We start from the raw sequence: 55,550 nt of genomic DNA on the forward strand, positions 1-55,550 counted from the left end.
GTGCTGGCCGGCCAGCCGGGCGGACCCGGTGTGCTTGCCGTCGGGGCCCAGGGTGAGGGTCGCCGGCCCGCCCTCGAAGGCGGCGGAGCGGGCGGTGATGGTCTTGGCGTCGGGCTTGTCCGACTTCTCGCAGGAGACCGTGACCGTCACGGTCTGGCCCGGTGCGGCCTGGGACGGGCTGACCGAGGCCGCGCCGTCCCTGGCGGATGCGAGGGGGGCCGTCAGGCCGGTCAGCGCCGTCGCGCCGATCAGGGCGGCGGCGGCCGTACGCATGGGGCGCATGCCGGAACCTCCGGGATTCTCGGGCGCAGCCGGGGGACTCCCATGTCCACGTGTTCGATCGACTGCACCCGGTCACTCACCGACGGTAGGCACCCGCTCGGCACCCGGCCAGCGCTCACGACCGTTCGGGTTACGGCCCGTGACCCGGCGTGACGCCCGCCGGACGGCTCACAGGTCGAGGTCGACCACGACCGGCGCGTGGTCCGAGGTGCCCTTGCCCTTGCGGGCCTCGCGGTCCACGTAGCTGTCGGTGACGGCGTCGGCGAAGGGCTTGTTGGCGTAGGTGAGGTCGATCCGCATGCCGCGGTTCTTCGGGAAGGCCAGCTGGCGGTAGTCCCAGTAGGTGTAGGGGCGGTCGTACTTGAGCGGGCGGGGCACCACGTCCTGGAGGCCGATCTCGCCGAGGGCCGTCAGTGCGGCGCGCTCGACCGGGGTGACGTGGGTGAGGCCCTCGAAGGCGGCGGCGTCGAAGACGTCCTCGTCGGTCGGGGCGATGTTGAAGTCCCCCAGGACGGCGAACGGGCGGGACCCGGCGGCGTCCTCGGTGGTGGCCTCGCGCAGTGCCTTCAGCCACTCCAGCTTGTACTGGTAGTGCGGGTGGCCGACCTCGCGGCCGTTGGGCACGTAGACCGACCAGACCCGGACCGGGCCGCAGGTGGCGGCGACGGCACGCGGTTCGAGCTCGGGCAGCAGGGCGCCGTCGGCGAGGTAGCCGGGCTGGCCGGGGAGGTCCCGCACGACGTCGTCCAGGCCGAGCCGGGAGACGATCGCGACGCCGTTCCAGCGGCCGTTGCCGTGCGCGGCCGTCTCGTAGCCGAGCTCGCGGACCGCCTCGTACGGGAAGGCGTCGGCCGCGCACTTGAGCTCCTGGAGGCAGAGCACGTCGGGCTTGGCGCTCTCCAGCCACTCCAGGAGCTTGGGCAGCCGGGCGGTGACGGAGTTGATGTTCCAGGTGGCGATGCGGACGGTCACGGCGGGCGGCCTTCCCGGTGGTTCGGTGCGGACGGGCAAACGGAAGGGGTGGGCCCCCCTCGTGAGGGAGGCCCACCCCGAACATACCGTCCGGCACCGACAGGCCGGTCCGGTCAGGGCGCGGGCCTGACCACCGCGGCCGAGCCGCCGCCGCGCCGCACCGGTTCGGCGGCGGCCACCCAGCGCCCGTCCGGCAGCCGCTCCACACCGGTGGCGGCGCCGATCTCGCCGGCGTCGGCGAAGGCGTGCCCGAGGCCCTCCAGCGCGGCCCGCTCGGGCAGTGCCAGGAAGGCGGGCTCGGCCTGGGTCACCGCGGTGTTGCGCTGGCTGGCGCGCGGCGCGGCGATGGCCTGCTCCAGGCTCAGACCCCGGTCGAGCCGGCCGAGCAGCACCTGGAGGGTGGTGGTGATGATGGTCGCGCCGCCGGGGCTGCCGGTGGCGAGCAGCGGCTCGCCGTCGCGCAGCACGATGGTCGGGGAGATCGAGGAGCGCGGCCGCTTGCCCGGGCCCGGCAGGTTGGGGTCGGGGACGCCGGGGGCGATCGGGGCGAAGTCGAAGTCCGTCAGCTCGTTGTTGAGCAGGAAGCCCCGGCCGGGGACGGTGATGCCGCTGCCGCCGGTCTGCTCGATGGTGAGCGTGTAGGAGACGATGTTGCCCCAGCGGTCGGCGACCGTGAGGTGGGTGGTGTTGGGGCCCTCGTACGACTCGCCGACGGCCTGGCCGGTGTCGGCGCAGGGCGCCGGGTGGCGCGGGTCGCCGGGGGCGAGCGGGCTGGTGAGCGCGTGGTCGGGGCTGATCAGGCAGGCCCGGGAGGCGGCGTAGCGCTCGGAGAGCAGTTGCCTGGTGGGGACGTCGTTGAAGGCCGGGTCGCCGACCCAGCGGTTGCGGTCGGCGAAGGAGATCCGGGAGGCCTCCAGGAAGTGGTGGTAGTACTGGGTGCTGCTGTACGCCGGGACGTCGCCGCCGTCCTCCAGGATGTTGAGCGCCTCGCCGGTGGTGGTCCCGCCGGAGCTGGAGGGGGCGATCCCGTAGACGTCGTAGGCGCCGTGGGAGACGTGGGTGGGCGCCTGGTCGCGGACCCGGTAGTCGGCGAGGTCGGTGGTGTCGACCTTGCCGGGGCGGGCGTTGCGGGCGGAGGCCGGGTCGACCGGCGGGTGCTGCACGGTGTTGGCGATGTCCCCGGCCAACTCGCCCTGGTAGAAGGCCTTGACGCCGTCCTTGGCGAGCAGCCGGTAGGTGGCGGCGAGGTCGGGGTTGCGCAGCACGCTGCCGACCTCGGGGGGCTTGCCGTTCGGCAGGAAGATCCCGGCGGTGGCCGGGAAGTCCTTGAACCGGGCGTAGTTGTCGGCGGTCTGCTTGTGGAAGGTGCCGTCCACGACGAAGCCGCGCTCGGCGATCCGTTCGGCCGGTTCGAGGTTCCTGGCCAGGGAGCGGCTGCCCCAGTGGCGCAGGGCCGCGTCCCAGGTGGCGGGGGTGCCGGGGACGCCGACGGACAGGCCGCTGGTGACGGCGTCGGCGAAGGCCAGCGGTTTGCCGTCCTCCAGGAACAGCCCGGTGTCCGCGGTGCGGCCCGCGGTCTCGCGGCCGTCGATGGTGTGCACCCGGCCGGTGGCGTGGTCGTAGTAGACGAAGTACCCGCCGCCGCCGACGCCGGAGGAGTACGGCTCGGTGACCCCGAGGGCCGCGGCGGCGGCGACGGCCGCGTCCACCGCGTTGCCGCCGTCGCGCAGCACCTCGATCCCGGCGGCGGTGGCGTCGGCGTCCACGGTGGCCACCGCTCCGCCCCAGCCCACCGCCTCGGGCACCTTCGACGGCGGGGCCGCGGCCCCGGCCGGCCCGACACTGGACCAGACCAGCGCGGTGGCGAGCAGCAGCGGTGGTGCGAGACGGGCCGGTACCCTCATCCGAGTTCCTCCTGAGTCGACGTCAACTCAGTTGTTCCACAGGAGAGATGATCCGACAACCACCCCGCGCCGCTACCAACCGGTAGTTGACGGATCGGAGGAATCGGGGGCCCGGGGAGACCGAAGGCCCGAGGTCACGTTCCGGAGTCGATTCCCGACGTACGCGATCATGTCCTTATGTGATCCATATACGGTGAGCGGGCTCACCACGAACCCACCACAAGAAGGGCGCAGCTCCTCCGTGCATCCGCCGCCTCCCCCGCCCCTGCCGCCCCAGCTGCCGGCGACTCCCCCGCACCGCCCCTGGTGGCAGCACCGGGCGGTGCACGCCGCCAGCTTCCTGGTCTTCCCGTTCGCGGCCTTCGCGATCGCCTGGAGCTGGCCCAGGCCGCGCTGGCGCAAGATCACCAGCACCGTGGTGGCGGCGTTCTGCAGCCTGGTGTGGATCGGCGCGGTCATCAACCCCAAGCCCGCCGACCAGACCCCCGCGCCGGCCCCGGTGGTGGCCACGGTGAGCCCGTCCGCCACCGAGACGCCGTCGGCGAGCCCGACGCCCACGTCGGAACCGACGCCGGATCCGACGCCGACCCAGCCGCCCGGACCCGTCGAGACCCCGGCGGCCACACCCGCCCCGGAACCGCCCGCGCCGGCCCAGGCTCCGCCGACCCACGCCGAACAGCCCGCCCCGGCGGCGCCCAGGCCCACCGCACCGGCCGCCACGCACCCCACCGGTTCGGGGACCGGCGGCTCAGGCACCGGCGGCTCCGGCACCACCGGTTCGGGCTCCGGAGGCTCGGGCACCACCGGCTCGGGCAGCGGCGATGGCAGCGGCTCGACGTCGGGTGGCTCCGGCTCGGGAAGCTCGACCTCGGGGGGCTCGACCTCCGGAGGTTCGACCTCGGGTGGCAGCGGTTCGGGAAGCTCCACGTCCGGCGGGTCCGGCTCGGGTGCCTCCGGCTCGGGCGGCGGCTCCGCCGGAACGGTCCACCCGGGCTCCTTCTGCTCACCGGCCGGCGCGACCGGCGTGACCAGCAAGGGCACCCCGATGGTCTGCGGCCCCGGCAGTGACGGCCGCGACCGCTGGAAGTCGGCCGGCTGACCCGGCGCGACATGGCCCCGGAAGGGGAACAGCCGACAGCGAACAGCTTTCGGCGAACAGATGATGAAATCTGTTCGCTGAAAGTTGTCGGCTGTCGGCTGTCGGCCGTTCGTTTCCCCGGCGCCTTCAGCGGGAGCCCGAGCTCCCGGGCCCCGCTACAGCGCGCTGCGCTCCACCCGGCGCCGCTTGATCGTCCGGAAGCGCCGCGCCACCTGCCGGGCCAGGTCGGCCGCACCGACCAGGCCGGCCTCGTTGCCGAGGGCGGCGTGCACGATGCTGGCCTCCGGCCGGAAGCCGCGCCCGGTGAGGGTGCGGCGGAAGGTGTCCCTGGCCGGCCCGAGCAGCAGGTCGCCCGCCTCCGAGACCCCGCCGCCGATGACGAACCGGCCCGGATCCAGTGCGGCGGCCAGGTTGGCGATGCCGACGCCGAGCCAGGTGCCGACCTCGTACAGCAGCTCGGTGGCGGTCGGGTCCCCGTCCTGGGCGGCCTCGGTGACCAGCGGCCCCGTGATGCCCTCGACCGCGCCGCCCGCCCGGGACAGCAGCTGCTGCACCACCGGCGACTCCTCCGCGACCAGTTCGCGCGCGTCGCGCACCAGCGCGTTGCCCGAGGAGTACTGCTCCCAGCAGCCGCGGTTGCCGCACGGGCAGCGATGCCCGCCGGGCACCACCTGCATGTGCCCGAACTCGCCCGCCAGGCCGTACTTGCCGCGGTCCACGTAGCCGTCCCTGACCACCGCGCCGCCGATGCCGGTGCCCAGGGTGAGCATCACCATGTGGTCCTCGCCGCGCCCGGCGCCGAAGCGCCACTCGGCCCAGGCGGCCGCGTTGGCGTCGTTCTCCACGATCACCGGGAACCGCAGCCGCTCGCTGAGCGCCTCCTGGAGCGGCTCGTTGCGCCAGTTGAGGTGCGGGGCGAACAGCACCCTGGAACGCTCGGCGTCCACCCAGCCGGCCGCGCCGATGCCCACGGCGTGCACGTCGTGCCGGTCGGCGAGCTGGAGCACCAGCTCGACGATGACGTCCTCGACCACCTTGGCGCTCTTGCTCTTGTGCGGCGTGTCGGTGCGCAGCTTCTCCAGCACCTTGCCCTCGCCGTCCACCACCCCGGCGACCACCTTGGTGCCGCCGATGTCGACGCCGATGGTGGGCAGCCGCAGTATCCCGGCGGGCAGCGCGCGACGGCGGCGCTCGGCGCGCGGGCCGAGGCCGAGCAGGGTGGGCAGGACGGGCGGCCTGGTGCTGCCCTGGGAGCTCGTCACGGCTTCGGACGCTCCTCACGGGGGTCTGGATCGACGGGGTCTGGATCAACGCGGTCGGGACCACCGGAGCCGGGACCACCGGCCTCGGGAACGGAGGGCCGGGCCAGCTCGTGCGAGAGCTCGGCGAGGTCGGAGCCGCCCGCCATCTCGGTGGTGAGCTGCTCCAGCCCGATCTCGGCCCGCGGATGGCTGCCCGCCATCCGGCCGCGCTTGAGCAGGGTGAAGTGGTCGCCGACCAGGTACGCGTGGTGCGGGTTGTGGGTGATCAGCACGACCCCGAGCCCGGCGTCGCGGGCGGCGGTGACGTACTTGAGGACCACCCCGGACTGCTTGACGCCGAGCGCGGCGGTGGGCTCGTCCAGGATCAGCACCTTGGCGCCGAAGTGCACCGCGCGGGCGATCGCCACGCACTGGCGCTGCCCGCCGGAGAGGGTGCCGATCGGCCGGTCGACGTCGGGCAGGTCGATGCCCATCTTCGCGAGCGCCTCGCGGGTGGTGGCGCGCATGCCGTCCGCGTCCAGCCGCAGGCCGCCCCAGCGGCGGGTGCCGCGCTCGGAGCCGAGGAAGAAGTTGCGCCACACCGGCATCAGCGGGACGACCGCGAGGTCCTGGTAGACGGTGGCGATGCCCCGGTCCAGGGCCTGGCGCGGGGAGTCGAGGCGGACCTCCTCGCCGGCCACGGTGTAGCGGCCCTCGTCGTGCCGGTGCAGCCCCGCGATGATCTTGATCAGGGTGGACTTTCCGGCCCCGTTGTCGCCGAGCACGCAGCTGATCTCGCCGGCCCGCAGGGTCAGCGAGACGTCCTGGAGCGCCCGGACGGTGCCGTAGCTCTTGCCGACGCCTTCGAGGGCGAGCAGTTCGGTGCCCGCCGGTTCGGCGCTCGTCGAAAACTCGGTGCTCATCGCGGCCCCCGTTCGGCCCGGCGCTTGACGTAGGCGTTCAGCAGTGCGGCCAGCAGCAGCATCGCACCGAGGAAGAACTTGAACCAGTCCGGGTTCCACTGGGCGTAGATGATCCCCTTGCTGACCATGCCGAAGATCAGCGCGCCGAGCGCCGAACCGGCCACCGAGCCGTAGCCGCCGGTGATCAGGCAGCCGCCGATGACGGCCGCGACGATGTAGATCAGCTCGTTGCCGACGCCCTCGCCGGACTGCACGGTGTCGAAGGAGAACAGCAGGTGCTGGCCGAGCACCCAGGCGCCGAAGCCGACGCCCAGATAGAGCAGGGTCTTCGTGCGGGCGACCGGCACGCCGACCGCGCGGGCCGCGTCCGCGTCACCGCCGACCGCGAAGATCCAGTTGCCGAAGCGGGTGCGCAGCAGCACCCAGCTGCCGACCGCGAGCAGGCCGAGCCACCACCAGACGGTGGCCTTGACCGTCAGCCCGCCGATGTTCACCTCGGAGGCGAACAGCCAGCGGCAGGCGGCGTACCCCTCCATGTCGGCGATCGACTTGGTGGAGACGGTGCCGGAGATCGCCTTGGTGACGCCCAGGTTGGCGCCGGTCAGCATCAGGAAGGTGCCGAGCGTGACGATGAAGCTGGGCAGCTTGGTGCGGCCGAGCATCCAGCCGTTGAACCAGCCGATCGCCAGCGTGGTCGCCAGCGAGACCAGCACGCCGACCCAGGTCACCGCGGTGAGCTGGTACGAGACCATCGAGGAGGTCAGCGCGGCGGTGGTGACCAGCACGCCGGCCGAGAGGTCGAACTCGCCGCCGATCATCAGCAGCGAGACCGGCACCGCCATGATCCCGATGGTGGAGGCCGCGTACAGCACGGTGCCCAGCGAGGAGACCCGCAGGAAGGGCTCGGCGACGACGGCGAAGACCACGAACACCGCGGCGGCGGCGATCAGCGCGCCCAGCTCGGGGCGGGCGAGGAGCCGGCGCAGGGCCGCCGGGCGGCCGTCCAGGAGGCCGTCCCTGGCGAGGAGGTCGGGGCTGCTCACCTGGTCCCCCTCGCGACGTACTCGGCGAGCGCGTCGGCGTCGTCCTTGGTCAGGATCTGCGGGCCGGTCTCGACGGGCCGGCCGCCGCCGAGCATGTTCAGGTTGTACTTGTACAGCCAGAGCAGGTCGACGCCGGTGTAGCCCTGGAGGTAGGGCTGCTGGTCGACGGCGAACCCGACGCTGCCGGACTTGAGCCCGGACACCACCTGCGTGCCCAGGTCGAAGGTGTCCAGCTCGACGCCGCGGCGGGCGTCCTGGACGGCCTGGAGGCCGGTGGCGGCCATCGGGCCCGACAGGGTGAGCACCGTGTCGATGGCCGGGTCGGCCTGGAGCTTGGCGGAGATCGCGGCGCGGGCGTCGGGCATGTCGACGCCGTTGACGTAGAGCACCTGGAAGGCGCCGCCGGCCTTGGACTGGGCGCCGGAGCAGCGCTGCTCCTGGCCGACGTTGCCCTGCTCGTGGATCACGCAGAGCACGTTCTTGCGGCCACGCGAGGCAAGCTCGGCGCCGGCCGCCTGGCCGGCGGTGGACTCGTCCTGGCCGATGTGGGTGAGGGCGCCGAACTTCTGCGAGAACTCCTGGCCGGAGTTGACGGTGATCACGGGGATGCCGGCGGCCTTGGCCTTGCCGAGGACGTCGGCCATGGCGTCGCCCTTGGCGAGGGTGACCAGCAGGCCGTCGACCTTCTGGTCGATGGCGGCCTGGACGAGCTGGACCTGGTTCTGGGTCTGCGCGTCGTTGGAGTACAGGAAGGTGATGTTGTCCTTGGCGGCGGCCTGCTCGGCGCCCTTGCGAACAGTGTCCCAGAAGGCGTCGCCGGCTCCGGCGTGGGTCACCATGGCGACCTTCCAGCGCGGGGTGGTGACGGCGCTGCCGCCGGTGGCCGCGGCCTTGGCGCGGGCCTCCTCGGCGCGTCTGCCTCCGGTACTGCTGCAACCGGCCGCAGTGACCGCGACGGCCAGGACGGCGCAGACGGGCCAGAAGCGGCGGGACGGGCGAAAGCGGGTGATGCTCATCCCCATAGTCTCCCTGCCCGGTCCGTGCGCGATCGCACCGCCTCGCCCGGCAGCCCGAACGGCCTGGGAGGTAAGGTGCCCCCGGGGGACCTTTCCTGGTAGTTCGCTGAACATCTGGTCCGGACGACATCTGTCCGAGTGGCAGACTAGGCGCCGATCCGAAGGGGGTTCATCACAAGAAAGTGATGTTCCTCTCAGGTTCCGCACAGATTCGGACGGCAACCGATCATCGGCTCTGCACCGTCTGAAGCCATTGACGTGCGTTCGGGCGAGTGGGGCCCGGGCGGCGTGCGAGCCGGATACGAGAACTCGATGGAACTGACAGGTACGCCATTCTTCATCCTCACCGTCATCCTGGTGCCGGTGTCCATCACAGTGGCGCTGCTGTTCTGGGGGAAGGTCGGGGGCCCGCAGCCGGTACGGTACCTCACCCGGATCGTCATGATCATGTTCTGCCAGGTCACGGCCGTCGTGATGGTCTTCGTGATGGTCAACAACGCCAACCTGATCTACGGCAACTGGGATGACCTGCTGGGCACCGGCGACCACGTCCGAGCGGTGCCCACGGTGGCACCGGTGGACCCGGCCGCCACCGCCCCCGGCCACAGCGCCGACGCGGCCAAGGAGCCGCCGAAGATCAAGCAGAGCTTCGGCGGCGTGAACGACCCGGCCGTCCCCGGCGACGTGCAGAAGACCGAACTCAAGGGCCAGGTCTCCGGGGTCGACGGCGAGGTGCTGGTCTGGCTGCCCCCGCAGTACAACGACCCCGCCTTCAAGGACAAGAAGTTCCCCGTGGTCGAGCTGATCCCGGGCTTCCCCGGCTCCTCCTCCACCTGGTACGGCACGCTCAAGGTCTCCGAGCAGCTCAAGCCGCTGATGCAGCAGGGCAAGGTCGCCCCGTTCATCCTGGTCTCGCCGCGGACCCTGCTGCTCGGCAGCAGCCAGGACGCGGGGTGCACCGACATCCCCGGCAAGATCAACGCCGACGCCTGGCTCACCCGTGACGTCCCGCAGATGGTGCTGGACAACTTCCGCGCCGACCCGTCGGCGGACCGCTGGGCGATCGCCGGCTACTCGGCCGGCGCGCACTGCGCGGCCAAGCTGTCGCTGGCGCACCCCAACCGGTACCGGGCCGGCATCGCGATGTCCGGCTACAACGACCCGGCGAACGAGAGGGACTCGCTGGTCGGCAAGGACCCGAAGCTGCGCGAGGCCAACAACCCGGTCAACATCCTGAAGGCCGCCCCGCAGCCGCCGAAGGTCGCCCTGCTGATCAGCGGCTCCAAGGGCGACGGCTACGAGGACGGCGAGGCGATCCGCGGCGCGGCCAAGGCCCCGACCACCGTCCAGGTCGAGGAGGGCAGCGGACCGCACACCACCGAGCAGTGGAAGAAGATGGTCCCCGGCGCCTTCCAGTGGCTGACCTCGATCATCCCGGCGCAGTAGCGCACGACCGTACGGGAAGGGCCCGCCGCGACCGTGGTCGCGGCGGGCCCTCGCGTTCGTCCCGGCCCTGGCCCGGGAACCGGCCCTTCCCTCAGGCCAGCTCCAGCGCCAGGTAGAAGTCCACCCGGTCCTCCAGCCGGGAGAGGTCACGCCCGGTCAGCTCCTCGATCCGGCCGATCCGGTACCGCAGGGTGTTCACGTGGACGTGCAGCTGCGCGGCGCAGCGGGTCCAGGAGCCGTCCGAGCGCAGGAAGGCCTCCAGGGTGCGGACCAGGTCCGCCTGGTGCTCCAGGTCGTACGCGATCACCTTGTCCAGCAGCCGGCCGCGGAAGGCGCGGCGCACCTCGTCCGGGACGGCGGCCAGCAGCAGCACGTGCGAGGCCAGCTCCTCGGGGCCCGCGACGCAGACCCGGCCGACCCTGGAGGCGGCGATCCGGCGGGCGTGCCTGGCCTCCTCCAGGGCGCCGCGCAGACCGCCGGCCCCGGCGGCGGGGGCGGAGACGCCGAGGGTGATCCGGCCCTCCGAACCGAGCCCGGCCTCCAGCGGGGCGAGCAGTCCGCGCAGGACGTCGGCGGGCACCGGGCCGTCCGGCACGGGCAGCACCACCACGGCGCCGGCGCCCGTCCCGGCGACCAGGGCGCGGTCGGTGGTGCCGCCGAGCGCCTCCTCCAGCACGGCCCGTACGGCGCCCTCGGGCAGACCGGTGCCCTCGGCGCTGAGCACCAGCCAGGAGTCCTCCTCCGCCGGGGACTTGGACTCGGGGCTCTCGTAGCGGGCGGCCATCGCCGAGGAGGCGTACAGGGTGCGGCTGATCTCGGCCGGGTCGGCGTCGCGGCGCAGCAGGGCGAGCAGCTCGTCGGCGAGGCGGCGGCGCAGCCGGCGGCCCTCGTCGCGACGGTGGCGCTCGGCGGCGACCAGCCGGGCCAGGTTCTCGGCGAGCTGCTGGCGCTTGGTGGTCCACTCGGTGACGTCGCCGGCCACCACCAGCACCCAGTCGGCCAGCACGGTGCCGGCCTGCGGTGTCTCCTGCTCGGCGGAGGCGGGGGCGGGAAGCAGCGAGTAGGAGCCGGCCGCCAGCCGGGCCCGGTGCGGGGGGCGGCGGCGCTGGCGCTGGGCGGCGAGATGGGCACGCACCAGCTGGTCGCGGTCCTGGGCGGAGAGCCGGTCGACGGGGCCGGCGATCACCGCGCCGGTCGGGGTGAGCACCCAGCAGTCCAGGTCGAGGTCGCCGCCGAGCAGGTCCAGGACGGCGTCCAGTCCGCCGCCGCCGGCCGCCGAGACCAGCAGGCGGTGCCGGTCGACCAGGGCCGCGAGGTCGGCGGCGCGGTCGGCCGAGACCTGGCGGCCGATGAACTCGGTGACGGTGCCGAAGGCGATGTCGTCGGGGACGGCCAGCAGTGGCATCCGGTGCCTGCGGCAGGCCTCGACCAGGTCCTCCGGCACCGGGCCGACCTCGGCCTCGCCGGCCGCCAGGGCCACCGCGCCGCCGGCCGCGAGGGTCCGGACGAAGCGCTCCGAATCGGCCGGGACGGTGCGCCAGAGCATGCCGGTGAGCACCAGTTCGCCGCCGTGCAGATAGCGGCCCGGGTCCTGGAGGTCCGTCGTCATCACGCCGCTGACCTGCCGGTCCAGCTCTTCCTCGGCCGCGAGCAGGCGCAGTCGCGGGGCACCGGGGGCGAGCAGGTCACGGACACGCATCCGCGGACTCCTTAACGGGGCTTGGGGGGAGGGACGAAGGGGTAACGATAGGACCTGACCGAGCGGGAGTGTGCCCGGTTCCGTGGCTCGCGCACCACGGCCGGATTACGGTCGTCAGTGGTACCCGGCGAACACCTGGGCTGCGAGGCTCTCCTCCTTAGAGGAACGTACAGGATGCCGGGCAGGCTCACCGCCGGGGCTTCATGCCATCGGTGACTGCCGGTGGGCCTCGTCACAGGGGTTCACTGGGCGACACTCCGCCGGGCGCCCGGCGGGCGACGACTTGAGGAGAAACCCGCATGGAGTTCCTTCGGCCCACCACCTGGGACGAGGCGCTCGCGGCGAAGGCCGGGAACCCGACCGCGCTGCCGATCTCCGGCGGCACGGACGTCATGGTCGAGCTGAACTTCGACGTGCGTCGGCCATCCGCGATCCTCGACCTGAACCGCGTCACCGGACTCGCCGAATGGTCGAACGACGGCAGCGTCGTCAGGCTCGGAGCCGCCGTCCCGTACGCCCGGATCATCACGGAGCTGTCCGGCCCGCTGCCCGGGCTGGCGCTGGCGGCCCGCACCGTCGGCTCGCCGCAGATCCGCAACCGCGGCAGCGTCGGCGGCAACCTCGGCGCGGCCTCCCCGGCCGGCGACGCGCACCCGGCCCTGCTGGCGGCCGGACGGGACGTGTCCGTCGAGGCGGCCTCGGTGCGCGGCACCCGGCTGATCCCGATCGACGACTTCTACACGGGAGTGAAGCGCAACTGCCTGGAGGCCGACGAGCTGATCCGGGCCGTGCGCATCCCGGTGGCGGACGGGCCGCAGCAGTTCTCCAAGATCGGCACCCGCAACGCCATGGTGATCGCGGTCTGCGCGTTCGGCTTCGCGCTGCACCCCCGGAACGGAACCGTCGGCACCGGCATCGGTTCGGCCGCCCCCACCCCGCGCCGGGCCGTCGAGGCCGAGGAGTACCTCCGGGAGGTGCTCGCCGAGCGCGGCCTGTGGGAGTCGGGCGAGCTGCTGGGCGCCGAGGTCGTCCGGCGCTTCGGCGAACTGGTGCAGGCCGCGGCCTCGCCGATCGACGACGTCAGGGGCACCGCCGACTACCGCCGGCACGCGCTCGCCGTGATGGCCCGCCGCACCCTCACCTGGACCTGGAACGACTACGGCAAGCAGATCAGGAGCGCGGGATGAGGGTCACGTTCACCGCCAACGGCAGGCCGGTCGAGGCCGACGACGTGTGGGAGGGCGAGAGCCTGCTGTACGTGCTGCGCGAGCGGGTCGGCCTGCCGGGCTCGAAGAACGCCTGCGAGCAGGGCGAGTGCGGCTCCTGCACGGTCTACCTGGACGGCGTCCCGGTCTGCGCCTGCCTGGTCGCGGCCGGACAGGCGCAGGACCGCGAGGTCCGCACGGTCGAGGGCCTGAGCGGGCCGGACGGCGAACTCGGCCTGGTCCAGCAGGCGTTCGTCGACGCGGGCGCCGTCCAGTGCGGCTTCTGCACGCCCGGGCTGCTGGTGCAGACCGACGCGCTGCTGGCGGAGGACCCGCGGCCGGGCGACGACGACATCCGCGAGGCGCTGTCCGGCAACCTGTGCCGCTGCACCGGCTACGAGAAGATCATGGACGCGGTGCGGCTGGCCTCGGCCCGCACGTGCGCGGGGAAGGCCGGTGCGCGGTGAACGCGCGGACGATCCAGGGACAGAAGAACCTCCAGGACATCAACCAGGCGTCCAAGGACGGCGTCGGCGGCTCGTCGCTGCGCCCGGACGGCCACCTGAAGGTCAGGGGCGAGTTCGCCTACTCCTCCGACCTGTGGCACGAGGACATGCTCTGGGGCACGGCGCTGCGCTCGCCGCACCCCCGGGCGAACATCCTCTCGGTGGACGTCTCCGAGGCGCTCACGGTGCCCGGGGTGTACGCGGTGCTGACACACGAGGACATCCCGGGATCGAAGTACTACGGCCTGGAGATCCAGGACCAGCCGGCCCTGGCCGTCGACCGGATCCGGTACCACGGCGAGGCGGTCGCGCTGGTCGCCGCCGACCACCCGGAGACGGCCCGCCGCGCGGCGCGGCGGATCGCCGTCGAGTACGAGGTGCTCACCCCGATCGTCACCGAGGAGCAGTGCCTGGACCCGGGGACGTACGGGTACGTGCACGAGCCGCACGAGTACAAGTCCCATGCCCACGGCAACATCTGCCACGAGCAGCGGCTGGTCTCCGGCCTCGGCGTGACCGACGAGGTGCGGGCGCTGGCGGACGTGGTCGTCAGCGGCGACTACGAGGTCGGCATGCAGGACCAGGCCTTCCTCGGCCCGGAGTCGGGCCTCGCGGTGCCCGCCGAGGACGGCGGCATCGACCTCTACATCGCCACCCAGTGGCTGCACGTCGACCGGAAGCAGATGGCGCCGGTGCTCGGCCTGCCGGAGGAGAAGATCAGGCTCACCCTGGCCGGCGTCGGCGGCGCGTTCGGCGGCCGCGAGGACCTGTCGATGCAGATCCACGCCTGCCTGCTGGCCCAGCGCACCGGCAGACCGGTCAAGATCGTCTACTCCAGGGACGAGTCCTTCTTCGGCCACGTCCACCGCCACCCGGCGAGGATGCACTACGAGCACGGCGCCACCCGGGACGGCAGGCTGGTCTTCGCCGACTGCCGGATCGTGCTGGACGGCGGCGCGTACGCCTCCTCCTCCCCCGCCGTGGTCGGCAACGCGGCCTCGCTCGGGCACGGCCCGTACGTGATCCCGAACGTGCGGATGCACGCCCTCGCGCTGTACAGCAACAACCCGTCCTGCGGGGCGATGCGCGGCTTCGGCGCGGTGCAGGCGGCGTTCGGCTACGAGTCGCAGATGGACCGGCTGGCCGCCGAACTGGGCATGGACCCGGTGGAGTTGCGGCAGCTCAACGCCGTCCGGCAGGGCGACCGGATGCCCACAGGACAGGAGATCGACGCGCCCGCGCCGGTGGCCGAACTGCTGCGGCGGGCCAAGGAGATGCCGCTGCCGCCACCGCTGGACACCGAGCACCCCGACCCGCGCCGGCTGCCCGGCGCGCTGTCCAACACCTCGCACGGCGAGGGGATCGTCCGCGGCGTCGGCTACTCGGTCGGCATCAAGAACGTCGGCTTCTCCGAGGGCTTCGACGACTACTCCACCGCCCGGGTGCGGCTGGAGGTGATCGGCGGCGAGCCGGTCGCCACGGTGCACACCGCGATGGCCGAGGTCGGCCAGGGCGGCGTCACGGTGCACGCCCAGATCGCCCGCACCGAGCTGGGCGTCGAGCAGGTCACCATCCAGCCGGCGAACACCGAGGTGGGGTCGGCCGGTTCGACCTCGGCCTCGCGCCAGACGTACATGACCGGCGGCGCGGTCAAGGTGGCCGCCGAGGCGGTGCGCCGGGAACTGTTCGACCGCGGCCGCCGGCGCTACGGCTGGACCCACGACGACCTGGCGCTGGCCGGCGGGAAGGTGGTCTCGGAGCACGCCGGTGTGCTGGTCCCCATGGCGGACCTGCTCGGCGACGAGACCATCGACCTCACCCGCGAGTACCGCCACCGGCCCACCCAGCCCTTCGACAAAGAGACCGGCCAGGGCTTCGGCCACGTCCAGTACACCTTCTGCGCCAACCGCGCGGTGGTGGACGTGGACGTGGAGCTGGGCCTGGTCAAGGTGGTCGAGCTGACCGCCGTCCAGGACGTCGGCAAGGCGCTCAACCCGCTCTCCGTGGTCGGCCAGATCCAGGGCGGCTGCACCCAGGCGCTGGGCCTCGCGGTGATGGAGGAGATCATCGTGCGGGACGGCAGGGTGCGCAACGCCTCCTTCACCGACTACCTGATCCCCACCATCCTGGACACCCCGCCGATCCCGGTGGAACTGCTCGAACTGCCCGACCCCAACGCGCCGTACGGGCTGCGCGGGGTCGGCGAGGCGCCGACCGTCTCGGCGACGCCGTCCATCGTGGCGGCCATCCGCAACGCCACCGGGCTGGCGCTCAACCGGATCCCGGTCCGGCCGGAGCACCTGACCACCGAACGTCCGGGCTGAGTCCGCCGGTCGGCACTTCCCGAGGCCCTGCCCTGTCCTCTCCTGTCCTGCTCTGCTCTGCTCCTGTCCGGCCTTGTCCTGCTCTGCTCCTGTCCTGGCCACGTCCTGTCCTGTCCTGTCCACGCCGGGGGCCCATCGCGGATTCGGGCGCCACCGCCGCCGTACGGGATCGTTTCCCGTACGGCGGCGCCCCCCGCTACTGTCGAAACCGTGTAAGGAGCCTCCCCATGCAGGACATCGCCGAGCAGTTGCGGGCCTGGCACGCGTCCGGGCGCTCCTTCGCCGTGGCCACCGTGGTCGGCGTCTCCGGCAGCGCTCCGCGCGACCCCGGGGCGGCGCTGGCCGTGGACGCGGACGGCGAGGCGGTCGGCAGCGTCTCCGGCGGGTGCGTCGAGGGCGCGGTGTACGAGCTGTGTCAGGCCGCGATCGCGAGCGGCGAGCCGGCGCTGGAGCGCTTCGGATACAGCGACGAGGACGCCTTCGCGGTCGGCCTGACCTGCGGCGGAGCCCTGGACGTGTTCGTCCAGCCGGTGGTGCCCGGCACCGACGCCGGACTGGACGCCGGGATCGCGCACATCGCGGACGGCACGCCGGTGGCGCTCACCCGGGTGATCGCCGGGCCCGGCGCGCTGGTCGGGGCCGCGCTGGCGGTCACCGCCGACGGCGTCGCCGGCGCGCTCTCCCCCGCGCCGTCCACGGTCGGCGGACTGGAGCGGGCCGTCGTCGCGCAGGCCCGGGCGATGCTGGAGGCCGGGCGCACCGGCCGGCTCGTGCTCGGCCTGGACGGACGCCCCTGCGACGAGCACGGGCAGGGCACCGTCACCTGCTTCGTCGAGTCGTACGTGCCCGCACCCCGGATGCTGGTGTTCGGGGCGATCGACTTCGCGGCCGCGGTGGTGCGGATCGGCAGGTTCCTGGGCTACCGCGTGACCGTCTGCGACGCCCGGCCGGTCTTCGCCACCGCCCGCCGCTTCCCCGAGGCCGACGAGGTGGTGGTCGACTGGCCGCACCGCTACCTGGACTCCCAGCTCGACCGGATCGACGGCCGCACCGTGCTGTGCGTGCTCACCCACGACGCCAAGTTCGACATCCCGCTGCTGGAGCGCGCCCTGCGGCTGCCGGTCGGCTACGTCGGCGCGATGGGCTCGCGCCGCACCCACCGGGAGCGCGAGGCGCGGCTGCGCGAGGCGGGGCTCACCGAGGCCGAACTGGCCCGGCTGCGCTCCCCGATCGGCCTGGACCTCGGCTCGCGCACCCCGGAGGAGACGGCGGTCTCGGTCGCGGCCGAGATCATCGCCCACCGGCGTGGCGGCGGCTGCCTCCCGCTGAGCGCCTCGGACGGGCCGATCCACCACGACGTGTCGCGAACGGAGACGGAGAGTGACGCGGCGGGCGGCCCAACTCCCCGTCCCCACGCGGCCTGAGCGGGATCGGGCTCCCGCGCCGCTCACGTTGCGTGGCCACCGGGGCCGGGGGAGGCTGGAGTCGCGGACTCACCCCGAGCCCGGGGAAGGAGCAGGGATCATGCGTGCCCTGCTGGAGGTCGAACTCGACACCGCGACCTCGAACAAGCTCATCACCGATGGAACGATCAACGAGGCGATCCAGCAGACCCTCGCCCAACTCAAGCCGGAGGCGGCCTACTTCCTCAGCCGCAACGGGCACCGAGGCATGATCCTCGTCGTCGACGTGGCGGACGAGGCCTCGATACCGTCCCTCGCGGAGCCGTTCTGGCTACAGCTCAACGCCACCGTCGACATCCACCTCTGCATGAACGCCGACGAACTGGTGGAGGGGCTGAAGCGGCTCGACCACTGAGGCAGCTGCCGGCAGCCCTGCCGGATCGCGCCTCCCGGGCGTTCAGGCCCGCTCGTCTCAGTCGCCCAGTGCCAGCTTCACGCCGAAGCCCACCACGACCGCGCCGGTCACCCGGTCCATCAGCCGCCGGGCGGCCGGCCGGCGCAGCCACCCGCGCAGCACCTGGGCGAAACCCACCAGGACCGTCGACCAGAGCAGGCCCTCCACGACGTGGACGCAGGTCAGCGCCACACCGGCGGCGAAGTGCGGGGCGGAGGCCGGGATGAACTGCGGCAGCACGGCCACGTAGAAGACCCCGACCTTGGGGTTCAGCAGGTTGGTGAGCGTGCCCCGCCGCCAGCCGTGCGCGAAGCCGCCGTCCTCCGGCTCCTCCTCGACCGCCGCCTTGCCACCCCGGTCGCGGAGCATCCCGATGCCCATCCACACCAGGTAGGCCGCGCCCGCCCAGCGCAGGATCTCGTACGCCGTCTGCGAGGCGGTCAGCAGTGCCGTCACCCCGGCCGAGGTCAGCGTCCCCCAGAGCAGCGTCCCGGTCTGGATTCCCAGCACGACCCCCCACGCCTGCCGCCGGTGCCCCAGCGCCGACGTCCGCAGGACCAGCGCGGTGTCGAGTCCGGGGGTGAGCGTGAGCAGCCCCACGACGAGGGCGAAGGACCACAGGGCCGTTGTCATCTCCATGGGCCTCGATGCTCTCACAGCCCCTGAGCGCCCTCGCCGGCCGGCCGCCCGGCAACCGGACGGGCGGCGGCCCGCCCCGGGTCAGTCGGCCGAACCGGGAGGGACGACCCACTCGGTCGGCTGGCCGGTGACGGCGGCGATCATGTCGTAGTCACCGTCGTAGTGCAGCACGGTGGCGCCGTGCCGCTCAGCGGTGGCCGCGATGACGAGGTCCGGGACCGACAGCGCCCGCCAGGTGCCGGAGGCGGTCAGGAGTGCTTGCACCTCGATGGCCCGGTCCCACACCTCGTCGGGTGTGGACAGCCAGTTGAAGCCGCTGAGGCCTTCCCGAATCTGAAGGGCGTCGGCCTTGGACCGGGCACTGTGCATGATTTCCAGCTCGACGGCGCCACAGAGCGCAAGTCGCCCCTCATTGAACAGCCGCTTGACCACGGCCCGGACCGTCGGCTTGGCATAGCGCGCGAAGGCCGACTTGTCGATCAGAAAGCGCTCACTCACCCTTTTCCACCGGCCCGGTGAGATCGGGCAACCCGCCCTCGGCAAGCCAGTCGAGGAACTCCCGGCCCTTCCGGCGCTTCACCGCATCCTCAAGGGCAGCGTTGACGGTGGCGACCTTGGTCGTCGTGCCGAAGATCTCGGCGGCCTCGGCCAGCAGTTCGTCGTTGACGTCTATCACGGTACGGGCCATGGTCGGCCTCCCAAGCGGAGCGGGCCTGCGATATCAAGTTCGAGAGTACTTGATATCGCGGGCCCGCATGGCCCGATCAGGCGGTGTTCACCGGTCAGGTGATGTTGAGGCGGGCGGCGAGGCGGAGGAGGCCGGGGCTGAGACGGGAGAGGAAACGGGCGACCTTGGCCTCGGGGGTGACGGGGACGACGGACCTGCCGGTGCGGACGGCGGTGAGGATGGCGGCGGCGACCTTCTCCGGCGGGAAGCCGCGGCGGGCGTAGAGCCTGGCGGCGCGGGCCTGCTTGGCGGCCTGCTCGGTGGCGCTGGTCGCGGAGAAGGTGGAGGTGCGGGTGATGTTGGTGTTGACGATGCCGGGGCAGATGGTGGAGACGCCGATGCCGTGGCCGGTGAACTCGGCGCGCAGGCAGTCGGAGAGCATGAACACCGCGGCCTTGCTGGTGGCGTAGGCGGTGAGCGCCTTGGAGGGCAGGTAGGCCGCGGCGGAGGAGACGTTGACGATGTGGCCGCCCTGGCCGCGGTCGGCCATCAGGGTGCCGAAGGCGCGGCAGCCGTGGATCACGCCCCAGAGGTTGACGTCCAGGACCCGCTGCCACTCCTTCTCGGTGGTCTGGAGGAAGGTCCCGGAGTGGCCGATGCCCGCGTTGTTGACCATCACGTCGGGCACCCCGTGCTCGGCGGCGACGGTCTGCGCGAAGGCGTCCACGGCGGCCCCGTCCGAGACGTCCACCCGGTAGGCGTGGGCCTTCGGGCCGATCAGCGAGGCAAGTTCGGCGGTGCGCTCGGCGGCCGCGAGGTCGAGGTCGCAGACCACCACCCGGGCGCCGTCCTCGGCGAAGGCGAGCGCGGTGGCCCGGCCGATGCCGCTGCCGCCACCGGTGACCACGACCAGCCGGCCGTCGTCCTCGGCCGGGCGTGCCCGCCCCTCGTCGACGCGGGCGGTGAACTCGCGGACCAGACCGGCCACGGTGGCTCCCTTCTCCAGCAGCGCCGACCAGTGGCCGGCGTGCAGCGTCCTGCGGGTCAGCTCGGGCACCCAGCGCTCCAGCCCCTCGGAGAGGTAGGTGCCGACGTACCTGTCCCGGGTGAGGGTGATCAGCTGGACCGGCACCTCGGTCGGCCGCTCGCGCGGACTGCCCAGGGTGGGGCGGAAGTTGGCCCGGTACAGCTCGATGCCGCGGACCGCGTCGCGGCGCAGGGTGGGCTGCGGGTGGTCGGCGCGCGGGGTGACGTGCTCCAGGTCGCGCAGCACCCGCGGCCAGGCCCGGGCGAGGCCGAGGCGCCAGATGCCGGGGGCGAGGTAGGGCAGGTGGAAGGCGGTGATGTACCAGGAGTGCAGGCCCTGGTGCAGCAGCTGCCCCAGGTGGCGCGGGGTGGGACGGCGCAGCCGGTGGCGCAGCCAGTGGCCCATGTGGTCCAGGCTGGGGCCGGACAGGGTGGTGTACGAGGCGATCCGGTGCTCGGCGCCGGGTGCGGTGACGGCCTCCCAGGACTGGATCGAGCCCCAGTCGTGGGCGAGCAGGTGCACCGGGCGGTCCGGGCTGACGGCGTCGGCGACGGCGAACAGGTCCTCGGCGAGCCGCTCCAGGAGGTAGCCGGACCGGTCGGCGGGAGCGCCGGACTCGCCGGCGCCGCGCACGTCGTAGCGGACCACGTGGTGGTCGCGGGCGAGGTCGGCGGCGATGTCGTCCCAGACGGCGTGGGTGTCGGGGTAGCCGTGCACGAGGAGGACGGTGGGGGCGGCCGGGTCGCCCTGTTCGAAGACGGCGAGCGGGAGGCCGCCGGAGCGGACGGTCCTGCGGCGGACCGGGGGCGCCGTCGGGATCGCCTTCGAGAGCGCCTTCGAGAGCGCGGGTGAAGGCGTGGTCGAGGGCGTTGCCGAGGGCCTCGTCGGGGGCGTCGGCGGGGGCGTCGGTGCGGGCGTCATCGGGTGGCCTCCAGGGTGGTCGGCTCGTCGGCGGTCCGCTCGGCGGCGGTCGGCTCGACGACAGTCTGCTCGCTGGTGGTGGTCCAGCGGCGGACGTGCGGCAGGTCGTCGTCGAGCCAGTGGGCGTCGTCGTCGGTGACCACCAGCAGTTCCTCGAACTTGATGCCCACGCCCCGGAACGCGATGTGCGGCTCGACCGCCCACAGGCCGGGGGTGGGCGCGTGCCGGGACGAGCGGCCGTCCGCCCAGAGCGGCGAACGGCCGTGCAGCCGCTCGGAGATGAGTTCGCGACCGAGGGTCTGGAGGGTGCGCACGCCGAAGCCGAACACGTTCACCCCGGCCGGGCCGCGCGCCGTGTTGCGGGTGACCTGATGACCGATCACCCGGCCCGGGTAGACCTGGTGGCGGTTGTCGTAGCCGTGCGCGGCGAGCTGGGCGTCCACCGCCGCGTACACCTCGGCGAGCGGCTTGCGGGCCCGCACCTCGTCGAGGATCAGCTCGCGGTAGACCTTCAGGTCGGCGGCCAGGCGGTCCCAGACCCGGTTCTCGCCGACCTTGCCGCCGTATCCGATGTCGGCGGTGTAGCCGTCCACCACGGGCGCGCAGTCCAGCACGTACGGCATGCCCTCCTCCAGCCGGCGGTTGCCGGCGAAGAACTGGAGCGGGGTGTGGAAGTGCCGGAACGCCGTCCGGTCGCCGAACCAGGCGAAGGGGACGTGGAAGAAGTCCTGCACCCCGGCGGCGACCAGGCGGCGGCGCAGCTCGGCGGTGGCCTGCCGCTCGGTGACACCGGGTTCGATCCAGGCGGCGACCTGTTCGGCACAGTGGTAGGCGAGTTGCTGGGTCCCGCGGAAGCGGGCGAGGTCGCGCTCGGTGTAGCGGAAGGCGGGCATCGCTTTCGCCATGGAGGGCTCCTTACTGGACGTCGAGCACGAGGGTCTCGCCCTCGGCGGCCCGGGAGACGCAGGGCAGCAGGGCGCCGGCGGCGCGCTGTTCGGAGGTGAGGCGGCGGTCCCTGTGGTCGGGCGAGCCGGCCAGCACGCGGACCTCGCAGGTGCCGCAGAAACCCTGGTGGCAGGAGTACGGGAGGTCGGGGCGGGCCTCGCGCAGCACGTCCAGGGCGGAGCGGTCGGCGGGGACGTCGAGGACAGGTCCTTCCGCGCCCAGGCGTACGGTGAACGGCTCGCCGCCGGTCACGGGCGCGGCGCCGAAGCGCTCGAAGTGCAGGGAGGCGGCCGGGGACCCGTCCAGGGCGCGCTGCACGGCGGTGAGCATCGGAGCCGGACCGCAGCAGTAGACGGCGGCGCCGCGCGGGGCGTGGGCGAGCAGTTCGGCGCCGGTGGGGACGCCGCCGTGCTCGTCGTCGGTGCGCAGCACGACCCGGCGCGGATCGAGGGCGCGCAGCTCGTCCGTGTACGGGAGGGTGTCGGCGCTGCGGCCGACGTGCACCAGGCGCCAGTCCAGGCCGTGCCGCTGTGCCTCGCGGGCCATTGGCAGCAGCGGGGTGATGCCGATGCCGCCGGCCAGCAGGAGGACGGCGGGCTCGGCGCAGAAGGCGAAGCCGTTGCGCGGGCGGCGGGCGGTGATCCGGGTGCCGGGGTGCAGGACGTCGTGGACCTCGACGGACCCGCCGCCGCCCTCGGGCAGCCGCCGGACGGCGATGCGGTAGGCGGTGCCCTCGGCCGGGTCGCCGCTGAGGGAGTAGTGGCGTTCGCGCCCCGAGGGCAGGGCGAGGCGCAGGTGGGCGCCGGGCTGCCAGCCGGGCAGCGGGCCGCCGGAGGGGTCGGTGAGCCGCAACTCGACGACGTCGTCGGCCAGTCGGCGGCGTTCGGCGACGACCAGCTGGAGCGGCGGGGTGGGGCGGCTGAGCGGGCGGCGGGGGTTGCGGCGCAGCAGCGGGCCGCCGAGGGCCGGGGAGTAGCGGTCGCCGAAGACGGTGAGCCGGCGCATGAAACCGTCGGCTCGGGGTCGGCCGTAGAGGTCGGGGGGCGGGGTGCGCAGATCCATCCGGCGGGGTCCTTGGGCGTCGGGAGCGGGCGGGGAACGGCTGACGGGCGGCGGGGTTCGGGTGGCGGGGTTCGGGTGGCGGGGTTCGGGTGGCGGGGTTCAGCGAACAGATTTCAGCAGACAGAGTTCAGCGAACAGATGATGTTTTCTGTTCGCTGAACTCCGTCACACGTCGCCCGTCACCCGTCACCCGCGCCCGGCGGCCGCCCGGGCGGCCGGGGAGGTGGCGAGGTAGCCCAGCGCCTGACTGGACGAGCCCTCCTGGGTCGGGTGGTAGCCCGGCCGCAGGTAGCGCAGCCCGGATCGGAACGACTTGACCGGGTCCGGCAGCAGTCCGCGCTTCGCGATCCGGCCGGCCTCCCGCCAGCTGGGCCTGAGCCGCCCCTCCAGGGTGGGATCGGCGGCGAGCAGGAAGCGGGCGCCGCGCACCCAGAGGTGGACCAGCAGCGGCCCGGAGATCGCCATCCCGCGCACCCGGCGCAGGTACCCCGGGTCCAGGTGCACCATCAGGTCGTAGGCGACGCTGCGGTGCTCGACCTCCTCCGCGCCGTGCCAGCGCAGCAGGTCCAGCATCGTCGGGTCGGCCTTGGCCCGGTCCAGGCCGGGCGAGTTGAGCGCCCAGTTGCCGAGGAAGGCGGTGAAGTGCTCGATCGCCGCGATGAAGGCGACCCGCTCGATGACGTTCTCCCGCCGCTGGGCGGACGTCAGCCCCGGCTTGTCGCCGAGGACGCGCCGGAACAGCCAGGAGACCTGCCGGACGTACGGCCGCGGGTCGAGCCCCTGGCCGAGCAGGTGGTCGAGGACCTCCTGGTGCGCCTCGGCGTGGATGGCCTCCTGCCCGATGAACCCGAGGACCTCCTCGCGCAGTTGCTCGTCCCGGATGAGCGGCAGCGCCTCCTTGAACACCTTGACGAACCACCGCTCCCCCTCGGGCAGCAGCAGGTGCAGCACGTTGATGACGTGGGTGGCCATGGGCTCGTCCGGGATCCAGTGCAGCGGCAGCCCGGCCCAGTCGAAACGGACGTCCCGCGGCTCCAGGACGAGTCCGTCGTGCACGCGCGCGGCGGGGGCGGCGAGGGCGGGGACGGGGGTGGAACGGGGCATGGCAGGCCCTCCTGACCTGGGGGCGGCGGCTCGACTCAGGGAAACGTACTCGCGGGTAGTCGCGGGGACAAGGGTTTCGGCGAGTCTTATCGACATCGAGTCTAATAAGTGGCGCACCGGCCCCCGCAGGGCGGACTCCGCCGCGGGGCAGGAGTCCGGACGCCGGGAAAGCACGAGGGCCCCGCCGGACGACACGCGTCCGACGGGGCCCTCCGAGACGGGCGGCGATCAGACCGCCATCGCCAGCATCAGCGGCGCCGCCCTGGCCGCCAGCAACTCGGCGGCGGCCTTCAGCTTGTGGACGTCGTCGGCCGGCATCGAGGTGGCCAGGCAGCCGACCGTACTGCCCGCGGTGATCGGCACAGCCGCGCACACCGTGCCCAGCGCGTACTCCTGGATGTCCAGCACCGGCACCGTGGCCGGCTGCCGCTCCAGCCGGTGCATCAGCTGGTCGGCGTCGGTGACGGTGCGGGAGGTGAGCCGGGCGACCGGGTGCCGGGAGAGGTGGTCGCGCCTGGCGTCCGCGTCCAGCTGGCTGAGCAGGCACTTGCCGATCGCGCTGGCGTGCGCGGCGGCCCGGAAGTCCACCCACTCCTGGACGGCCGGCGCGTAGTCGGCGGCCGAGACCGCCTCCACCGACAACTCGCCGTCGTGGTAGCGACTGAAGTACACCGCGGCGCCCAACTCGTCCCGGAGTTCGGCGAGCTTGCGGTTGAGCCTGGCCTTCACCAGCTGCTCGCGGTTGTGCTGCCCGAGCAGGGCGAAGGTGCCGCCCAGCAGCCAACCGCCGTCCTGGCACTGGAGATAGCCCTCGACCTCCAGGATCTCGGCGAGCCGCCGCACGGTCGGCAGCCCGAGCGCGGTCTCCCGGGCGAGGGCCACCAGGGTGGCGCCGTCGGGGTGACGGTCGACCGCCTCCAGCAGTCTGAGGGCGTGCCGGAGGGAGGTGAACGGGCCCGCCGGGCCCTGGTCCGGCGCGGCGTGACGACCCGGGGCTGGTGTCGACATGTCGTCCCCTTCCGATGTCCCCCCACGGAGCGACCGCGGGCACGCACCAGCCTATCGACCCGGCGGCCCGGACGACTGCCGTCCGTACATATCCGTGGACAATCCGTACTGTCCCACCGCCCGACCTGGGGCGTCGGCACGGCCCCTCCCCCACCGTCCAGGTGGAAGGCACCATCCCCAAGCGAACCCGGCGGCCGTGGAGGTGGCGGGTGCGGGCGGTGGACCGGCCACCAAGGGAGGGTCGGTTCCCGCCGCCCGCCCGCGGCCCGGCGACGGCGACCACCAGGCGGGCGCCGTGCTCCCCGTCCGTGGCGTGGAAGCGGGCGGGTTCCGCAAGGGGCCGTCGTCGCGTGAGACCCGTGCCGGGAAGCGCGACGGTCCACTGCCGCCGTCAGCCGCCGAGCAGGCTCCGGACCACGGTGGCCGCCGCCGGAGCGGCCGGTGCGGACGGGTCCGCCAGCGGGCGGGCGGCGGTCAGTTCGGCGGCCTCGGCGGCGGTGCGACCGGCCGCGGTGAGGGCCGCGGCGGCCTCGGCGGCCGGGAGGGCGTCGAACCAGCGCAGCGCGAGGGCCGCCAGCCCGGCCTCGGTGAGGCGGCCGGTGAGCCGCAGGCGGGCCAGGCCGCCGTCCGGGTGGACGTCGATGCGCACGTGGGTCACCTGTCGGCCGGCGTCGATCCGGTAGCGGTGCCGGGTGTCGGGCTGGAGCCGGGTGCGGGGCAGGAGTTCGAACCACTCGCCGTCGGCCGGGTCGGCCCCGGCCGAGGCGTCGAAGCCCAGCAGGTCGGCCCAGCCGGGGGCGTTGGCGACGAAGCAGGAGGTGTCCACCTCGACGGCCAGGACCTCACCGCCCCCGGCCAGGGCGATCCGCACCCAGTCGTTGGCCTTGTCGCGCCGGCGCCGGGTCTCCCAGCCGTCGCCCATGACCGAAGCGCGACCGGGAGCGTTCAGGTTGTGCGGGGAGGAGAAGTAGCGGTCGGACGCCGCCTCGGCCACGCCGCCGTACTCCTGGGCGGCCAGGTCGAAGGTGAGGCCGTCCAGGTCGCGCGGGTCGGGCAGCACCTCGCCGTGCACCCGCAGCCGGGCGATGCCGCCGTCCGGGAACATGCCGAGCCGCACGTGGGTGTAGCGGGTGCCGTCCGCGACGGCGAACTCGTGGGCGGTGTCGCCCTTCAGCGGGGTGCGCGGCACGATCGTGGTCCACTCCGCGCCCTGGAGCTCCTCGGGCGAGGGGTGGCCGGGCACGGACGCGGCCTCGACCGAGGCGGACTCCGGGTGGTTGCCGGTGAAGTGGGCGGTGTCCACGATCACGCCGCGGATCACACCGGCGGCGCCGAGCCGGACGATCGCCCAGTCGTGGTCCCCGTCCGCGGGGTGCGGCCGGTCCGCGGAGACGCCGCGGCGGCGCCTGGACTCCCAGCCGTCCATGACCTGGCCCTTGTGGCCGAAGGTGTGCGGGCGGAACTCGGCCGGCCTGGCGACCAGCAGGTTCTCGGCGTCCGCGAAGGTGTCCTCGTTGGTGGCGACGACTCCTGCGCCGAGCAGTCGGGAGGCCAGGTCGACCAGCTCGGTGAAGGAAGCACTCGGGGTGTCGGCGGTGGTCACTGACTCTCCTTCAGACGCGATCGGAAGGGGTGGCGGGACGGGAGTGCGGCCGGACGAGCTGCCGGCCGAAGGGACGGGCCGCGAGGTCCACCTCGCGGCCGCGCAGCCAGGTGGTGCGCACCACGCCGGTGAGGGTCCGGCCCGCGTACGGGGTCACCGGGTTGCGGTGGTGCAGCCCGCTCGCCCGGACGGCGAACCCGTCGTCGGGGTCGAAGGCGACCAGGTCCGCGTCGTGCCCGGCGGCGATGGCGCCCTTGGTGCCGGTGAGACCGACCAGGCCGGCCGGTCCCGAGGACATCCAGCGCACCACGTCGGCCAGGGCGTGGCCGCGGCGGCGGGCCTCGGTCCAGACCGCCGGCAGGCCCAGCTGGAGCGAGGCGATGCCGCCCCAGGCGGCGGCGAAGTCGCCGCTGCCGCCGTACTCGGGCAGCAGCTTCAGGTCGGGGGTGGACGGCGAGTGGTCGGAGACGACGGCGGTGAACTCGCCGTTCGCCAGAGCCTCCCAGAGCCCGTCCCGGTTGGACTCGTCACGGATCGGCGGACAGCACTTGAAGGCGGTGCCGCCGTCCGGCACCTGCTCGGCCGCGAGGGTCAGGTAGTGCGGACAGGTCTCGGCGGTCACCCGTACGCCGTCCTCGCGGGCCTGCCTCAGCAGCGGCAGCACGGCGGCGGAGGAGACGTGCAGGACGTGCACCCGGGCGCCGGTGCGCCGGGCCGTGTCGAGCAGGCGGGTGACGGCCGCGGCCTCCGCGCCGGCGGGCCTGGAGGCCAGGAAGTCCTGGTAGTGGACGCCTGGTTGCTGCGGGGCGGCGGCGAGCACGGACGGGTCCTCGGCGTGGATGATCGCCAGGGCCCCGATCCGGGCCTGCTCGGCCAGCGCGGCCTCCAGGCCGGCGGCCTCGACGTGCGGGAACTCGTCCACTCCGGAGGGGGCGAGGAAGCTCTTGAAGCCGAACACGCCTTGCCGGTACAGCGGTTCGAGGTCCGCGACGTTGCCGGGGACGGCGCCGCCCCAGAACCCGAGGTCGACCCAGGCCTGACGCTCGGCGGCCCTCCGCTTGACCGCCAGGCCGTCCACCGTGGTGGTGGGCGGGACCGAGTTGAGCGGCATGTCGACGATCGTGGTGACGCCGCCGGCGGCGGCGGCCCGGGTGGCGGTGGCGAAGCCCTCCCACTCGGTGCGGCCGGGCTCGTTGACGTGCACGTGGGTGTCGACCAGGCCGGGCAGCAGGGCCGTGTCGCCGAGGTCGGCGAGGTCGCCCTCGCCGGCCGTGAGCGAGCCGTGCGGAGCGGTCCCGGCGATCTTCCCGTCCCGGATCAGCACGTCAGCGGGGCGCTCGCCGTCGGGCAGGACCACCCGTCGGGAGCGGATCACCGTCGGCTGGCTGAAAGGCATGGGAGACCTCCGGAACCTGGGAGTCGAGGGCGTTCGGGGGTGCGTCGAGGCTGGTTCGGGGGTGGCTCGGGGGTGGCTCGGGGGTGGCTCGGAGGTGCTGGAATCGCGGGCGGCACCGAGGGATCGCCGGGAGCCTAGGCCCGCCTTCAACAAAACGTCAATGGATGGACGTACGAGGGTTCAGGGCGCCAACAGCCGCTCCGCCAGCCGCTCCCCCGCGCGTTCGGCCAGCTCGCCGGCCCTGGCCATGCTGTCCCCCGACTGCTCGGTCAGGCCGGTCAGCCCGGTCAGGTCGGCCAGGGCCACCGCGGCGGCGAACCCGGCGGCCCGCCACTCGGACTCGGAGAGCTCCAGCCGTCCCGCCACCACGGCCACCGGAACCCCCGCCCGGGCGGCCGCCGCGGCGACTCCCGCGGGTGCCTTGCCGTGGAGCGTCTGCGCGTCCAGACAGCCCTCGCCGGTCACGACGAGGCGCGCCCCCCGCACGGCCTCGTCGAAGCCCAGCAGGTCGAGCAGCAGTTCGATGCCGGGTCGCATGGTGGCACCGAGCAGCGCGAGGGCGGCGAAGCCCACCCCGCCCGCGGCGCCGGCACCGGGCGCCTCCCTGACGTCCCGCCCGGTGGCCTCGGCGACCAGGTCGGCGAACCGGGTCAGCCCCGCCTCCAGGACCACCAGGTCCTCGCCGTCGGCGCCCTTCTGCGGACCGTAGACGGCGGCGGCGCCGCGCGGCCCGAGCAGCGGGTTGTCCACGTCGCAGGCCACCACGAGTTCGACGCCGCCCAGCAGCTCGGCCGGCGAACCGAGGTCGATCTCCGCGAGCCGGCCCAACGCGGCTCCACCTGGCGGAAGTTCGACCCCGTCCGCGTCGCGCAGCCGCACCCCGAGCGCCTGCACCATGCCGGCGCCGCCGTCCGTACAGGCGCTGCCGCCGAGGCCCAGGACGATCCGCTTGACGCCGAGCGAGACGGCCTCGGCGATCAGCCCGCCGACCCCGTACGACCCGGCCGTGAGCGGGGCGGCGCGGCCACCGGGCAGCCGGGCGAGGCCGGAGGCCTGCGCCAGCTCGACCACGGCCGTGTCGTCCCGGACGGCGAGCGCGGCGTCCACCGGCAGGCCGGTCGGGCCCGCCACCTCGACCGGGACCCTGCTGAAGCCGGCCGCGAGCGCCGCGGCCAGGGTGCCCTCGCCGCCGTCGGCGACGGGCAGTTCGCGCACCTCGGTGCCGGGCGCGGCGCGCCGGATCCCGGCGGCGATCCTGGCGGCCGCCTCTGCGCCCTCCAGGCTGCCCTTGAACTTGTCGGGAGCGACGACCACATGGCCCTGACGGGGGGTGGGGGGCATGACGCGGGTCCTCGCTTCCGTACGGGTGCGGCGGTGGTGCTGCGCCGTGCGTCCAGCATGTGCCCGGGCGGCCCGCGGAGCCAGCCCCCTCGGCGGGGAGCGGCCGGGTGACACGCACCGGGCTTGTCCGACGTGCCCCCAGGGGGACGTACGCGTCACCGGCTCGGAGCGACCGGCAGCGGGCGGATGAGCCCCGGCCCGCACGCCGGCCGGGTCCGGCCTCCCGACGGCGCGGGCACGACCGGACGGGAAGTCCCGGGCGGACCATTCCCCAGGAGGGCCGACCGTTCGATCGCCCGGCCCTGCCCGCCCGCACCCCCGCTCGCTACAGTGACCCCGTGCGATTGATGGTGGAGTTCACGACAGAACCGTTCGAACTGGACACGTTCCCGGAGCACGCCGCGGCGGCCCGCAAGGTCGTCGACGAGGCCGGCCTGGCCGTGTCGGTCGGCCCCTTCGGCACCGGCGCCGAGGGTGGGGCCGAGCAGGTCCTCGCCGCGGTGACCACGTTGCTCAGGGAGACCCTGGACGCCGGGGCGACCCGGATCTCGGTCCAGGTCAGCGTGCTGGGCGAGGAGGACGGTACGCCGTGACCGAGAACGTGGAACACCCGCTCGCCGCGGCGGTGAAGCCGCTGCTCGCCGCGGTCGGCGCGACGCCCGTCCCGCTGGACGAGGCGAAGCCCGACGACCTGGTCCTGGAGTGGGAGGGCGCCCCGGCCCTGGCCGTCCGACTGCCACACCTGAACAGTGCGCTGGACCGGCTGCTGGCCGAGACGGCCCGCCGGTTCGACGGCCGCCCGCTGGCCGAACTCGACCGGCTGGAGAAGCAGCGGGTCGTCGCACTCCTGGAGGAGCGCGGCGCCTTCACCGTCCGCCACGGCGTGGAGACGGTCGCCTCGGCCCTGGGCGTCAGCCGCTTCACCGTGTACAACTACCTGAACCGGCAGGACGCTTCCAAGTCGCCCTGACGCCCGCTCGGCGCCCCCGGGGCGCGCGCGGACCCCGGCCACGGGGACTTCCGAACGGGTGACCCCGCCGGTGCGGCAGGACTGGATCGGCCTGCGGCGGGGCACACTTGGCGAATCGCCCACGAAAGGGCCGGCATCGCGGGCCGGCTCGAAAAACGTCACCACCAACCATTCAACAAAGTGTTGACGGCCGGGTGGGGCCGATCTAGCTTTTCCGGGTGGCACCACTCTTCAGGAGGTCCACTCGTGACCAACCGCCCCCACACCCTTGACGCCCTGGCCGAGGCCGACGCCGCGGAGTTGGCGGAGATCCTGCTGGAGGTGTGCTCCAGCCCCCGCTGGGCCGCCGCGGTCGCGGAGACCAGACCCTGGCCCGACCGGGAATCCCTGCTCACCGCCAACGCGACGGCCATGGCGTCACTGACGGCCGAGGACCTGCGCGACGCGACGGCCGGCCACGCCCGGATCGGCGAGCCCATCGCGGGCGACGCCGCCTCCGAGCGCGAACAGGCCGGAATCCAGGGCGCGGACCGGGCCCTCCTCGACGAGCTGCACGAGGCCAACGCCGCCTACGAGGCCAAGTTCGGCCACGTGTTCCTGATCCGCGCGACCGGCCGCACCGCGACCGGCATGCTCGCCGCCCTGCGGGAGCGCCATCCCAACGACGCCGCCACCGAGGCTGAGATCGTCCGCGGGGAGCTGCTCAGGATCAACGACATCCGGCTCGGCCGTCTGCTCGACGGATCCTGACGCATCGTCAGAAAATATCGTGCCGGACAGGCGCGAGGCGCGACCATCCAGAAAGCTGACGCGTCATCATTTCCGAAATCAGTAAGGTCACTTCATCCATGACTGGCATCTCCACCCACGTGCTCGACACCAGCCTCGGCCGACCGGCCGAGGGCGTCCCGGTCGAGCTCGCACTGCGCACCGAGGGCGGCTGGCAGGTGCTCGGCGCCTCCGCCACGGACTCCGACGGCCGGGTCAGGGACCTGCCGGCCGTGGAGGCGGGCTCGGTCGTCCGGCTGCTCTTCGACACCGGTGCCTACCACGCGCTCAAGTCCGCCGAACCGCCGTTCTTCCCCGAGGTCTCGATCGTCTTCACGGTCGCGCCCGGACAGCACCACTGCCACGTGCCGCTGTTGCTCAACCCGTTCGGCTACTCGGTCTACCGCGGAAGCCAGTAGACCGGCCCGGAAAGCTTAGGAGCCACGCCATGGCCCACGTGCTCGGCCAGAACCAGTACGGCAAGGCGGAGAACCGCATCGTCCGGATCCGCCGCGACTCCACCCGGCACGAGATCAAGGACCTGAACGTCTCGGTCTCGCTGCGCGGCGAGTTCGAGGACGTCCACCTCACCGGGTCCAACGCCAACTGCCTCCCCACCGACACCACCAAGAACACCGTCTACGCCTTCGCCAAGAAGTACGGCATCGAGTCGGCCGAGGCGTTCGGCATCCTCCTGGCCCGCCACTTCGTCGAGGACACCGAGCGCGGCGTCGTACACGGCGCCCGGATCCGGATCGAGGAGTACGCCTGGGACCGGATCAGGACTCCGGACAGCTCCGCCCGCCTCACCGGTTCGGAGGAGGCCGGCCACTCCTTCGTCCGTACCGGCCAGGAGGTCCGCACCAGCGAGATCGTCTACGACGGCGAGGCCGTCCGGGTCGTCTCCGGCCTGAAGGACCTGGTCGTCATGAACTCCACCGACTCGGAGTTCTGGGGCTACATCAAGGACGGCTACACCACGCTCAGGGAATCGTACGACCGCATCCTCGCCACCCAGGTCACCGCCCGCTGGAAGTTCGGCCACAGCGGCGGGGACGGCGAGGCCCAGCCCGACTGGAACCGCTCCTACGCCCAGGTGAAGCGGCACCTGCTGGAGGCGTTCGCCGAGACCTACTCCTACTCGCTGCAGCAGACCCTGCACGCGATGGGCACCCGGGTCCTCGACAACCGTGCCGAGGTGGACGAGGTCCGACTCGAACTGCCCAACAAGCACCACTTCCTGGTCGATCTGGAGCCGTTCAGGCTGAAGAACGAGAACGAGGTCTACTTCGCCGCGGACCGCATGTACGGCCTGATCGAGGGCACCGTGCACCGCGAGGGCGTCGTCCCGGTCATCCCGGTCGCCTGACGTCCCGTCCCCCAGCTCCAGCAGTTCCACCCGTACCAGCGGTTCTCCACCCCCACCCACCGGAGTTCGTGTCTGCCTCGCGGCGGCCGGCCCCGGGCACCGGAGAGGCCGGCCGAGGGATCCCCGCACCGCCGTCCCGTCCTCGGTCACATCGGAACCGGCCGCACTCCAGCGCCACGGGCACGCCGGGAGCCACGGGCACAAGAGGGGCTCGACATGGCACCCAGCAACACCAGCAGTACAGAAGGCGGTTCCACCTCACCGGGAACACCCGGCCCGGACGGCGCGCCGGCGCACCTCCCCGGTGAGCCGGCCGGCTCCGGAACCCATCCCGTGGACGAGTGGCTGCCCCCGGTGAAGCTGTTCTCCACCGGGCTCCAGCACGTCGCCGCGATGTACGCCGGGGTCGTCGCACCCCCGCTCATCGTCGGCGCCGGCGTCGGACTCTCCCCCGCCGAACTCGCCCTGCTCATCTCGGCCAGCCTGTTCACCGCCGGACTGGCCACCCTCCTCCAGACCCTCGGCGTCTGGAAGATCGGCGCGCGACTGCCGTTCGTGAACGGCGTCTCCTTCGCGGGCGTCGCGCCCATGATCGCGATCGCCAAGGGGTCCGTCGACAGGACGGGGGGCCCGAGGGACGCCCTCCCGGTGATCTTCGGAGCGGTGATCGTCGCGGGCCTCCTCTGCTTCCTCGCGGCACCGTACTTCTGCAAGCTCATCCGGTTCTTCCCACCGGTCGTCCAGGGCACCGTGATCACCCTCATCGGGGTGTCCCTGCTTCCGGTGGCGGTCAACTGGGCGCGCGGCGGCTCGCCGAGCGCCCCCGGGTACGGCTCCATGCGGGCCGTCGGCCTCGCCGCGATCACGCTCGCCGCGGTGGTGCTCTGCCACCGGCTGCTGCGCGGCTTCTGGCAGCAGCTGTCCCTGCTCGTCGGTCTGGCGATCGGCACCCTGGTCGCCTTTCCGCTGGGGCTGGCCCACTTCGGCGCGGTCCAGGACGCGAAGGTGTTCTCGCTCCCCTCCCCGTTCCACTTCGGCGCGCCCGCGTTCGACGCCGCCGCGATCGTCTCGATGTGCATCGTCATGGTGGTCTCGATGACCGAGTCCACCGCCGACATGCTCGCCCTCGGCAGGATCGTCGACCGCGAGGCCGACGAACCCACCCTCGCCGCCGGCCTGCGGGCCGACGGTCTGGCCACCGCGCTCAGCCCCGTCTTCAACGGCTTCGCCGCCAGCGCCTTCGCCCAGAACATCGGGCTGGTGGCGCTGACGAGGATCCGCAGCCGCTTCGTGGTCGCGGCCGGCGGAGGAATCCTGGTCCTGCTGGGCCTGTTCCCCGTGCTCGGCTCGGTCGTCTCACTGGTTCCGCAGCCCGTCCTCGGCGGCGCCGGGATCGTGCTCTTCGGCACTGTCGCGGCCGGCGGCATCCGCACCCTCGCGGAGGCCGGCATGGAGTCGGGCTCGAACACCATCCTGGTGTCGGTCTCGCTCGGGGTCGGCATCGTACCGATCGCCGTACCGACGTTCTACGACGCCTTCCCGGAGGCCGCCCGGACCCTGCTGCACTCGGGGATCTCGGCCGGCTGCGTACTGGCCGTCCTGCTCAACCTGCTCTTCCACCACGTCGGAACCACCCGCCGGCCCGGGTCCGACCAGGCCCCCGGCGCGACGGTGCCGACGGCGACACCGTCCTGACCGGCCCGAGAAGGGGCGCGCCATATCCGGTGCGCGCCCCTCTCCCGGCCCTCCCCAGAGGAGTCACACCATGGCAGTCCAGCCCCCGCCCGCCGACCGGCGGATCGTGATCGAGAACGCCGCGATCGCCACCGTGGACGCGAACGACACCGAGTACGCCCGCGGCCACGTGGTCGTGCTCGGCAACACCGTCGAGGCGGTGGGGGACGGCCCCGCCCCCGCGTGGCTGGACAACGTGGTGCGCCGGATCGACGGTGAGGGCCACCTGGTCACCCCCGGCCTGGTCAACACCCACCACCACTTCTACCAGTGGCTCACCCGCGGCCTGGCCCAGGACGACATCCTGTTCGACTGGCTGGTCGCCCTCTACCCGACCTGGGCGCGGATCGACGCGAAGCTCGTCCACGCCGCGAGTCTGGGCTCCGCCGCCGCCCTGCTCAAGTCCGGCTGCACCACCGCCTCCGACCACCACTACGTCTTCCCGAGGGACGGCGGCGACGTCCTCGGCGCCTCCGTCGAGGCCGTCCGGGAACTCGGTCTGCGCTTCACCGCGCTGCGCGGCTCGATGGACCGTTCGCAGAAGGACGGCGGGCTCCCGCCGGACCACGCGGTCGAGGAGCCGGACGACATCCTGGCCGCCTCCGAGGCCGCCGTGGACCGCCACCACGACTCCTCCTTCGGCTCGATGCTGCAGGTCGCGATCGCGCCCTGTTCGCCCTTCTCGGTCTCCACCGACCTGCTCCGCCGGTCCGCCGAACTCGCCCGCCGCAAGGGTGTCCGGCTGCACACCCACGGCTCGGAGAGCGCCGAGGAGGAACAGTTCTGCAAGGAGCTGTTCGGCATGGGCCCGACGGACTACTTCGAGTCGGTGGGCTGGCTCGGCGAGGACGTCTGGATGGCGCACTGCGTGCACATGAGCGACTCCGACATCGCCAAGTTCGCCGGGACCGGCACCGGCGTGGCCCACTGCCCGTCCTCCAACGCCCGGCTGGCCGCCGGCATCGCCCGGGTACCCGACATGCTCCGGGCCGGTGTGCCGGTCGGCCTCGGTGTGGACGGCGCCGCCTCCAACGAATCCGGCGAGCTGGGGACGGAGCTGCGCAACGCGCTGCTGATCAACCGGCTGCACGGCTCCCCCACCGCCCTGACCGGCCGGCAGGTGCTGCGACTGGGCACCATGGGCGGTGCCCGGGTGCTCGGCCGGCAAAACGAGATCGGCTCGATCGAGGCCGGCAAGCTCGCCGACCTGGCGCTGTGGAAGATCGACGGGATCATGCACTCCTCCATCGCCGACCCGGTCGCCGCGCTCACCTTCGGGTCGCTGCCGCCGCTGTCGGTGCTGCTCGTCAACGGCATCGCGGTGGTCGAGGAGGGGCGGCTGACCACCGTCGACGAGGACCGGATCGCCCGCGACTGCGCCCGCGCGGCCCGCGAGCTGGCGGCCCGTCCGGTCTGACGCCCACCCCGGCGGGTGTGCGGACCGTCGGCTGACAGGTTTCAGCGGACGGACTTCAGCGAACGGACTTCAGCGAACGGGCTTCAGCGAACAGATGACAACTTTCATCATCTGTTCGCTGAAATCTGTTCTCCGGCCCCCGTCAGGCCGTACGCCCCAGCGTCGCCAGGTACGCCCGCCAGCCGCCGTGGTGAGTGATCTCCCGATGGACCCCGCGTTCCACTTCGCCCCGGCAGAGCAGCATGGACAGGCAGGCGGAGCCGTCCTCCAGCGTGATCACGCCCAGTTCCAGCTCCCGCGGTTCGCCCGGCAGGATGACGTCCCGCAGCCGCTCCAACGGGATGTCGTACAGCTCGCCGTCGATGGCGGTGTCCGCGCCGGGGTCGGCCAGCAGGCCCGGGGCCGGAAGACGGCAGCGGTGGCTCCGGCCGGCCGGCCGGGCTCAGCCCAGCAGGGGAAGCGCGGGCAGGGTCAGGAAGTCCACGAACTCATCGGCCAGGGCGACCTGTTCGAAGAGCCGGGCGGCCTCGCGCCAGCGGCCCGCGCCGTAGGCGTCCTCCCCCAGTTCGGCGCGGAGTCCGGCCAGCTCCGCGGCGACCAGGGTGCGGACCAGCCCGGCGGTGGCCTTCTCGCCGGTGTCGGACAGCACGACCCCGTTGTGGATCCACTGCCAGATCTGCGAGCGGGAGATCTCGGCGGTGGCGGCGTCCTCCATCATGTCGAAGATGCCGACGGCCCCGATACCGCGCAGCCACGCCTCGATGTACCGGATGCCGACCTGGACGGCGTTGTGCAGCCCCGCGCGGGTGCAACTGCCGCCGGCGCCGGCGACGTCGAGCAGCTGGGCGGCGGTCACCGGCCCGGCCGGGCCCGGGTCGTCCTTCTGGTGGAGCCGCTCGCCGAGCACCGCGTCGAAGGAGGCCCGGGCGACCGGCACCAGGTCCGGGTGGGCGACCCAGGAGCCGTCGAAGCCGTGGCCCGCCTCACGGTCCTTGTCCGCCTTGACCTTCTCCAGCGCGGCGGCGTTGACCTCAGGGTCGCGACGGCTCGGGATGAACGCGGCCATGCCGCCGATCGCGTGGGCGCCGCGCCGGTGGCAGGTCCGCACCAGCAGCCGGGTGTAGGCGGCCATGAACGGCGAGGCCATGGTGACGCTGTTGCGGTCGGGGAGGATGTAGTGCTCGCCGGCGTCACGGAAGTTCTTGACGATCGAGAACAGGTAGTCCCAGCGCCCGGCGTTGAGTCCGGCGGCGTGGTCGCGCAGCTCGTGGAGGATCTCGTCCATCTCGAACGCGGCGGTGATGGTCTCGATCAGCACGGTCGCCCTGACGGTGCCGTGCGGGATGCCGAGTTCGGCCTGGGCGTGGGTGAACACGTCGTTCCACAGCCGGGCTTCGAGGTGGCTCTCGGTCTTCGGCAGGTAGAAGTACGGCCCGGAGTTGGGGTCCTCGGCGCCCTTGGCCAGCAGCCGGGCGGCGTTGTGGAAGAAGTAGAGGCCGAAGTCGACGAACGCGCCGGCCACCGGAGCGCCGTCGACCAGCAGGTGGTTCTCGTCCAGGTGCCAGCCGCGCGGGCGGACCACGACGGTGGCGAGTTCGGCGGCGGGCTTGAGGGTGTAGGCCTTGCCGGCCGCACTGGTGAAGTCGATCCGGCCTTCGAAGGCGTCGATCAGGTTGACCTGGCCGCCGACCACGTTCTCCCAGGTCGGGGAGGTGGCGTCCTCGAAGTCGGCGAGCCAGATCCGCGCCCCGGAGTTGAGCGCGTTGACGACCATCTTGCGGTCGGTCGGGCCGGTGATCTCGACCCTGCGGTCCTGGAGGGCGCGCGGTGCCTCGGCGACCTTCCAGTCGCCGGCCCGGATCCCGGCGGTCTCGGGGAGGAAGTCCAGCGTGCCGGCGGCGGCGATCTCGGCGCGCCGGCTCCTCCGCCTGGCCAGTAGTTCCCGCCTGCGCCCCTCGAAGGCGCGGTGGAGCCCGGCGACGAAGGCGACCGCCTCCGGAGTGAGCACCTCCTCCGCCCGGTGGACGTGAGGACCGGCGACGGTGACGACCGGAACGGCGGAGGAGGCGTACGGGGGCGCCCCCAGCCCGAGGCTGGGAGAGGGCTCCTGATCTGCGGCCATGAGCAGGACACTCCTAAGACGGTCGAGTCTGGCGAAGGGAGCTCCGGCGGGAACTTCCTCGGGGACTTCCGCGATCGGAACCCGCCGGGCCGGCGGGCTCGATTCTGTAAGGTGGAGACTAGTTTCCGCGATACAGAATTTCAACGGTTTGTTGAAGAGGTCGCCGGGACTCTGCTCCTCCCCGACAGTGAAGACTCCTCCCCGACAGTGAAGGAAATGCCGGTGGTTGCGACCCCCGACCCAGCATCGACGACAGGCGCCGACCGCGCGGGCGGCGGCGTGCAGTCCGTCGAACGCGCCTTCCAACTCCTGGAGGCGCTGGCCGACTCCGGCGGCGTGGCCACGCTCAGCGAACTCGCCACCACGTCCGGCCTCCCGATGCCGACCATCCACCGGCTGGTTCGTACCCTCGTCCAGCAGGGCTATGTCCGCCAGGACACCGCCCGCCGCTACACCCTCGGCCCCCGGCTGATCCGACTCGGCGAGACGGCCGGCCGGCTGCTCGGCAGCTGGGCCCGCCCGTACCTGGCCGAACTCATGGAGGCCACCGGCGAGACCGCCAACCTGGCGGTGCTGGAGGGCGGCGAGGTGGTGTACGTCGGCCAGGTGCAGTCGCGCCGCTCGATGCGGATGTTCACCGAGGTCGGCCGACGGGTGCAGCCGCACTGCACCGGCGTCGGCAAGGCGCTGCTCGCCCAACTGCCCGAGGACGAGGCGCGCGCCGTCCTCGGCCCCGACCCGCTGCCCGCGCACACCGAGTACACGCTCACCGACCCGCAGGAGCTGATGCGTCAGCTCGCCGAGGCGCGCGAGCGCGGCTACGTGGTCGACGACCAGGAGCAGGAGATCGGCGTCCGCTGCATCGCACTCGCCGTCCCCGGCGCGCCGACGCCCACCGCGCTCTCGGTCTCCGGCCCCGAGGCCCGCATCCGGGCCCTGGAGGAGCAGGCCGGCGCCTCCTCGCTGGTGCCGGTGATGCACCGGATCGCCACCAGGCTGGGGCAGGTCCTCGCGCCCTGAGGCCGCGTCAACCTCCGTTGCCGGACGGACCGGTCGGGGCGGCGTGCCGCGTCATCCGTTCGGGCGGACGACGGGCGGGTTGCGCCCGGACCCCGGCGGCGGCTCCGCCACCCTGGTGCGGACGCGGCCCGCGACGGCGCGGGCGGCCGGAACGCGAGGCAGGGTGAGCGGGGATGGAGCAGCAGCACCGGGACGTGCGCGGTGGCGTGAGCGACGACGGGGCGCGCGGCGGTGGAGTGCGGCGCGGTGGCGTGCGGCACGGCGCGAGAGGCCGGCGGTTCGGCGGCGCCGGGCTGGCGGCGGCCGTCGCGGCGGGGTGCGCGGTGACGGTGCTGGCCACCGACCCGTCCTGGGCGCTGCACCGGCCCGAGCCCCGGCCCGCGGTGGAGGTCGTCGCGCCGGGCGCGCCGGTGGCGTCCGTCCTGCCCGCGCCGTCCACGCCTGACGGCTCCGGGACGGCCCAGGCCTCGACACTGCCCGCGCCGTCCACGCCCGAGGCCTCCACCCTGCCCGCGCCGTCCAGGCCCGGGGGCTCCGGGACGGCCGGGACCTCCACGCTGCCCGCGCCCGCCGGGGCGCGGCCGTCCCGCTCCGATCTGGAGGCGGTCCGGATCGACCCCGACGCGGCCACGCCCGGCGGCACCACCACCGTCCACGCCTTCGTCGGCAACGGGGGCCCGGACACCACCGCCTCCCCGTTCACGGTCGTGGTCACCCTGCCGGAAGGGGTCACCGCCGAGGGCCCGTTCTTCCCGTCCGACTGCCGGGTGGCCGGCAACGGCCGCGTGGTGCGGTGCGTGTTCGGGCCCGGGCTGCGGGAAGGGCGCAGCGCGACCGCCCTGGTCCCGGTCAGGCTCGACCCGGAGCTTCCGGTGGGCACGCTGAGCGGCGGCTCGGTCGAGGTGCGCAGCGCGGACGACCCGAACACGGGCAACAACCGGCAGCCGTTCGACATCACGGTGGTCCGGACGGCTGCCGGGTCCTGATCCGCGGCCCCGCCGGTGGGTGCTCACTGGTGAACGCCCACCGGCTGTGGGTGCCCGGCGGTGGGTGCCCGGCTGTGCACGGTCCGCCGGTCCACCGGCCCTGGTCAGCCCAGCCAGGCGTCGACCTGGCTCGCCGCGTCCGGTGCCCAGGCGAGCTCCAGGTGGTTGAGGCCGCCGAGCAGCCGGGTGCCGCCTACCGTCGCGATACCGGTGGTGTCCAGGGCGCTCGCGGTGAACACCAGGCCGTCGCTCGGCCCGCGGTTCTCGTTGAGCACCCCCGGGAGGTCGGCCGACCCGCCCGCCAGCAGGTAGGTGGGCACCGAGGCCGGGACACCTGCCTGCCGGAGCGGGGCGATCAGGGAGCCCGCGTCGATCGCCGCCTGGATGCCCTGGCCCGAGGTGTAGAGGCCCTGGCCCCCGTAGTAGGTGGTCCACCAGTCCTGCGCGGTGGAGTCCACTCCGTAGGTGCCGTCCCAGCGGGCGAGCAGCTGGCGCTGCCCCGGGTAGCAGTCGTACCCGCCGCTCGGCAGCACACCGAGGCAGGGCTGCGCGGTGTACGTGCCGTAGCAGGTCATGTAGAGGTGCGGGGACGGCGCGTTGGCGGTGCCGCCGCAGGCCGGCCAGGTGGCCAGGTCGAAGTCCCAGCCGTGCGCGTACACGTAGTCGAGCCCGCCGTGCGGGCCGCCGAGGGTGACCAGACGGCGCACGTCGCCCGCGTACGCCCTCCCCCAGGAGGGTTTCACGGAGGACACGTACGCCCTCGCGGCGACCTCGCCCTTGCTCCAGGCCACCACGTCGACCTGGGGCACGCCGAGCCGGTCCCGGATCAGTGCGACGGCGTCGCCCACGGCCTGCGCCTGGAGCAGGTTGTCGCCGTGCTTGTGGGCGAAGCCGATCGCGAAGACCCGGCGGCCGGTGCCGGCCAGGTACTGGGCGAGCCCGGTGGAGGGGCAGCTCGCGGCACCGCAGACGCCGCTCTCCCCCGGGTTCGCCCAGGCCCGGTCGGCGTTGTCGTTGGCGCCGTGGACCAGCAGGACGGGAGTGGCCCGGCTGCCGGTGTCCCAGCCGGCGGCGGAGTAGAGCAGGAAGCGGGCGGAGGAGGGCCGGCCGGTGCCGAAGTAGGTCCGGCGGGCGCCGTCCTGGTCACCGCGGCCGTCGGACGGGAACTGCTCGGTGCGGAAGCCCGAGGTGGTGTCGAGGTAGCGCTCGACCTTGGCCCAGCCGTTGCCGGGGGTGGGGAAGGTCGCTTCCAGGGTGAGGGGGGCGGTGGCCGTGGCCTGCGTTGCGCCTTGGGTCGTGCCCTGGGGCGTGCCCGCCTGCGCGGTGGCGGGGGCACCGAGAAGGGCTGCGGCCAGGGTCAGCAGCACGGCGGCGAGGGCGGTGGGGACGCGACTCGTCGGAGCGGGGCGTGTGGGGGTACGTCTCATGGCCGGACGGTAGGACCGGCGCGCGGCGCTGCCCATGTGCCGGCGGCACACCCCGCCGGCCGCGCGGTGGCGGACCGTACCGTGGCGAGCGTCTGACGGAGTGCACCCGGTCGGATAAATTGGAGGTCTGACATGTTCCGCCGTGCACAAGAGCGGCGAGCCCGACCGGGTGCTCGCCACGACGTCACGGACCCGACCGAGCAGAAACGAGGACCAGCCCCGCCATGACCGCGCCCCTGCCCGCCTTCGCCGGCCGCACCTACCTCTTCCGGGCCGACAACGGCGCGGCCTTCCGCAACACCTACTCGGCCGACGGCACGCGGCTGCGCTGGGAGGGCCTCGGCGAGTCCGCGGGCCAGTGGGAGGACGTACGGCTGCACGTCGCCGAGGTCGCGCCGGAGGTCTACTTCGTCAGCTGGACGGAGCAGAGCGGGATCACCGTCAGCCACGTGATGGACCTCGGCAGGCTGACGGTGCGGGCCTTCTGGACCTTCGAGGGCGAGGGCGGCCGGGTCGGCGAGCTGCACACCGGGACGCTGGAGCGGGTGGCCTGAGCGAGTGGCCTGAGCGGGTCGCCTGAGCAGGTGACCCGGGCGGCGGGACCGCCGGGCGGGGGCCGTACGGCTCCCGAAGACCGTCGAACCCCCGGAGCTGCGGCTCCGGGGGTTCGGTCGGTCCGGGGAAGCCGGTTGCGTCCGGCCGGGTTCGGCTGGGTTCGGGCGGCGTCGGTCAGGCGGTCTGGTTCGGCACCTTGAGGTGCTGGGACAGCCACTCCAGCGAGGAGGGCAGCAGGGCGCTCCAGGTCTCGAAGTTGTGGCCGCCGTTCTCCAGCATGCTGTACGAGACCTTCATCGGGCTCCGCACCGCGTCGACGAAGGCCTCGGTCTGCTGCCGGTAGCTGCCGTCGCCCTTCTTGGTGCCGGCCAGCAGCACGGACACCTTCGGTTGCGGCAGGTTCTTCAGCCGCCACATCAGGTCGGCCTCGTCCCGGCGCTGCTTGCTGCCGCCGAACAGGTCGCCGGTGGTCGGGTCGTCAGCGGCTTCGTAGTAGGCGGACAGCGCGACGGCGGTCGGGAAGACGTCCGGGTGGCGCATGGCGAGCTTGAGCGCGCAGTAGCCGCCGGTCGAGTTGCCCATGAAGGCCCAGGCCTGCGGGTCGGCGGAGACCCGGAAGCTGGCCTGGATCGCCGAGGGCACGTCCTTGGTGAAGTAGGTGTCGGACTGCGGACCGTTCGGGACGTCCTCGCACTCGGTGTCCTGCGGCATCGCGGGCGAGGGACGCACCAGGACCATGACGGTCGGCTGCATCCGGCCCTCCTGGAGCAGCTTGAGCGCGGCGCCCGGGTAGTTGAAGCGGGTGATCAGGTTCTCGGCGATTCCTGGGAATCCGGTGCTGACGATCACGGCCGGGAACTGCTTCCCGGCGTACTCCGGCTGGAAGTACTGCGGGGGCAGGTAGACGTAGCCCTCGGTGGACAGCCGGCTGACCGCGCCGTCGATCCGGATCTTGCGGATCTCGCCGGACTGGCCGGGCTCCCGGCCCATCGCGCCGCCGCCCTTTACCGCGGCCTGGCCCAGCGTCTCCACCATCAGCCGTCCGGAGGCGTCCGCCTTGTTGTGGATCACCACGGGGCCGGTGTCGCCGGTGCCCAGCAGGTCGTCCCAACTGCTGTAGAACGCGAAGTAGTTGTTCGCGACCAGGCCGAGTGCGGCGAGCACCGTGAGCTGGGTGGCGAGCAGCGCGCCGATCCGGCCGAGCACCGCCCGCCAGCTCTTCCTCGCGAGTCTGGGCCACAACCAGACCGTGCCGACCATCATCACGACCGCGATCAGTGCGGTCAGTGCCAGCACCTTGTGGCTCGTCAGACCCATGTCCTGCTTGCTCCCACGCCTCGAACTCCGGTTCCCGCCGCTGGAGACATCCGAGGAGGTCACCCCGGTTCCCCCGCCGGGACGCGAGGACCAACCCTAGCGCCAGCTGGGAGAAGGCTGACCGCGGCTGGGAGGTTACGGGGAGCGGGGAGAACGGATGACAACTTTCAGATAACAGATTTCGAAATCTGTCATCTGAAAGTTGTCACTCGTCATGGGCCTCCGCCGTGCAGCAGGCCGCACCCTGCCCGCACCAACCGCAGCCAGCCAACCGCAACCGGGCCGGACTCAGCCCACCCGCCCCCAGAGCCCCAGCCCCACCGTGAGCTCGCGCATGCAGCGCCCGCCCAGATCCTGCGGAGAGCCCGGACCGGTGAGGAGCGCGTCGGAGGAGGCCCACTGTTCCAGGGCGACCCGGATCGCCGCGGTCGCGGCGGCGGCCGCCAGTCGGATCTCCAGCGGATCGGTGCCGTCCGGGCAGCGCTCGGCAAGGGCGGCCCGCAGCCGCTCCTCCGAGTCGGCATGCACGCGCTGCCAGGTGGCGCCCAGCTTCGGATCGCGCAGCAGGCCCCGGGCCCACCGCATCATCTCGGCCCGCGACTCGTCCGCCGGGGTCAGCGACGCGACCGCCGCACGCTCCAGCGCCTCGCGCAGCGGCAGGTCGGCGGGGCTCGCCACGAACAGCTCCACCCACTCCTGCCCACCCGCCGCGAGCAGTGGGGCGACGGCATCCTCCTTCACGGAGAAGTACCGGTAGAAGGTGCGCAGCGAGATGCCGGCGGCGAGGGCGATCTCCTCGGCGGTGGTCGCCTCCGCGCCCCGCTCGGCGAAGAGCGCGGCGGCGGTGCGGGCGATTTCCAGCCGGGTGGTCTCGCGGCGGCGCTGGGTCAGGGTCGGGCGTCCGGTCACGGGGGCCAGCCTACGCGGGCGGATGCCATTGCGGCACGACGCGCCGAAGAGGCACTATCAGACTTGTTGGCACAACGTGCCACAAAGACGTACCGTGTCATTCGAGGTCGAGAGACCACGAACGAACGGAGAACCACCATGGAGCGCTTCAGCGGACGGAACGTCCTGATCACCGGCGGCGGCTCGGGCATCGGCCAGGCCACCGTGCACCGGATCCTCGCCGAGGGCGGGAAGGTCGTCGCCGTCGACGTCAACGAGGACGGCCTGAAGAAGACCCTGGACCGCGCCACCACCGAGGGCACCGCGGACCGCCTGACCATCCGGGTACTGGACATCTCGGACGAGCCGGCCGTCGTCGCGGGTGTCGCCGAGGCGATCGCCGGCCTGGGCGGCCTGGACGTGCTGGTCAACGCGGCCGGCATCCTCCGCTCCTCGCACACCCACGAGACCAGCCTGGAGTTCTGGAACAAGCTCCTCGCGGTGAACCTGACCGGCACCTTCCTGATGACCCGCGAGGCGCTCCCCGCGCTGCTCGCCGGCGGCCGGGGCGCGGTGGTCAACTTCAGCTCCACCTCCGCGAGTTTCGCCCACCCCTACATGGCCGCGTACGCCGCGACCAAGGGCGGCATCCAGTCCTTCACCCACGCCATCGCCTCGGAGTACTCGAAGCAGGGCCTGCGCGCGGTCTGCGTCGCGCCGGGCAGCATCGACAGCGGCATGACCAACGACCCGGGTCTCCCCGCCGACGCCGACTTCGGTCTGCTGGCCAAGCTCTCCCCCGCCCTCGGCCAGGGCTTCGCCGGCCCGGAGACGGTGGCCGGCGTGATCGCCATGCTCGCCTCCGACGACGGCGCCTTCGTCACCGGCACCGAGCTCCGCATCGACGGCGGCACCCACATGTGACCCGTCGGTCCGGTGGAGGGCGGGGCGTGTGCCGTCCCCCGTACGGCACACGCCCCGCCCTCGTGCGTTCCCGGCCCGCCCATCCCACAGGCCCTCCCACGGTGACCGTGGCAGTCACCGCAGGGGCTTCGCCAGGAGGAGTTCGCAGGTGACCCCGTCGGCGAGCAGCTCGCCGGGCTCAGCGAGCGGGGCGAACCCGTGGCGGCGGTACAGGGCGAGCGCTGCCGCGTTGCCGGGGAGCACGGCGAGGCGCAGCGTGGTGCCGCCGGTGGCAAGGGCCCAGCGTTCGACCTCCTCGATGAGGCGGTCCGCGACGCCCCGGCCGCGCGCCCGCGGAGCGACCCACAGCGAGCGCAACTCCCGTACTCCGTCCGGCGATCCGGGGAGGCCACCGACCAGGCCGACCGGGTCGTCGTCCAGGAGGGCGGCGATCCCGTGGGCGCCCGGGAGACGGAGCCGGTCGCGCCAGCGGGCCTCGCCGTCGTGCCGCCAGTCCGCGAGGCCGGCCTTGAAGGCGTCCGGCGCGTCGGTCAGGGCGGCGAGGCGGAGGTCGCGCCAGAGCGGCCAGTCGACGGTCGTGAGCGGGCGGAGCGTCAGCGTCACCATGTCAGGCACCGTAGAGGGCGCACCCGGTGGCCGTCAGCCCGTTCCCGCGCCCGTGATCCGTCACCCCTTGTTCCGGCAGCCCGAAGGCGTCGCGGCCCGGAGAGCTGTCCGGAGGGGTGCCCGGCGAGGTGTCCGGGACCGCGGAGCCCTACGGTGTGCGCCAGTCGGCGGCGAAGGCGGCGGCCGGGTTGGTGGTGAGGAGCAGTTCGGGCAGTTCGGGGCCGAAGGCACGGGCGAGGCGCGGGGCGAGGTCGGTGAGCAGCCGGACCGGCCCGTCGGCCGCGCGGGCGGTACGGGTGGTGGTGTCGGCGCCGAGCAGCAGTCGGCCGGCGTGACCGGCCTCGACCAGGTCCGCGACCACCTCGAAGGCCTGGTGGTCGGCGGGGTGGCCGGCCCGGGAGGGGCTGTCCAGGGCGAGGTGGACGCCCTCGGCGGCCAGGGCGCGGTGCAGCCCCCGGTCGGGGAGCCGGGTGAGGTGGCCGAGGATGATCCGGTCGGGCCGGACGCCGTGCCGGTCCAGCAGCCGGTTCAGCACCCGGTGCGGGGCGCCGTCGGCTTCGAGGTGGACGGCGATCGGGGCTCCGGTGGCGTGATGGGCCTCGGCGGCAGCGGCCGTCGTCCACCGGGTGTGCCGGGTGGTGGGCCCCACATCGTCCGCGATCTTGATCAGCCCGGCCCTGACCCCCTCCGGGGCGCCGGGCAGGGCCTTGGTGAGCTCGGCGACGAAACGTTCCGCGAGGTCGGCGTACGGACCAGGGCGCTCGGCCGCACTGACGCCGGGTTCAGCGGGTTCGGGGAAGCAGCCCGGCGCGTAGTGGACCGCCTGGTGCGCGCCGGTGGCGGCGACGACGTGCACGCCGGTCGCCCGGGACAGTGCGGCGAGGAAGGCCGCACCACGGCCCAGACCGGACGGGGTCCACTGGACGAGGGTGCGGCCACCTGCGGCGGCGTAGGCGCGCAGGACCTCCCCGGCGGCGCCCGGGTCGTCCAGTTCCTGACCGGGCAGCAGCGGGCTGCGGATGAAGAGGTGGTCGTGGGAGTCGGTGACGCCGAGCCCGGCGGGGTCCAGGTCGCCGAGCACGGTACGGACGGTACGGCTCATGCCTCGGCCTCGGTGGCCTCGGTGGCCTCGGTGGACTCGGCGGACTCGGCGGACTCGGCGGACTCGGTGGACTCGGTGGACTCAGCTGCCTCGGTCACCTCGGCGAAGGTCGCGGTGGCGACCCGCAGGCCGGCGAGTGCCTTGGGAAGGCCCACGTACGGGGCGAGGTGGACCATCACCTCGGTGATCTCCGCCTCCGTCAGGCCGATCCGCCGGCTGTAGCGGACGTGGTCGGCGAGCTGCGGCTCGACACCGCCGAGGGCCGTGAGGGCGGCCAGGTTGGCGACCTGGCGGTCGCGCAGGGCGAGGCCGGGACGCTGGTAGGTGCCGCCGAAGAGGCTGGTGACGATCCAGTCGGGGAAGCCGGGGGCGAGGGCGTCCAGGCCGCCGAGGGTGGCAGCGGCGCCCGGACCTGCGAGGTCGGCGAGCAGGGCGTGCCCGGCCTCGCGGTCGAGCGGGGCCTGGGCGAGGCCGGCGCCGGTACAGGCTGGCGTCGCGGCGCGAGCGGGTGCGGGGGACATCGGGACGGTGGGTCCTTTCACCAGTGGCGGCCGGCCGGCAGCCGGTCGAGGTCGGGGCTGGACAGGTGCAGCACCTGGTAGCGGACGCCGGGCGCGTCCTCAGGCGCCGGGCCGTGCCAGAGGGCGAAGCGGAGCAGTTCCCAGCGGCTCGGGTCGACGGCCACGGCGGCGGTGTGCAGGGCCGGGTGCGCGGGCAGTTCGGCGAGCGCCCGCTCGACGGCCTCGGCCGGGTCGGCGGATTCCGGCAGCCGTACGGTCTCGCGGGTGGCGGAGGTCGGCGGCCCGGCCACCCCGCGTTCCGCTGCCGACGCACCGTGGGCCAGGCCCGCGCCGAGCCAGTGCCGGACGGCCGGGCGCCCGAAGTCGGCGCTCAGGCCGCGGAAGCCCGGGCCCCAGAGGAAGCCGTTCATGCCCTCGGCGGTGCGCCAGAGGTAGAACGGCGCGTACTGGTTCACGGGCGAGCCCTGCCGGCCGCGCTCGCGGACCAGATAGGCCTTGAGGCCGAGGCCGGGAAACGCGTCGAGCAGGTGACCCTTCTCGGCGACGCGCCTGCGGATGACGCCCATGTCGTAGTCGGCGGGGAGGGCGATCTCGTACTGCATCGCGTGCACGGCGGGGTTCCTCGGCTTCCTCGGGTTCGTTCGGCGGGGCCCTCGGGACCGGCGGGACCTTCAGGACCGTCGGATTCAGCGGGACCAACGGGACCAACGGGACCAACGGGACAGGCAGGACCGGCAGGGTAAGCGGGGCAGGCGGCGCGGGTCAGGCCGTACGGTGTGCGGCCAGCAGGCCGAGGGCACCGCGGACGGCCTGGTCGAAGGGCTCGGCACTGTCCGCCGCCCGGGCCAGGACGTATCCGCCCTGGACGACGGCGACCACGGCCGCTGCGGTGTCCGCCGGGTCGAGACCGGGGGCGAACTCGCCGCCCGCCCGGCCTTCGGCGACCAGTTCGGCGATCCGGCCGCGGAGCCAGTCGAAGGTCTCCTCGACGGGCGCGCGCAGGTGCGGGTCGGCGACCACGTCCGGGTCCTGGGCCATCCGGCCGATCCGGCAGCCGCGCAGGACGTCGCGGTCGCGGCGCAGGTACGCGGCGATCCGGTCGTAGGCCGTGCCGGGGGCGGCGAGGTCGGCCTCGGCGACGCCCCGCATCTGCTCGGCGCTGCGGCGCAGGGCGGCGGCGGCGAGGTCGGGCTTGCCGGTGAAGTGGTGGTACATGCTGCCCTGGCCGACACCGGAGTGCTGCTGGATGGCCTTGGGGCTGGTGCCGACGTAGCCGCGCTCCCAGAGGAGGTCCTGAGTGCTCTCGATGAGGCGGTCCTGGGTGCTCATGCGGATCACTGTACATACCAGTAGGTACAGAAGGCCAGCCCCGGACCCGTCTGCCGCGCCCGATCCGCCGGAGACCGCGTGGGCCCCCGGGGATCGCTCATCGTCGGAACGGTCGAGGGCCGTGCGCCGCCCCCCGGCGGCCACGGCCCCTCGACCGTTCGTCATCCCCCGCACCACCGAACGGCACTCCGGCGCGACCGGTGGCGCGCGTCACGTCACGGACGGTGCCCGGCGTCACGCCGCGTAGGGGGTCGCACGGCGCACTGCGCGGGCGGGCGGCGGACCGGGGCGGCTACGGCAGCGCGCGACGGACCTCCGGGGCCACCTCGCTCGCGAACAGCTCCAGCTGCTCGCGCTGCACCCCCTCGGTGAGCGCGTCCACCCCGATGCCCACCACCTCGTTGCCGAAGGCCTCGTGGTACCGGTGGATCTTGTCGATCACCTGCTGCGGACTGCCGACCAGTGCCGAACCGCGCTCCAGCGCGTCCTCCAGCGACGTGAACGGCGAGTTGTTGTGCCGGCCGGAGGCCGATTCGAACAGTGCGTTCCAGTACGGGCGGAACCCCTCGACGGCGTCCTGCGAGCGCTTCGCGACGTACAGTCCGCCGAAGCTCGCACCCACCCGGGCCCGCTTCGGGTCGTGGCCGTAGTGCTCCCAGCGCTCGCGGTAGTGATCGACCAGCGCCCGGTACTTCTCCAGCGGGTGGAAGGAGTTGGCGGAGAAGAGCGGGTCGCCGTGGCGGGCGGCGAGGTCGGTGGACTGCGTGCTGGTCGCACTGCCGTGCCACACCGGGATCGGATCCTGGAGCGGGCGCGGCGAGACGGTGGCGTCCCGGAGCGGCGGGCGGGTCGAACCCTCCCAGGTCACCTTCTCCTCGCGCCAGAGCCTGCGCAGCAGCTCGTAGTTCTCGGCGAGCGCCTCCCACTGGCGCTCCTCGGGCAGGCCGAACAGCCCGAAGTGGCGCGGGTCGTTGCCCTTGCCGACGATCAACTCAAGCCGACCGCCGGAGAGTTGGTCGAGCATCGCGTAGTCCTCGGCGACCCGGACCGGGTCCAGGATGCTGAGCACCGTCACCGTGGTGAACAGCCGGATGGTGGAGGTGCGGGCGGCGATGGCGCTCAGCAGCACGGGCGGCGCCGGCGAGAGGAACGGCTCGCCGTGCCGTTCCCCCACGCCGTAGCCGTCGTAACCGAGCTGCTCGGAGAGGACCGCCTGGTCGATGACGTTGTGCAGCTTCTGCTGCGGGGTGTACCGGACGCCGGTGACCGGGTCCGGGGCGTTGACGACGAGGGACGAGACGGTGAACCGCACGGCGGTCTCCTTGGCGCTCGGGACGGGCTCGGACTGAGGACGGGCTGGGGACGGACCGGGGACGGACCGGGCTGGGCCGGATGGAAGCCCGGGGGTCCGGTGAGCCGCGGGGAGCGCAGGCGGGTGATGCGGGATCTCGGCGCCGCGCTCTCGCGGGCAGCACCGGCGGATTCGCTGACGGGTCGGGCGAGCGGGGCCTCGGGGTGCCTGGCGGCGCCGGGTCGGCGTGGAGCCGGACGGCGAACCGGGCAGGCAGACAGGCAGGTGGCAGGCCGCTCGGGCGGTGTCAGCGCTCGGTGCTGCGGTGGCGGCGACAACAGCGGCGGGCTCCTGCGGCGGCGGTCACGGTCCGGACAGCCATCACGTCTCCCCCTCGCCTCGCGCGCACACGATCCTCCGTGAGCATAGGCACCGGCCGGGAGCGGGGCAAGGCGTGATCCGACCCCGGTGGCTGGCAGGATGTCCGGCATGAGCTACCTCGCCGCGGACGACCGTTATGACTCGATGACCTACCGGAAGGCCGGCCGCAGCGGCGTCCGGCTGCCCGCCGTCTCGCTCGGGCTCTGGCACAACTTCGGTGACGCCCAGCCGCTGGAGGTGCAGCGGGCGGTGCTGCGCCGGGCCTTCGACCGGGGGGTCACCCACTTCGACCTCGCGAACAACTACGGCCCGCCGTACGGCAGCGCCGAGCGCAACTTCGGCTACCTGTTCGCCCAGGACTTCCGGCCGTACCGGGACGAGCTGTTCATCGCCACCAAGGCCGGCTGGGACATGTGGCCCGGCCCGTACGGCGACGGCGGCAGCCGCAAGTACCTGCTGGCCAGCCTCGACCAGTCGCTGGACCGGATGGGGCTGGACTACGTCGACGTCTTCTACTCGCACCGGTACGACCCGGAGACCCCGATCGAGGAGACGATGGGGGCGCTGGACAGCGCGGTGCGCTCGGGCAAGGCGCTGTACGCCGCCATCTCCAACTACCCGGCGGAGCAGCACCGGGAGGCGGTGGCGATCCTGCGCGAGCTGGGGACGCCGGTGCTGATGAACCAGTCGGCGTACTCGATCCTCAACCGGTACGTGGAGGACGGCGGCGTGCTGGAGGCGGTGGGCGACACCCAGACCAGTCTGATCGCCTACTCTCCGCTGGCCCAGGGACTGCTGACCGACCGCTACCTGACTGGAGAGGTGCCGGTAGGCTCTCGGATGTCGGTCGGGAAGTTCCTCACCGAGGAGGCGCTCACCGGGCCGAAGCTGGAGCAGCTGCGGGCGCTGAACAAGGTCGCCGAGGGGCGTGGGCAGACGCTGGCGCAGCTGGCGCTGTGCTGGGTGCTGCGGGACCCGCGGGTGGTCTCGGTGATCATCGGCGCGAGCAGCGTCGCCCAGCTGGACCAGAACCTCGACGCGCTGGCGGGCGGCCCGCTGACGGCGGCGGAGCTGGCGGAGATCGACCGGCTGAGCCGCTGAGCGGGGCGGGGCTGGGCAGACGGGTCCGGAGGCTCCGGCGGACGGTTGACCGCTGACAACCGACAGATGACAGCTGACAGATTTCGAAATCTGTCAGCTGTCATCTGTTACCTGTTACCTGTTACCTGTCGTCTGACAGCCGTCAGCCGATGCCCCTCCGCCCGCCGACCCGTCAGGGCCGTTTGATGCCCAGAGCAGGCAGAACCGTTTCTGCAACCCGGTGGGCTTCTTCCAGCAGCGGGTTGCCCGAGAGGATGAAGGTGTCGACGCCCAGCGCCTCGAACTCCTGCAACCGCTCGATCACCTGGGCCGTCGAGCCGACCACCGCCGTTCCTGGGCCTGGACGGAACAGGCTCATCCCCGGCCAGAGGTTGGGGTAGGTCTCCAGTTCCCGGGCCCGCGCCGGCACCTTGCCGCCGTGCTGACGGAACTGCCGCTGCCAGCCGACCCCGTCCTCCCCCTTCGCCTCACCCAGCTGACGCGCGTACGTGGCCTCGCTGGTGACGTCCAGCAGCCGGTCGGCGGCGGCCCAGGCCTCGTCCTCGGTGTCGCGGACGATCAGGTGCAGCCGCAGCCCGATCCGCAGGGTCCGGCCGTGGGCGGCGGCCCGCTCGCGGACCAGGTCCAGCTTCTCCTTGAGCAGGTGCGGCGGCTCGCCCCAGGTCAGGTAGACGTCCACATGCTCGGCCGCCATCTCGATGCCGGCCGCCGAGCTGCCGCCGAACCAGAGCGGGATGCCGCCCGGCTGCACCGGGGGCAGCTCGCGCAGGCTCCCACCGGCGTTCCTCAGGTCGTAGAACTCGCCCTTGTGGTCGAAGACTTCACCCGCCGTGAGGCGCTTGACGATCGACCAGTACTCGCCGCTGAGCCGGTAGCGGTCGTCGTGCTCGACGTCCAGGCCGTACTCGCGCAGCTGCGCGGTCGAACCGTTCACCACGTTGAAGCGCAGCCGGCCGCCGTGCAGGTGGTCGAAGCTGAGCGCCATCTTGGCCAGCAGCGTGGGCGAGACGAGCCCCGGGTGGACGGCCAACAGTGGCTTGAACGCCGGGGTGGTGCCGGCCGCGAGCGCGCTGCCGAGGGCCCAGACGTCGTACCGGTCCGTCGCGAGCAGGGCGCCGGTGTATCCCAGCCTCTCGACGCTGCCCGCCAGTTGCTGGAGGTAGCGGAGGTCCACCGGGCGACGCCCGGCCGGCTCCCAGGGGTAGTGGCCCTCGCGCGGGATGATGTACCAGAGGACTTCGGAGGCCACGGTCAGACCGCCTTGGCGAGGGCGGCGGCCACCGGGGCCTCCAGGGCCGGGAGGTGGGCGTCGGCGACGGTCAGCGTGCGGTCGATGAAGCCCACGCCGTGGAAGATGTCCGCGGCCTCCTGCTGCTCGGCGATGAACTCGGTGGTGGCGGGCTCCAGTTGCCAGGGCAGGGCGGCCAGCGCGGACTCCCAGTCGACGGCCGCGCCGCCCAGTTCCTCGGCCGCGATCGCGGCGGCCTCCGCCGGGTTGGCGGCCGCCCAGGCGTCCGCCCGGCGCAGCGCGGTGGCGATCGCGGCGACCACCTCGGGGCGCCCGGTCGCGAAGTCCCGGCGGGTGAAGAACACCGAGCGGTCGGTGATGACGTCGCCGGTGCGGATCAGCTCGCGGAACTCCCCGCCACGGCGGGCGGCGGCGAGTTCGGCGCCCTGGGCGATCCAGCCGGCGATCTCGCCGTCGCGCAGCCGCCCGGCCTGGTCCTCGCCCGCCGCCGGGCGCGCCGGGGTGACGTCGTCACCGTACGAGAGCCCCTGGGCGTGCAGGGCCTTGGCGAGCAGGTGGGTCTGCCAGGAGCCGACGGCGAGGACGACGGTGCCGCCCTTGAGGTCCGCGACCGTCCGGACCGGACCGGCGGCGGACACCAGCAGGGCGCCGTGGTCCGGACGGGGCGCGGAGACCGCCGCGTAGACCAGGTCGTGGCCGGCCGCCTGGGCGGTGATCGGCGGGGTGGAACCGGTGCCACCGAAGTCGATGACGCCCTCGGCGAGCAGCGTGCCGGTGCGGGTGCCGTCGGTGTAGTGGTGGAAGGCGCCGGTCTCGCCGAGCGGGGCCAGCTCCTCGTCCAGGTACGGGAGCCGGGCGAGGTAGTAGAGCGAGGGGTTGCTGGCGTGGACGCCGAGGGTGACGGTCATCTGGTCAACTCCGGTGGTGCGGTCGCGGTTTGTCGGAAGTCAGGAGAAAACAGGGGATTCAGGAGATTCAGGGGCCCACGGACGGGACGTCAGTGGACGCCGAGGTCGGCGAGCAGTCGGCGCCGCAGGTCGGCGAAGGCGGGATCGGCCGGGTCGCGCGGGTGCTCGACGGCGACGGTCTCGTCCCGGGCGAGCAGGCCGTCGCGCAGCACCACGACCCGGTCGGCGAGCCGGACGGCCTCGTCCACGTCGTGGGTGACCAGCAGTACCGCCGGACGGTGGCGGCGCACCAGGTCGCCGACGAGGTCCTGCATGCGCAGCCGGGTGAGTGCGTCCAGGGCGGCGAACGGTTCGTCGAGCAGCAGGAGTTGAGGCTCCCGAACGAGCGCCCTGGCGAGCGCGACGCGCTGCGCCTCACCGCCCGAGAGGGTGGCCGGCCAGGCCTGCGCGTGACGGTCCAGGCCGACCTCGGCGAGCGCCTTCAACCCGGTCTCCCGGGTCGCGGCACCGCGCGGCAGGCCGACGGTGACGTTGGCCAGCACCCGCTTGGACGGCACCAGCCGGGGCTCCTGGAACACCACGGTACGGACCGGCGGGACGAGCACGGTGCCCTCGTCGGCCCGGTCGAGTGCGCCGAGGATGCGCAGCAGCGTGGTCTTGCCGGTGCCGCTGGCGCCCAGCATGGCGACGAACTCGCCGCGGGCGATGGAGAGGTCGACTCCGTCGAGCACGGCCCGGGTGCCGAACACCCGGCGCAGACCGCGCAGGTGGACGGCCGGCGCCGCCTCAGCGGACGCCGAGGAGGCGGAAGAGGAGGAGGAGCGAACGGAGGCAGCGGAGGAGAGCGTGGCGGTGGTGGAGACGTCGGCGGTCATCGGGCCGCTCCCTGGACGGCCTGGCGCCACGGCATCAGCACACGCTCCAGGAGCCGGACGATACCGTCGGCCGCGAGGCCGAGCAGACCGTAGATCAGGATGCAGACGGCGAGCACGTCGGTGCGTGAGTAGTTCTGCGCCTGAGCCATCAAGTACCCGATCCCTTCGGTGGAGTTGATCTCCTCGGCCGCGATCAGGGCGATCACGCTGAGCGTCATCGACAGCCTCAGCCCGGACAGCAGCGAGGGCAGCGCGCCGGGCAGCACGACCGTGCGTACGATCGCCCAGCGGCCGAGGCCGAAGCTGCGCATCGCCTCGACCAGCTTGCGGTCGGTGCTGCGGACTCCACCGGAGGCGGAGACGTACATCGGGAAGCTGGTGGCGACCCCGATCAGGGCGACCTTGGCGGTCTCGGTGATGCCGAACCACACCATGAACAGCGGGACCAGGGCCAGGAACGGGACGGTGCGCAGGATCTGGATCGCCGAGTCGAGCAACTCCTCGCCGAGGCGGGTGAATCCGGTGATCACGCCGAGCACCAGTCCGGTGGTCGCGCCGAAGAACAGGCCGAGCCCGGCACGGGTGAGGGAGACGGACAAGGCGTCGGTCAGCTGGCCGTTCCCCCACAACTCCCCCACGGCCTGGGCGACCTGGGTGGGCGAGGCGAGCACGTCCTGGGTGAGCGCGCCGGTGGCGGAGGCGAGTGCCCAGCCGCCGAGCAGGGCGAGCGGACCGATGGTGCGCAGGGTCACGGCGAGTGCCCGGGGGCGGGGCCGGTGCCGCCTGCTCTGCGGGGCGACCAGGCCGGCGTCGAGCGCGGCCCGAGTGTCGTCGGGCGTGGACTTCGCGGCTGCGGTGGTCACTTGGCGCCGTCCGCGAGCTTGTCGATGTCGATCAGGTACGGCTTGACGTCCACCAGCTGCTTGGTGACCTTCTGGTCGGCGAAGAACTGGGCGACCGTCCCGAAGCGGGCGGTGTCGGCGTCGGAGATCGCGTCGGCCGGGGTGCCCTGCTTGCTGACGTTCACCGCGATGTCCTTCTCCGCGGGGGTGACGGCCGTCGGGCCGGCGTCGGTGAAGACGTTGAGGTAGGCGGCCGGGTCGGCCTTCTCCTTCTCGCCGTTCTCGCGCAGGTAGGCGTAGAAGGCCTTGACCACCTCGGGGTGCTTGTCGGCGAAGCCGTTGCGCACGGCCCAGACGGCGTAGTTGTCGGAGCCCACCTCCTGACCGTTGACCAGGAAGTGCGCGCCCGCGTTGGCGATGGCGGGGGTCGAGAAGGTGTTCCAGGTCGCCCAGGCGTCCACCTGGCCGGAGTTGAAGACGCCGGAGGTCTGGTCGGCGCGCAGGTAGACCCGCTCCACCTTGTCGGCCGGAACGCCGTTCTTCGCCAGTGCCTTCAGCAGCAGGTACTCGCTGGTGCCGCCCTGGGAGACGGCGACCTTCCTGCCGACCAGGTCCTGG

The 55,550-nt window shown here is 73.2% G+C and carries 54 protein-coding genes (2 of these 54 only partly in view); 19 read left to right on the forward strand and 35 right to left on the reverse strand.

All coding sequences use genetic code 11. The annotated features are described in order from the left end of the window. From ACZ7C5_RS04155 to ggt, 3 genes are all read right to left on the reverse strand, one after another. Positions 1–282, reverse strand: partial view of a hypothetical protein gene (locus ACZ7C5_RS04155; protein ID WP_401087993.1) — the 5' end (the start) only. Its footprint begins 318 nt before the window's first position; the window shows 282 of its 600 coding nt (coding positions 1–282); its start codon is at positions 280–282; its stop codon lies off the left edge, out of view. 168 nt (positions 283–450) lie between these two features. Next, positions 451–1,254 carry an exodeoxyribonuclease III gene (locus ACZ7C5_RS04160; RefSeq protein ID WP_401087995.1) on the reverse strand — a complete coding sequence of 268 codons (804 nt, stop codon included), beginning with the start codon at positions 1,252–1,254 and terminating at the stop codon, positions 451–453. Positions 1,255–1,367: 113 nt separating this feature from the next. Next, entirely contained in the window at positions 1,368–3,158 is a 1,791-nt protein-coding gene (gene ggt / locus ACZ7C5_RS04165; protein WP_470321925.1) for a gamma-glutamyltransferase, read from the reverse strand. 322 nt (positions 3,159–3,480) lie between these two features. Here ggt and ACZ7C5_RS04170 point away from each other — a divergent pair, with 322 nt between their 5' ends. Continuing rightward, positions 3,481–4,257: a hypothetical protein gene (locus tag ACZ7C5_RS04170; RefSeq protein ID WP_470321926.1), complete on the forward strand. Its 777-nt coding sequence runs from the start codon at positions 3,481–3,483 to the stop codon at positions 4,255–4,257. 155 nt (positions 4,258–4,412) lie between these two features. Here the strand turns inward: ACZ7C5_RS04170 and ACZ7C5_RS04175 are convergent, their stop codons facing one another. The 4 genes from ACZ7C5_RS04175 to ACZ7C5_RS04190 are packed head-to-tail and all read right to left on the reverse strand — an operon-like array spanning position 4,413 to position 8,474. Beyond that, entirely contained in the window at positions 4,413–5,519 is a 1,107-nt protein-coding gene (locus tag ACZ7C5_RS04175; protein ID WP_401088000.1) for an ROK family glucokinase, read from the reverse strand. Then, entirely contained in the window at positions 5,516–6,421 is a 906-nt protein-coding gene (locus ACZ7C5_RS04180; protein WP_401088003.1) for an ATP-binding cassette domain-containing protein, read from the reverse strand. The genes ACZ7C5_RS04175 and ACZ7C5_RS04180 overlap by 4 nt, the downstream gene beginning before the upstream one ends. Next, positions 6,418–7,464, reverse strand: a complete 1,047-nt coding sequence (locus tag ACZ7C5_RS04185) for an ABC transporter permease (protein ID WP_401088005.1) — start codon at positions 7,462–7,464, stop codon at positions 6,418–6,420. The genes ACZ7C5_RS04180 and ACZ7C5_RS04185 overlap by 4 nt, the downstream gene beginning before the upstream one ends. Next, positions 7,461–8,474: a sugar ABC transporter substrate-binding protein gene (locus ACZ7C5_RS04190; protein ID WP_470322094.1), complete on the reverse strand. Its 1,014-nt coding sequence runs from the start codon at positions 8,472–8,474 to the stop codon at positions 7,461–7,463. Before ACZ7C5_RS04190 ends, ACZ7C5_RS04185 begins: the two co-directional genes overlap by 4 nt. Positions 8,475–8,792: 318 nt before the next feature. Between ACZ7C5_RS04190 and ACZ7C5_RS04195 the strand changes: the two genes are divergently transcribed. Continuing rightward, positions 8,793–9,926, forward strand: a complete 1,134-nt coding sequence (locus ACZ7C5_RS04195) for an alpha/beta hydrolase (RefSeq protein ID WP_401088009.1) — start codon at positions 8,793–8,795, stop codon at positions 9,924–9,926. 91 nt (positions 9,927–10,017) lie between these two features. On the opposite strand, the gene ACZ7C5_RS04200 is transcribed toward ACZ7C5_RS04195, so the two are convergent. Beyond that, positions 10,018–11,625, reverse strand: coding sequence for a PucR family transcriptional regulator (locus ACZ7C5_RS04200; protein WP_401088011.1), 1,608 nt, complete (start codon positions 11,623–11,625; stop codon positions 10,018–10,020). Between the two features lie 299 nt (positions 11,626–11,924). Here ACZ7C5_RS04200 and ACZ7C5_RS04205 point away from each other — a divergent pair, with 299 nt between their 5' ends. The 5 genes from ACZ7C5_RS04205 (at position 11,925) to ACZ7C5_RS04225 (ending at position 17,478) form a co-directional block, all read left to right on the forward strand. Next, a complete protein-coding gene (locus tag ACZ7C5_RS04205; RefSeq protein ID WP_401088013.1) occupies positions 11,925–12,812 on the forward strand; it encodes an FAD binding domain-containing protein in 888 nt (295 codons plus the stop codon). After that, positions 12,809–13,297: a (2Fe-2S)-binding protein gene (locus ACZ7C5_RS04210; protein WP_401088015.1), complete on the forward strand. Its 489-nt coding sequence runs from the start codon at positions 12,809–12,811 to the stop codon at positions 13,295–13,297. The genes ACZ7C5_RS04205 and ACZ7C5_RS04210 overlap by 4 nt, the downstream gene beginning before the upstream one ends. After that, the gene (gene pucD / locus ACZ7C5_RS04215; RefSeq protein WP_401088017.1) at positions 13,294–15,660 is read left to right on the forward strand and encodes a xanthine dehydrogenase subunit D; all 2,367 of its coding nucleotides are present in this window, start codon (positions 13,294–13,296) and stop codon (positions 15,658–15,660) included. The genes ACZ7C5_RS04210 and pucD overlap by 4 nt, the downstream gene beginning before the upstream one ends. A 227-nt stretch (positions 15,661–15,887) precedes the next feature. Continuing rightward, the gene (locus tag ACZ7C5_RS04220; protein ID WP_470321927.1) at positions 15,888–17,084 is read left to right on the forward strand and encodes an XdhC family protein; all 1,197 of its coding nucleotides are present in this window, start codon (positions 15,888–15,890) and stop codon (positions 17,082–17,084) included. Between the two features lie 100 nt (positions 17,085–17,184). Further along, a complete protein-coding gene (locus ACZ7C5_RS04225; protein WP_401088021.1) occupies positions 17,185–17,478 on the forward strand; it encodes a hypothetical protein in 294 nt (97 codons plus the stop codon). 57 nt (positions 17,479–17,535) lie between these two features. On the opposite strand, the gene ACZ7C5_RS04230 is transcribed toward ACZ7C5_RS04225, so the two are convergent. The 11 genes from ACZ7C5_RS04230 to ACZ7C5_RS04280 form a co-directional block, all read right to left on the reverse strand. Next, complete coding sequence (locus ACZ7C5_RS04230) at positions 17,536–18,156, reverse strand: LysE family translocator (protein ID WP_188300635.1); 621 nt, start codon at positions 18,154–18,156, stop codon at positions 17,536–17,538. Between the two features lie 81 nt (positions 18,157–18,237). Continuing rightward, complete coding sequence (locus ACZ7C5_RS04235) at positions 18,238–18,654, reverse strand: PIN domain nuclease (RefSeq protein ID WP_401088023.1); 417 nt, start codon at positions 18,652–18,654, stop codon at positions 18,238–18,240. Then, positions 18,647–18,844 carry a type II toxin-antitoxin system VapB family antitoxin gene (locus ACZ7C5_RS04240; RefSeq protein WP_401088025.1) on the reverse strand — a complete coding sequence of 66 codons (198 nt, stop codon included), beginning with the start codon at positions 18,842–18,844 and terminating at the stop codon, positions 18,647–18,649. Before ACZ7C5_RS04240 ends, ACZ7C5_RS04235 begins: the two co-directional genes overlap by 8 nt. Before the next feature lie 94 nt (positions 18,845–18,938). Continuing rightward, positions 18,939–20,771, reverse strand: coding sequence for an SDR family oxidoreductase (locus tag ACZ7C5_RS04245; RefSeq protein ID WP_401088027.1), 1,833 nt, complete (start codon positions 20,769–20,771; stop codon positions 18,939–18,941). Next, positions 20,768–21,676 (reverse strand): M24 family metallopeptidase, encoded by a 909-nt coding sequence (locus ACZ7C5_RS04250; RefSeq protein WP_401088028.1) that lies wholly within the window; start codon positions 21,674–21,676, stop codon positions 20,768–20,770. Before ACZ7C5_RS04250 ends, ACZ7C5_RS04245 begins: the two co-directional genes overlap by 4 nt. A 10-nt stretch (positions 21,677–21,686) precedes the next feature. Then, a complete protein-coding gene (locus ACZ7C5_RS04255) occupies positions 21,687–22,778 on the reverse strand; it encodes a PDR/VanB family oxidoreductase (protein ID WP_401088030.1) in 1,092 nt (363 codons plus the stop codon). Between the two features lie 186 nt (positions 22,779–22,964). After that, positions 22,965–23,882, reverse strand: a complete 918-nt coding sequence (locus ACZ7C5_RS04260; protein ID WP_401088032.1) for a metal-dependent hydrolase — start codon at positions 23,880–23,882, stop codon at positions 22,965–22,967. Between the two features lie 228 nt (positions 23,883–24,110). Beyond that, entirely contained in the window at positions 24,111–24,890 is a 780-nt protein-coding gene (locus tag ACZ7C5_RS04265) for an IclR family transcriptional regulator (protein ID WP_401088034.1), read from the reverse strand. Positions 24,891–25,281: 391 nt separating this feature from the next. Then, on the reverse strand, positions 25,282–26,493 hold the full coding sequence (gene alc / locus ACZ7C5_RS04270; RefSeq protein ID WP_401088035.1) for an allantoicase: 1,212 nt from the start codon (positions 26,491–26,493) through the stop codon (positions 25,282–25,284). Between the two features lie 10 nt (positions 26,494–26,503). Next, complete coding sequence (gene allB / locus ACZ7C5_RS04275; RefSeq protein WP_470321928.1) at positions 26,504–27,889, reverse strand: allantoinase AllB; 1,386 nt, start codon at positions 27,887–27,889, stop codon at positions 26,504–26,506. A gap of 180 nt (positions 27,890–28,069) precedes the next feature. Beyond that, the gene (locus ACZ7C5_RS04280) at positions 28,070–29,230 is read right to left on the reverse strand and encodes a glycerate kinase (RefSeq protein WP_470321929.1); all 1,161 of its coding nucleotides are present in this window, start codon (positions 29,228–29,230) and stop codon (positions 28,070–28,072) included. 338 nt (positions 29,231–29,568) lie between these two features. On the opposite strand from ACZ7C5_RS04280, the gene ACZ7C5_RS04285 reads away from it, so the two are divergent. The 7 genes from ACZ7C5_RS04285 (at position 29,569) to ACZ7C5_RS04315 (ending at position 35,488) form a co-directional block, all read left to right on the forward strand. After that, complete coding sequence (locus tag ACZ7C5_RS04285) at positions 29,569–29,823, forward strand: thiamine-binding protein (RefSeq protein WP_188299491.1); 255 nt, start codon at positions 29,569–29,571, stop codon at positions 29,821–29,823. Further along, the gene (locus tag ACZ7C5_RS04290; RefSeq protein WP_188299490.1) at positions 29,820–30,200 is read left to right on the forward strand and encodes a helix-turn-helix domain-containing protein; all 381 of its coding nucleotides are present in this window, start codon (positions 29,820–29,822) and stop codon (positions 30,198–30,200) included. Before ACZ7C5_RS04285 ends, ACZ7C5_RS04290 begins: the two co-directional genes overlap by 4 nt. 246 nt (positions 30,201–30,446) lie before the next feature. After that, positions 30,447–30,950: a 2-oxo-4-hydroxy-4-carboxy-5-ureidoimidazoline decarboxylase gene (uraD, locus tag ACZ7C5_RS04295; protein ID WP_470321930.1), complete on the forward strand. Its 504-nt coding sequence runs from the start codon at positions 30,447–30,449 to the stop codon at positions 30,948–30,950. A 98-nt stretch (positions 30,951–31,048) separates the two neighbouring features. Beyond that, entirely contained in the window at positions 31,049–31,387 is a 339-nt protein-coding gene (uraH, locus tag ACZ7C5_RS04300; RefSeq protein ID WP_401088045.1) for a hydroxyisourate hydrolase, read from the forward strand. Positions 31,388–31,416: 29 nt separating this feature from the next. Further along, complete coding sequence (gene pucL, locus ACZ7C5_RS04305; RefSeq protein ID WP_470321931.1) at positions 31,417–32,337, forward strand: factor-independent urate hydroxylase; 921 nt, start codon at positions 31,417–31,419, stop codon at positions 32,335–32,337. A 216-nt stretch (positions 32,338–32,553) separates the two neighbouring features. Next, positions 32,554–34,032: a nucleobase:cation symporter-2 family protein gene (locus tag ACZ7C5_RS04310; RefSeq protein ID WP_401088050.1), complete on the forward strand. Its 1,479-nt coding sequence runs from the start codon at positions 32,554–32,556 to the stop codon at positions 34,030–34,032. 70 nt (positions 34,033–34,102) lie between these two features. Beyond that, positions 34,103–35,488 carry an 8-oxoguanine deaminase gene (locus ACZ7C5_RS04315; protein ID WP_401088052.1) on the forward strand — a complete coding sequence of 462 codons (1,386 nt, stop codon included), beginning with the start codon at positions 34,103–34,105 and terminating at the stop codon, positions 35,486–35,488. A gap of 142 nt (positions 35,489–35,630) precedes the next feature. On the opposite strand, the gene ACZ7C5_RS04320 is transcribed toward ACZ7C5_RS04315, so the two are convergent. After that, positions 35,631–35,882, reverse strand: a complete 252-nt coding sequence (locus ACZ7C5_RS04320; protein ID WP_401088187.1) for an allophanate hydrolase-related protein — start codon at positions 35,880–35,882, stop codon at positions 35,631–35,633. 48 nt (positions 35,883–35,930) lie between these two features. Beyond that, a complete protein-coding gene (gene aceB, locus ACZ7C5_RS04325; RefSeq protein WP_470321932.1) occupies positions 35,931–37,610 on the reverse strand; it encodes a malate synthase A in 1,680 nt (559 codons plus the stop codon). Between the two features lie 216 nt (positions 37,611–37,826). Between aceB and ACZ7C5_RS04330 the strand changes: the two genes are divergently transcribed. Both ACZ7C5_RS04330 and ACZ7C5_RS04335 read left to right on the forward strand, forming a co-directional pair. Further along, a complete protein-coding gene (locus ACZ7C5_RS04330) occupies positions 37,827–38,630 on the forward strand; it encodes an IclR family transcriptional regulator (RefSeq protein WP_401088056.1) in 804 nt (267 codons plus the stop codon). A 173-nt stretch (positions 38,631–38,803) separates the two neighbouring features. Then, positions 38,804–39,616 (forward strand): hypothetical protein, encoded by an 813-nt coding sequence (locus ACZ7C5_RS04335; RefSeq protein WP_401088058.1) that lies wholly within the window; start codon positions 38,804–38,806, stop codon positions 39,614–39,616. A 104-nt stretch (positions 39,617–39,720) separates the two neighbouring features. Here the strand turns inward: ACZ7C5_RS04335 and ACZ7C5_RS04340 are convergent, their stop codons facing one another. Then, on the reverse strand, positions 39,721–41,043 hold the full coding sequence (locus tag ACZ7C5_RS04340) for an esterase/lipase family protein (protein ID WP_470321933.1): 1,323 nt from the start codon (positions 41,041–41,043) through the stop codon (positions 39,721–39,723). A gap of 224 nt (positions 41,044–41,267) precedes the next feature. Here ACZ7C5_RS04340 and ACZ7C5_RS04345 point away from each other — a divergent pair, with 224 nt between their 5' ends. Next, entirely contained in the window at positions 41,268–41,597 is a 330-nt protein-coding gene (locus ACZ7C5_RS04345) for a MoaF-related domain-containing protein (RefSeq protein WP_188298185.1), read from the forward strand. Positions 41,598–41,772: 175 nt separating this feature from the next. Here ACZ7C5_RS04345 and ACZ7C5_RS04350 read toward each other — a convergent pair whose 3' ends face one another. Together ACZ7C5_RS04350 and ACZ7C5_RS04355 are read right to left on the reverse strand one after the other, a co-directional pair. Beyond that, positions 41,773–42,915: an alpha/beta hydrolase gene (locus ACZ7C5_RS04350; RefSeq protein WP_470321934.1), complete on the reverse strand. Its 1,143-nt coding sequence runs from the start codon at positions 42,913–42,915 to the stop codon at positions 41,773–41,775. Positions 42,916–43,203: 288 nt separating this feature from the next. Beyond that, on the reverse strand, positions 43,204–43,824 hold the full coding sequence (locus ACZ7C5_RS04355; protein WP_470321935.1) for a TetR family transcriptional regulator: 621 nt from the start codon (positions 43,822–43,824) through the stop codon (positions 43,204–43,206). Between the two features lie 138 nt (positions 43,825–43,962). On the opposite strand from ACZ7C5_RS04355, the gene ACZ7C5_RS04360 reads away from it, so the two are divergent. Further along, positions 43,963–44,727 (forward strand): SDR family NAD(P)-dependent oxidoreductase, encoded by a 765-nt coding sequence (locus ACZ7C5_RS04360; protein WP_401088066.1) that lies wholly within the window; start codon positions 43,963–43,965, stop codon positions 44,725–44,727. A 114-nt stretch (positions 44,728–44,841) separates the two neighbouring features. Here ACZ7C5_RS04360 and ACZ7C5_RS04365 read toward each other — a convergent pair whose 3' ends face one another. The 6 genes from ACZ7C5_RS04365 to ACZ7C5_RS04390 form a co-directional block, all read right to left on the reverse strand. After that, positions 44,842–45,333: a GNAT family N-acetyltransferase gene (locus ACZ7C5_RS04365; RefSeq protein WP_401088068.1), complete on the reverse strand. Its 492-nt coding sequence runs from the start codon at positions 45,331–45,333 to the stop codon at positions 44,842–44,844. Between the two features lie 148 nt (positions 45,334–45,481). Further along, a complete protein-coding gene (locus ACZ7C5_RS04370; RefSeq protein WP_401088070.1) occupies positions 45,482–46,435 on the reverse strand; it encodes a phosphotriesterase family protein in 954 nt (317 codons plus the stop codon). Then, complete coding sequence (locus ACZ7C5_RS04375) at positions 46,432–46,956, reverse strand: carboxymuconolactone decarboxylase family protein (protein WP_470321936.1); 525 nt, start codon at positions 46,954–46,956, stop codon at positions 46,432–46,434. The genes ACZ7C5_RS04370 and ACZ7C5_RS04375 overlap by 4 nt, the downstream gene beginning before the upstream one ends. 17 nt (positions 46,957–46,973) lie before the next feature. Beyond that, on the reverse strand, positions 46,974–47,567 hold the full coding sequence (locus tag ACZ7C5_RS04380; RefSeq protein WP_470321937.1) for a DUF4865 family protein: 594 nt from the start codon (positions 47,565–47,567) through the stop codon (positions 46,974–46,976). Between the two features lie 151 nt (positions 47,568–47,718). Then, positions 47,719–48,285: a TetR/AcrR family transcriptional regulator gene (locus tag ACZ7C5_RS04385; protein WP_470321938.1), complete on the reverse strand. Its 567-nt coding sequence runs from the start codon at positions 48,283–48,285 to the stop codon at positions 47,719–47,721. A gap of 292 nt (positions 48,286–48,577) precedes the next feature. Further along, on the reverse strand, positions 48,578–49,597 hold the full coding sequence (locus ACZ7C5_RS04390) for an LLM class flavin-dependent oxidoreductase (protein WP_401088077.1): 1,020 nt from the start codon (positions 49,595–49,597) through the stop codon (positions 48,578–48,580). Between the two features lie 468 nt (positions 49,598–50,065). On the opposite strand from ACZ7C5_RS04390, the gene ACZ7C5_RS04395 reads away from it, so the two are divergent. After that, positions 50,066–51,058, forward strand: coding sequence for an aldo/keto reductase (locus tag ACZ7C5_RS04395; protein ID WP_401088078.1), 993 nt, complete (start codon positions 50,066–50,068; stop codon positions 51,056–51,058). A gap of 172 nt (positions 51,059–51,230) precedes the next feature. On the opposite strand, the gene ACZ7C5_RS04400 is transcribed toward ACZ7C5_RS04395, so the two are convergent. From ACZ7C5_RS04400 to ACZ7C5_RS04420, 5 genes are all read right to left on the reverse strand, one after another. Continuing rightward, positions 51,231–52,307 (reverse strand): LLM class flavin-dependent oxidoreductase, encoded by a 1,077-nt coding sequence (locus ACZ7C5_RS04400; RefSeq protein ID WP_401088080.1) that lies wholly within the window; start codon positions 52,305–52,307, stop codon positions 51,231–51,233. A gap of 2 nt (positions 52,308–52,309) precedes the next feature. Further along, positions 52,310–53,215, reverse strand: a complete 906-nt coding sequence (locus ACZ7C5_RS04405) for an ABC transporter substrate-binding protein (protein ID WP_470321939.1) — start codon at positions 53,213–53,215, stop codon at positions 52,310–52,312. Between the two features lie 89 nt (positions 53,216–53,304). Continuing rightward, the gene (locus tag ACZ7C5_RS04410; RefSeq protein ID WP_401088084.1) at positions 53,305–54,090 is read right to left on the reverse strand and encodes an ABC transporter ATP-binding protein; all 786 of its coding nucleotides are present in this window, start codon (positions 54,088–54,090) and stop codon (positions 53,305–53,307) included. Further along, positions 54,087–54,953, reverse strand: a complete 867-nt coding sequence (locus tag ACZ7C5_RS04415; RefSeq protein WP_401088086.1) for an ABC transporter permease — start codon at positions 54,951–54,953, stop codon at positions 54,087–54,089. Before ACZ7C5_RS04415 ends, ACZ7C5_RS04410 begins: the two co-directional genes overlap by 4 nt. Next, positions 54,950–55,550: the 3' portion of an NrtA/SsuA/CpmA family ABC transporter substrate-binding protein gene (locus ACZ7C5_RS04420; protein WP_401088088.1), read on the reverse strand. 428 nt of this gene lie beyond the right edge of the window; the window shows 601 of its 1,029 coding nt (coding positions 429–1,029); its start codon lies beyond the right edge, outside the window; its stop codon occupies positions 54,950–54,952. Before ACZ7C5_RS04420 ends, ACZ7C5_RS04415 begins: the two co-directional genes overlap by 4 nt.

It is taken from the genome of Kitasatospora sp. NPDC036993 (assembly GCF_055607525.1).

Coding starts and splice junctions, on each gene's coding strand:
- ACZ7C5_RS04345 (WP_188298185.1), top strand. CDS start 41,268: ATGACCGCGCCCCTGCCCGCCTTCGCCGGCCGCACCTACCTCTTCCGG.
- aceB (WP_470321932.1), bottom strand. CDS start 37,610: ATGGCCGCAGATCAGGAGCCCTCTCCCAGCCTCGGGCTGGGGGCGCCC.
- ggt (WP_470321925.1), bottom strand. CDS start 3,158: ATGAGGGTACCGGCCCGTCTCGCACCACCGCTGCTGCTCGCCACCGCG.
- ACZ7C5_RS04370 (WP_401088070.1), bottom strand. CDS start 46,435: ATGAGCCGTACCGTCCGTACCGTGCTCGGCGACCTGGACCCCGCCGGG.
- ACZ7C5_RS04385 (WP_470321938.1), bottom strand. CDS start 48,285: ATGAGCACCCAGGACCGCCTCATCGAGAGCACTCAGGACCTCCTCTGG.
- allB (WP_470321928.1), bottom strand. CDS start 27,889: ATGCCTTTCAGCCAGCCGACGGTGATCCGCTCCCGACGGGTGGTCCTG.
- ACZ7C5_RS04255 (WP_401088030.1), bottom strand. CDS start 22,778: ATGGATCTGCGCACCCCGCCCCCCGACCTCTACGGCCGACCCCGAGCC.
- pucL (WP_470321931.1), top strand. CDS start 31,417: ATGGCCCACGTGCTCGGCCAGAACCAGTACGGCAAGGCGGAGAACCGC.
- ACZ7C5_RS04195 (WP_401088009.1), top strand. CDS start 8,793: ATGGAACTGACAGGTACGCCATTCTTCATCCTCACCGTCATCCTGGTG.
- ACZ7C5_RS04245 (WP_401088027.1), bottom strand. CDS start 20,771: ATGACGCCCGCACCGACGCCCCCGCCGACGCCCCCGACGAGGCCCTCG.
- ACZ7C5_RS04280 (WP_470321929.1), bottom strand. CDS start 29,230: ATGCCCCCCACCCCCCGTCAGGGCCATGTGGTCGTCGCTCCCGACAAG.
- ACZ7C5_RS04310 (WP_401088050.1), top strand. CDS start 32,554: ATGGCACCCAGCAACACCAGCAGTACAGAAGGCGGTTCCACCTCACCG.
- ACZ7C5_RS04315 (WP_401088052.1), top strand. CDS start 34,103: ATGGCAGTCCAGCCCCCGCCCGCCGACCGGCGGATCGTGATCGAGAAC.
- ACZ7C5_RS04180 (WP_401088003.1), bottom strand. CDS start 6,421: ATGAGCACCGAGTTTTCGACGAGCGCCGAACCGGCGGGCACCGAACTG.
- ACZ7C5_RS04205 (WP_401088013.1), top strand. CDS start 11,925: ATGGAGTTCCTTCGGCCCACCACCTGGGACGAGGCGCTCGCGGCGAAG.
- ACZ7C5_RS04210 (WP_401088015.1), top strand. CDS start 12,809: ATGAGGGTCACGTTCACCGCCAACGGCAGGCCGGTCGAGGCCGACGAC.
- ACZ7C5_RS04405 (WP_470321939.1), bottom strand. CDS start 53,215: ATGACCGTCACCCTCGGCGTCCACGCCAGCAACCCCTCGCTCTACTAC.
- ACZ7C5_RS04250 (WP_401088028.1), bottom strand. CDS start 21,676: ATGGCGAAAGCGATGCCCGCCTTCCGCTACACCGAGCGCGACCTCGCC.
- ACZ7C5_RS04375 (WP_470321936.1), bottom strand. CDS start 46,956: ATGTCCCCCGCACCCGCTCGCGCCGCGACGCCAGCCTGTACCGGCGCC.
- ACZ7C5_RS04350 (WP_470321934.1), bottom strand. CDS start 42,915: ATGGGTCTGACGAGCCACAAGGTGCTGGCACTGACCGCACTGATCGCG.
- ACZ7C5_RS04410 (WP_401088084.1), bottom strand. CDS start 54,090: ATGACCGCCGACGTCTCCACCACCGCCACGCTCTCCTCCGCTGCCTCC.
- ACZ7C5_RS04230 (WP_188300635.1), bottom strand. CDS start 18,156: ATGGAGATGACAACGGCCCTGTGGTCCTTCGCCCTCGTCGTGGGGCTG.
- uraH (WP_401088045.1), top strand. CDS start 31,049: ATGACTGGCATCTCCACCCACGTGCTCGACACCAGCCTCGGCCGACCG.
- ACZ7C5_RS04365 (WP_401088068.1), bottom strand. CDS start 45,333: ATGGTGACGCTGACGCTCCGCCCGCTCACGACCGTCGACTGGCCGCTC.
- ACZ7C5_RS04240 (WP_401088025.1), bottom strand. CDS start 18,844: ATGGCCCGTACCGTGATAGACGTCAACGACGAACTGCTGGCCGAGGCC.
- ACZ7C5_RS04330 (WP_401088056.1), top strand. CDS start 37,827: ATGCCGGTGGTTGCGACCCCCGACCCAGCATCGACGACAGGCGCCGAC.
- ACZ7C5_RS04260 (WP_401088032.1), bottom strand. CDS start 23,882: ATGCCCCGTTCCACCCCCGTCCCCGCCCTCGCCGCCCCCGCCGCGCGC.
- ACZ7C5_RS04340 (WP_470321933.1), bottom strand. CDS start 41,043: ATGAGACGTACCCCCACACGCCCCGCTCCGACGAGTCGCGTCCCCACC.
- ACZ7C5_RS04395 (WP_401088078.1), top strand. CDS start 50,066: ATGAGCTACCTCGCCGCGGACGACCGTTATGACTCGATGACCTACCGG.
- ACZ7C5_RS04225 (WP_401088021.1), top strand. CDS start 17,185: ATGCGTGCCCTGCTGGAGGTCGAACTCGACACCGCGACCTCGAACAAG.
- ACZ7C5_RS04335 (WP_401088058.1), top strand. CDS start 38,804: ATGGAGCAGCAGCACCGGGACGTGCGCGGTGGCGTGAGCGACGACGGG.
- ACZ7C5_RS04360 (WP_401088066.1), top strand. CDS start 43,963: ATGGAGCGCTTCAGCGGACGGAACGTCCTGATCACCGGCGGCGGCTCG.
- ACZ7C5_RS04265 (WP_401088034.1), bottom strand. CDS start 24,890: ATGTCGACACCAGCCCCGGGTCGTCACGCCGCGCCGGACCAGGGCCCG.
- ACZ7C5_RS04200 (WP_401088011.1), bottom strand. CDS start 11,625: ATGCGTGTCCGTGACCTGCTCGCCCCCGGTGCCCCGCGACTGCGCCTG.
- ACZ7C5_RS04220 (WP_470321927.1), top strand. CDS start 15,888: ATGCAGGACATCGCCGAGCAGTTGCGGGCCTGGCACGCGTCCGGGCGC.